The sequence below is a fragment of the Synechococcus sp. H55.7 genome (assembly GCF_047462395.1).
In the GTDB taxonomy this organism is placed as follows: domain Bacteria; phylum Cyanobacteriota; class Cyanobacteriia; order Thermostichales; family Thermostichaceae; genus Thermostichus.
Window position 1 is genome coordinate 1 of sequence record NZ_JANSJD010000010.1, and the last position, 56,410, is coordinate 56,410.

Consider the following 56,410-nt stretch of genomic DNA (forward strand, 5'->3'; position numbering starts at 1 on the left):
GGGCAGAAGAAGAGACAAAAGCTCTGCTGTCAAGCGGGTGAGGAAACCCCACCCGCCTGCGCGGTGGGGTAGTTCATAATGCTTCTATCTCCCGGAATTTTCTATCGAAGAGCTCTCCAGGGATCCCTGTGCCTAGTTCTTCGGCAAATTTCGCTGACCTTACCCAACCATGCTGCCTGTGCGCCCCCGCGAAACCGTCTCCATGTTCACCCGCGACGGGATCCAACTGGATGCGGATGTCTATCGCCCAGAAGGCGGGGGGAGCTACCCGGTCTTGCTGATGCGGCAGCCCTACGGGCGGGCCATTGCCTCGACGGTGGTGTACGCCCATCCGCGCTGGTATGCGGCCCATGGCTATATCGTTGTCATCCAGGATGTGCGGGGGCGGGGCACCTCCAAGGGCTCCTTCTACCCCTTCCGCCACGAAGCTGAAGATGGGTTTGACGCGGTCAACTGGGCGGCTGCTTTGCCAGGGAGCAACGGTGTGGTGGGCATGTACGGCTTTTCTTACCAGGGCATGACCCAACTCTATGCGGCCTCCAGCCGTCCCAGCGCCTTGAAGGCCATCTGCCCGGCGATGTTGCCCTACGATCTCTACGCTGATGCCGCCTACCCGGGGGGAGCCTTTGCCTTCTCCAACAACCTCAGTTGGGCGCTGCAACTGGAAGCTGAGGGAGCCCGCCGGCGGGGAGAGGCCAACGCTTACCAGGCCCTCTTCAAAGCCTCCCGCAACTTGCCCCTCTACGATCCCATCCCCCTCAAGCCGGGCGTGCTGCAGCAATACGCGCCCCAGTCCTACTACTTCGACTGGCTGGAGCACAGCGAACCCGACGACTACTGGCGCCAGCTCTCCCCTCGGCTAGAGGTGGTGGATCTGCCGATGTTGCACATTGGCGGCTGGTTTGACAGCTATCTGAGTGGCAGCCTACGCCTCTACAGGGAGATGAGTGCCCGCAGCCAAAACCCGCAACACCTGATCATCGGCCCTTGGGCCCACCTGCCGTGGGGGCGCAGGGTGGGGGCGCTGGACTTTGGCCCCGAGGCCGTCAGCCCCATCGATCGGCTGCAGGTGCGCTGGTTTGACCAGTTCCTCAAAGGCAAGGACACCGGGATCCTCCAGGAGCTGCCGGTGCGCCTATTCGAGATGGGAGCCAACCGCTGGCGCAGCTTAGAGGCCTGGCCCACCCCGGAGCCAAAAGCTTTTTACCTGCACAGCACCGGCCTGGCTGCCCTCTCCGAACTTGAGGGATCCCTCCGCCCGGAACCCCCACTGAGGCAACAGTCGGATACTTTTGTTCACGATCCCTGGCGACCGGTGCCGGCTTTGGGGGGTCACCTGGTTTATCCTGCCGGGCCGCAAGAGCGCTCTGCCCTCGACTGCCGCACCGATGTTCTCACTTACACCACTCCCCCTCTGGAAACCGACCTCCTCCTGGCGGGGGATATCACGGCAGAGCTCTACGTCGAAGCCGACAGCCCCAGCTTGGATCTCTGCGCCGTGCTCTCCGTGGTCAGGCCGGACGGCCAGGTGTACAACTTTTCCCAGGGCTACCGTCGTCTGCAGGATCCCCAGCCCAATGCCCCCATCTCAATCCCCTGTCAGCCCGCCTGCATCCGCATTCCCCGCGGCCACGCCCTGCGTCTCAGCCTCAGTGCGGCCTGTTTCCCGGCCTATTCCGTCAATACAGGTACGGGGATGCGGGAAGAGCGGCTCATTGAGGCCCGCATTCTCACCCTTACTCTTCACAGCGGCGGCGACACCCCCTCACGGCTGTACCTTCCCATTGTCGAGGGGAGTTGGGGGGAGTAAAAGCTTAAGACCCTACAGCTTCCCATCCCTTCGCAACTCCTGATCACAAACAGATATCAAAAGTTAGGATAGAAACAAGCAGGGCAAGGGAACACCATGTTGCAAGACCCGAAGTTGATCCGGCATTATCAGGCTTTGACCGACGCGCTGGTGGACAGTTGGCATCGCGGCTATCGGCGCACCGACGAGCTGCGCCTGCTGGTGGATGGCTACCTGCTGGCTCTGCGAACTGGCAAGCAATTGCAGCCTTTTGAGATCTACCGCCTTGAAGACGAGGTCAACCGCTTCCTTTACGACCCGTCCAACTTCATGGAGCCGGAACTGGAGCGAGAGACGGAGCCGATGCGGGGTTATTGATACTGCATAGAGAGGGGCCGGGGGCGAGGGATCGAACGCCGCCAGGTGCCTGATAGGCTGGGAAAGATTCGGTTCATCATTCCAATCTATGGCGGTTTGGGATACGCTGGCAACTTCCCGGCGTCCGGCTCTGCTGGGATCCGGCCTGGGCTTGGGCATAGCCCTGATCCTCTGGTACGGGGTGCTTGGCTACCACGTGCTGCAGATGGGTATCTGGCTGCTAAGTATCCTGCTGGTGGGGCTGTATGTGGCCCAGTTTCCTCCGGCTCAGCTCCCTTGGGATCCGACGCGGCTGCGCTGGCGTCAGGAGCTGCTGCACCTGGGGCTGCTGGCGCTGGTCTTCGCCCCCATCTACCTCTACGACCTGGCCAACATCCCTTTTCAAATCAACACCGACGAGATCGTCATCACCTCCATGGCGCGGCGGGCCTCAGGAGTGCGCTACCCCGATATCTTTGGGCTGATGCCGGAGTATTTCTATTTTCCCCGCTTTATGTTCAGCCTCTTCGGCGGCCTGACGCGGCTGATGGGGGGAGTCACGCTGGTGAATGTGCGCACCGTGCATGCCGCCTTCGGGGTGATCACCACCCTGGTGGCCTACGGGTTTTTTCGCGCCTTCTGGGGATCCCAGCTGGCCTTGGCGGGGGCGATCCTCTTGGGATCCAACCACGCTCTGCTGGGCATCAGCCGCATGGCGATGCGAGAGAATCTGATTGTGCTGGTGGAGTGTGCAGCTCTAGCCTTGATCTTAAAGGGCGTGCGGGAAAAAAATCCCCTGCTTTTGTATTTGGGGGGAGGGGCAGCGGCCTTCTCCCTCTACGGCTATCTGCCGGGGCGGGTGGTCATCCTGCTGGGGTTGCTGTTTGGCGGCCTCTACCTGCTCCTGGGCCGGGAGGATCTGCAGGAGGGGAATAAGCAGGTCAACCCCGTTTGGGCCCTGGCCAAGCTGACGCTGCCGGCGGCGCTGGGTTTTTTTCTGGTGGCCGCACCTATCTTGGTGGCCACGGCTACTTCTCCGCCGGCCAGCACCGAGTATGCCCGCCAGCAATTTCTCTTTTTCCCGGAAGGGCGGGCGCTGCAGCAGATGTGGGTCAATGCGGCTACACCAGCCGAGGCGGTGTGGCGCAACATCCGCAACGGCCTGAGCATGTTTAACGACCCCGGCCAGCACGACCGGGGCTATATCTACCCCAACTATGGCCATGCCTTTGTGGATCCGCTGACGGGGGTTTTGCTCTGGCTGGGCTTGGGATCCGGCCTCTACCGCCTCTGGAAGGGGCGCAGCCAACCCCACGACTGGCTTTGTATGGGCAGTTTCCTATTTCTCTATCTGCTGTTTAGCTTGGCCATCACCAAAGCCCCCAACTATACCCGCCTGCTGGTGATCCTGCCCTTTGTAGCCTACCTAACCCTGGAAGGGATCCAGGCGCTGGTAGCTCTCCTGGGACGTTGGGGATCCTCAGGGAGGAAGTGGCTGCCGGCAGTGGCGATGGCGGGGGCAATCCTGGTGATCGGGGGATGGAACTTGGCGATTTTTGGGGATTTTGTCCACAAGGGGTGGACCCAGGGCAACGATGTGGGAGCCACCGGGCGCTACGTGGCAGCTCGACAAGGGGATCCCAACCACCGCTTTTACCTGGCAGCCAGCGCCGCCTACCCCTATTTCAGTTGGGGAGAGCCTATCTATTGGCAGAGTTGGATCCAATTTTTTGCCGGGCCGGGACAGCAGGTGCAGGTCTTTTCCCCTGAGGCCTTGCCCACCCAAGACCTACAGCCGCCGTTTACCCTGTTCCTGAACCAGGGGGTATGGGATCAGCAAGGGGCAGCGCTGCAGCGGCACTTTCCTCAAGGCCAGTTGCATCGGATCCCTGCCGAGCGAGGGCTGTGGGCCTTTGAAGTGGTGGATTCTTGAAACGCTGGGCCAGCCGACCGAACTCTGGGTTGAGCTGGCCTTAGCAAATCGGCAGCTCCCGAACAGGTATGTGCTGTGGTGGGACCAGTAACCCTAAGGCGATGAGGCTGGGAGAATCCTTGCCCTTTGGGGCTGTCAAGAGGCGTGCCCAAGCTTGATAACCAGGTGGCGGTTCTTGTCCACCGCGATCCAGCCTTGCTGGCGGAAACGGTTCAAAAGACGGGTGATGGTGACGCGGGTGGTGCCGATGGCATTGGCCAAGTCTTGGTGGGTAAGGCGCACCTGCAGGCGCACCCCCGTCGCCACCGGGGATCCCAACTCCACCGCCAATAGGGAGAGCAACTGGCGCAGCCGCTCTTCCACCCGCCGCCGCCCGGCTAGGGCCAGCAGCGCTTCGGTTTGGCGCAGCCGCCGCACCACCTGCTTGAGCAGCCCTTGGCTCAGGGTTGCTGAGGCTTCCACCTCGGCTGCCGACAGCCGCAACACGTCAACCGCCGTCAATGCCTTGGCCTGGTAGGGATCCAACATCGTCAGCGGGGATCCCAGCGGCATGGAGGGGCCGGCAAATCCCAACAGCGCCTCGCCGCCATTGGGATAGAGAGTCGTCAACTGTACCACGCCCCGACAGACGATCACCCATTCATCCGCAAACAAAGGGATAACCTGTCCAGGACTGTAGGGAGATAAGCTGCGGCCTCGGTAGAGATCTTCTAGTAGTTGACGCTCCCGTGTAGGCAGGCCGGCAGCAAAATGGCCGGGCATCGTTTCAGGCATAAACTGGCTCCGCTAGAGCAAACTGAGCACACTGGTCGTTGGGCTTTCTCCTGCGAACCCACAGCAGCGGGGTTGGCCATCAGTGCTGAGTTCACGGCAAGAGACAGGTGTTCCCGACAACACCATACCGCTTGCCTTCCCGACTGAAGTAAAGGCAAGGTTATGCCTAGGTTAAGTCTCGCTCACTATGCCGTTACAGGGGCGGGACATCATCCCGCTTCGCGAACGGTCTTGGGCTGCGCAGGGATCCCCCGACCGAAGTCGGCGGGAGTGTCGATGTGATCCAGTAGGATCTAAGGATGTCCAGCTCAAGCCTCTAGGAGATCTGCCGTGACGCTGATGGTTCGCGTGATTACTCCCGACCGCATCGTTTGGGATGCCCCCGCTGAGGAAGTGATCCTCCCTGCCACCTCAGGTCAATTGGGCATCCTCACCAACCATGCTCCTCTCTTAACTGCTATCGGCAATGGAGTCATGCGGGTCAAGGCCGGTGGCAAGTGGTCGGCCATTGCCGTGATGGGCGGATTTGCGGAAGTGGAAAATAACGAGGTAACCGTTCTGGTTAACCGCGCCGAGCGGGGAGAAAAAGTGGACAAGGCCGCAGCTCAGGCCCTCTTGGACGAAGCGAGCCAAGTTTTGAATACCAGCAGCGACAAGCAGGAGCGTTTGCAGGCCAAGTTGGATCAGCAGCGGGCCAGAGCCTTGATCCAAGCCGCCGAGATGGGCAGCAAAAGCTGAGGTATTCCCGCCTCTCTCAGCAGGAGCCAATTTGGTCTCGGCAGGGGATCCGGCTACGGGGCTGGCTTTGTTAAGCTGAAGCTTCTGGGGAGCTGGTGGTGCTATGTTCAGTCCTGCAATTGCCGTTCGCGTCAGCGGGACGGAATCCTTTAGCGCGTCGGCCAGCTTGAAGATTGGCCAGGTGGCAGCAGCGGCGGGGTTGCCGGTGCGCACGGTGCGCTACTACGAGTCGCTGGGCCTGCTGAAGCCAACGGTGCAGCGGTCGGAGTCCAGCTATCGCCTCTTCCATCCGGCAGTGCTGGGGCGGCTGGCCTTCATCCGCCGCTGCCAGAGCCTAGGGCTAAGCCTGGAAGAAATTGGCCAGATCCTGCAGCTCCACGACCAGGGGGAACAGCCCTGCCCGGAGATCCGCCAACACCTGCAGGAGAAGCTGCGTCAGATCGAAGAGCGGATAGCGGAGTTGCAAACTCTGAAAGGCCAAATTGAAAGCCTCCTCTCCGATTGGCGGATCCCAGCGGGATCTCCAGCCGAGGATGACGTGATCTGCCCGATTTTACAAAAGCCAGAGGCCGGCCCTGACAAGGTCGGCAGCCACTACTCGACGGTTACCGACTTGGCCAGGTTGCGGGGTTGATCCACATCGGCCCCGCGGCGCAGCGCCATGGCGTAGGCAAACAACTGCAGGGGGATGACATTTAAAACTGCCGACAACAGGGGTGTGGTGCTGGGCACCTCGATGACGTGGTCGGCCTTCTCCCTCACCTGGGTATCTTCTGGGTTGATCAGGGCAATCACCCGCCCTCCCCGCGCCTGTACCTGTTCGATGTTGGAGAGCATCTTCTCGTAGACGGGATCGCGGGTGGCAATACACACCACCGGCATGCGCTCGTCGATGAGGGCGATGGGGCCGTGCTTCATCTCCCCTGCCGGGTAGCCCTCCGCGTGGATGTAGCTGACCTCTTTCATTTTCAGGGCCCCCTCCAGGGCTATGGGGGCGTTGACCCAGCGGCCCAGGTAGAGCATGTCGGCGACGTGGTGGTACTGTTCCGCCAACTGGTCGTAGAGGGCGGCATCTTTCAGAAGCAGGCTGATCTTGCCCGGCAGCTCGATCAAAGCTTGCAGGTGGGATCGGATCTGGGCCGGGTTGAGGATCCCTTTGGCCTGGGCCAGTTGCAGGGCCAGCAGGTATCCCGCCACCAGCATGCCGGTAAATACCTTGGTGGAGGCGACGGCGATCTCCGGCCCGGCGTGAATGTAGAGAACTCCGGCATCCGCCAGGCGCGTGGCCTGGGATCCGATGGCGTTGACGATGGCCAGGGTGGGGATCCCTTGGGCGCGGGCCTCGCTCATGGCCGCCAGCGTATCGACGGTCTCGCCCGACTGGGTGAGGGCCACAAGCAGGCTGTGGGGGCGCAGCACCGGCTGGCGGTAGCGAAACTCGGAGGCATGATCCACCTGCACCGGGATGCGGGCCAGGCTCTCGATAAAGTACTTGAGCACCAGACAGGCGTGCCAGGCGGTGCCGCAGGCCACGGCATGAATCTGCTCCGTCTGGGCCAGTTGCGCCTCTGTTAGCGCCAGCTCCTCTAGAGTCACCCGCCCCTCTTCCAGATCCACCCGCCCCCGCAGCGTATCGGTGGTGGTGCGCGGCTGCTCGTAGATCTCTTTTTGCATGAAGTGCTTGTAGCCGCCCTTGGCCGCCGAGACGGGATCCCAGGCCACCGTGAGGGGGGTTTTGCGCAGCTCCTCGCCGCTGATGCGCAGGTAGCGCACGCTGGAGTCGGTGAGGATGGCCATCTCCCCATCTTCCAGAAACACCACCCTGCGGGTGTGGCGGACAATGGCGGGCAGATCCGAGGCAACGAAGTTCTCCCCCTCCCCTTCGCCGACGACCACAGCGCCGGCGTTGCCCAGGCGGGCGGCAATCAACCGATCCGGCGCCTCCCGATCCAAAGCCACCACGGCATTTCCCCCCCGCAGTTGCCCCATGACTTTGCCAAAGGCCGTCTCGAAGCAGCCCAGCTCCTCGGTGTAGAGGCCCAGCAGTTGGGCGATGACTTCGGTATCGGTTTGGGAGCGAAAGCCAACCCCTCGCCGCAGCAGCTCTTCCTTCAGCTCCAGGTAGTTCTCGACAATGCCGTTTTGGATGACCACGATGCGCCCGCGCGCGTCGCAGTGGGGGTGAGCATTTTCTTCGCTAACACCGCCGTGGGTGGCCCAGCGGGTGTGGCCAATCCCCACCTTGGCCGTGGGCATGTTGGCGGTAAGCTTCACCAGCAGGTTGTGCAGCTTGCCGGTGGCCCGCACGATCCTCAAGCCCTCTTCTGGATCCACCGTGGCAATGCCGGCAGAATCATAGCCCCGATATTCCAAAGTGCGCAGGCCCTCCAAGAGGATAGGAGCCGCCCACTGAAAGCCCACATAGCCGACAATGCCACACATTCCTCACACCTCAACCTCAGCCACGCCAGCGGTGCAAAGCACCCTATCCGCAAAGCCTACCCCAGCTTCCGGATCCCTTCAATGGCTTTTGCCGCCGCTGCGGGAGCAGACCTCGGCAGGGATCCTGGCTTCCTCCTAGGGAACGGGCTGCTGCTCCTCAAGGGCCAGGGCAAAAGAAACGGGCGCAAAACGGAAGCGATACTCTTGGGCTGCAGCAGGCTGGATCCCGTCTTCTGTTCGCGTAAGCGGGCCGGAGGCCTTAGGGGCGCTGGAGACCAAGTTGCTCAGCCCCAGCACCAGCTCTCGCAGGCCGCGGCGAAACTGGGGATCCCCCGTCAGCTCGTCGATATCGGCGGTGATCTTTTGCGCATTCTGGAAGGTGATGCGGGCCGAGTCCAGGGTTTGGCGCAAGGTCGCCAGGGTGCCCGGATCGTTGAGGTTGGCAGCAATCTGCTGCAGGTCTTCGGTAGCTTGGGACACGTTCTCCGCCGCCGCTCGCACCTCGGCCAGGATCTGGCGCACATCCGCCTGGAGTTGCGGATCCGTCAGCAGCGGGCGAACCGCGCTCGACATGGCTTGCAGATCGGCGCTCACCTGCTGGATATTTTCCAGGGCGGCACGGAGAGAGGTGCGGTTCTGTTCCACCAGAAGGGTGAACTGATCGGCAGCCGCTTGAAAACTGCGGGCCGTTCCTCTCACAGCCCCAGCCGCGTCTTGGATAGCCGTGGCAGCCGAGGTAAATTGCGACAAGTCCAGATCTTCCGTGCGCAGGGCTGCCACCTGCTTTTCCACGGTTTCGGAGAGATCGGCCACGCTGTTGGCGACGCGGGTGATCCCTTCTAGGGTGGCGTTGAGGGTAGCGAAGAACTCGTCGTTGTTGATGCGCGTTACCAGCCGATCCACCTGAACCAGCAACTGGCCGAAATCTACCCCCGGTGTGCCCTCCACCCTATCCCCAGCGCAGATGATTTGGCTGCGGTCGCAATCGGCTGCCAGCGGGGATCCCGCTGCCGGGGCATCGCGTCGGGGCAGGATGTCCATCACCGTCTCCCCCACCAACCCCGTCTGGGTGGTTACAAACAGGGCGTCGCGGGGGATGGCCAGCGGCTGGTCGATGGCCACCTGCACCTCCACTCGGGCCGCCTGGGGCAAAATCCGCTCCACCCGCCCCACGGCTACCCCCCGCAGCCGCACGCTGGAGCCTTCCGCCAGGCCAGATACGTTGGGATAGGTGACGGTAAACTGGAAGCCGCGGCTGCCGAAGCGCAGGTTGTAGATCCACAAGAACAGCCCGGCAAAGCCCAGCACCCCTGCCAGGATCAACAGGCCCACCGCCCCTTCTCGGATTGCTCGCGAACGCATCACACCTGCCCTGCCACTTGAATCGGCCCTTCTACGCTACCGCTGAAAAATTGCCGCACAAAGGGGTTGTCGCACGTTTCGATCTGCTGCACGGATCCCTCCCACTGCACCCGCCCCTGGGCCAAGAGCACGATGCGGTCGGTGGCGCGGTAGATAGTGCTGTGCTGGTGGGTCACCACAATGTAGCTCTCGCAAGCTTTTTTCACCTGCTGCAGATCCCGGATGAGGTCTTCAATCACTGTGGAAGCAATGGGATCCAGGCCCGCCGTGGGCTCGTCGTAGAGCAGCAGTTGCGGCTCGTCCTGGGGCAGAGAAGGGTCCTCCATAATAGCGCGGGCGAAGCTGGCCCGTTTGCGCATCCCCCCCGAGAGCTCCTCCGGCAGGCTGTTCTCCTTACCCGCCAGCCCCACTGCTTCCAGCTTGGCTGCCACCAGCTCCCGAATGCGTGCCCGCGGCAGCCGCGAGTGCTCGTAGAGCAAAAACCCGACGTTTTCCTCCACCGTCAGCGAGTCGAAAAGGGCCGCCTGCTGGAATACCATGCCTACCCGCAAGGGGGGAGTGCAGTGGCCGGCCTGAATCGCCGGCAGGGGGATGCCGCACCAGAGCACTTCGCCAGCGTCCGGCTCTGTCAAGCCAGCGATGATGCGCAACAGAGTTGATTTGCCAGTGCCGGAAGGCCCCACTAGCCCCAGAGCATCGCCCCGATGCACCTTCAGATCGACTTGGTCAAGTACCAGCGTGGTTCCAAAGCGCTTGGAAACCTGCCGTAGCTCCACCAAGGGTACGGGATCTCCCTTCCCCGCTCCAGACTGGGGTTGGGGACTCTCCGCCGGCGGCTGCTGTTGGCCGTTCATGCTGGTGCCAATGTCCTTTCTGAAGCACTTCGCCCAACACTTCCAGCAGAACTGCAAGGTCAGGGTGCCTCCCTCCCGTGGCTTGCGTTCCATTGCTAGTTTAAGAGCCGTCGCACTACGCGAACAACTTGCTGCTGTTGCCTCCAGCAGCCAAGGCTACGGAGCACCTGCCAGCCTTCGTCTCTTAGCCACCAGACCTCCCAGGTCCAGGGATCCGGAACAAGCTGTCCGTGAGGCCCCTTAGTCCGGCTGTAGCTCGGGAGCAGGCTCGGCCTCAGGCAGGGGGGCTAGGCTGGCAGGGATCCCTTCGGTCGGGTGCAACTCTCTGAGATCGGCCAGGGTCGGCTGCGGCTGTTCATCGGCTGCCGCGCAGGAGCTTGTACGCTGCGAAAAGCCCCAGACAAACAAAGGCAGCACAGCCACCACCATCCCCCATTCCGGGAGCTCAACTTGGGGGAAAAACACCTCCAGCAGCATGAGGCTTCCCACCAGGGCGATGATGGCAAAGGCAGCATCTTCTAGGCGGGAAAACTCATCCAGCCAGCGCAAAAACAAAGAGGCCATGTAGCGCATCAAGGTGATGCCGAGAATGCCGCCGAGGATGATCACCCAAGCCTTGCGGGAGACGCCCACCGAAGCGGCGATGCTGTCGAAAGAAAAGACTAGATCCGTTAGCTCTACCATCACCAGGGTTTGCCAAAAATTGGCCTGGCGGGTGAGATCCTGATCCTGGCCTTCTTCTTCTCCGCGAAAATGTTGCCAGGCCAGCCAGAGCAGGTAACAGGCCCCGAGAAACTGAGCGGGCGGATACTCCACCAGCCAAACCGCTGCAAACACAATGGCGATGCGAAAACCATAGGCACCGATAATGCCCCAGCGCAAAGCGCGATTTTGTTGCTGAGGAGTGGGCAAATGCTTGACCAAAGCCGCCAGGGCAACGGCGTTATCGGCGGAGAGGGCCGCTTCCAAAAACACCAGAGCCACCACCAAAAAGAGATCTGTCCAAGTGAAGGACTGAATTATCCCTTGAACAAAAGCCACAGTGGTATCTATTGCCTCAATTGACATAGCAGCAAGCTTCATGTAACCCGGTAAAAAATCGTTCGTTCAGTGCAGCTAACCCCAGACCGCTATCCCAGATCTATCGACAACCCCTTCCAGGAGATTTTTAGGGTCGTTGTCGTTGAGGAAGCGCCCCAAAGACACCTGACAAAAGATACCTGGAGAAGGGATCCATCCCTCAATTCTTGGCAACAGCCTCCCAGCGGAGAAATCCAAAACCCCAGCATGGCCCGAGTATAGCTTGTCCGGCTCAGGATCGTTTTACATTTCTTAACCTTCTCCTCCCTCAGGGGGGGCAGGCGAAGGCAATCGCGCCGCCAGCCGTTGTCCACAGCGTAGGATCTGGCCTGCCAAAATGGCCGCCCCAAAGCCATTGTCGATGTTCACCACTCCCACCCCCGCTGCACAAGAGTTAAGCATGGTCAGCAGGGCGGCCAAGCCCTGAAAACTGGCCCCGTAGCCAATGCTGGTGGGCACGGCGATCACCGGACAATCGGCCAAGCCGGCCACCACGCTGGCCAAGGCCCCCTCCATGCCCGCCACCACGATCAGCACATCGGCCTCCAGGGCGGCGCGGTGGTGCAACAGGCGATGGATCCCGGCCACCCCCACATCCCAGAGGCGCTTGACCGCAAACCCGCAAAGCTCGGCGGTGAGAGCGGCCTCTTCGGCTACCGGCACATCGGCGGTGCCGGCGGAGATCACGCTAATCTGGCCGGGATGGCGGATGGTCTGCTGGATCGGGATCCAGCACAGGCGGGCCACCTCGGAATACTGGGCCTGGGGCAAGCGGCAGCGGATCTGAGCGTACACCTGGGCCTCAACGCGGGTGGCCAAAGCCAGGGATCCCTGCCGGTGCAGCCGTTCCAGGATCTGGGCGATCTGCTCAGGGGTTTTGCCCGGCCCCCATACCGCTTCGGGAAAGCCGGTGCGTAAAGGACGGTGGTGATCCACATGGGCAAAGTCTCCCACCCTCTCGAAGGGCAAAAAGCGACAGGCTTGCAGGGCTTGCTCGGCAGAGAGCTGCCCTTGGGCCACCGCTTGGAACAGTTCCCACAAGGTTTGGGTTGGGTCGGGCATAGCAAGGGGATTGAGTAGCTCTACTGGGCCAAAGACCCGCGCGGGAAAAACAACACCGGATGCCAACTTTGCCGCAGGATCTCGCCGGTGAGGCTGCGAACCGACCACTCCCAAAAGGTCCCCACCCGTGGGGAGGCAGTGGCAATGGCGGTCATGTCCTCATCGGCAGCGGTGGCCAGGATCTCCTGAAGCGGGGATCCCACCCGTACCAGAGCCCGCACCTGCAGCGGCTGCACCTGCTCGTTCAACGGCCCGACTACCTGAGCCAAATCGGCCTCAGCCTTGCGTTTGAGCACCTCCACCGGCGTTCCCTGGTTGCGGCGGGCGCCGGGATCCACCACATAGAGCAGGGTAACCGATTGGCACTGGGAAGTCCCCGGCAGCAGTTGGCCGAGACGGCTGAGCAGTTGCCGGCGCGGCTCCTCAAAGTCAAAAGGCACCAGGAGAGAGCGAAATAGGTGGCGGCTGCGCAGGCGCAGCTCCTCGAGGGTAAAGACGGCCAGCAGTTGCGGGCGCATCACCAGCAGGGGGATGTTCAACCTAGGCAGCAGCTCCACGGTGGTGCTGCCAAACAGTTTTTCGGTGAGCAGGTTGTGGATCCCCATGCCGGTGATCAGCAGGTCGGAGCTGTAAGTTTGGATCCCTTTTAAAATCAGATCCACCGGCTGGCCCACCTGCACCAAAACCTTAGCCTCCAGCCCCTCCGGAATGGTGCCCAAAAGCTGGCGAAACTGGGCCTTCTTGGTTTCTATTTTGGGGGTGGGGTCTTCGGGAAGGCCGATATCGTCATCTTTCCAAATCAGGCTGTGCAAGAAAACAAGGCGTTGAATGCCGTTGCTGTGTAGGGCATCTAAGCACTTACCAAACCTTTGCAGGCCATCTTGGCAATCGGTTGCAATTAAAACGTTTTTAAACATGAGGGGATAAAAAGGGCAGTGGCCAAGCTCGGCTGAAGCTGTCAGCTATCCTAAGCTAACACCCCCCTGCCTTGCTCTTGGAATTGCCGGAGGAACCAGGCACCAGCGGGTTTGCCTTTAGCGATAGGGATCCGCCAGGTTGCGAAACTGGGTGTACTGGCTTTCAAACAAAAGGCGCACGGTGCCGGTGGGACCGTTGCGATGTTTGGCGATGATCACCTCGGCAATGCCGCGATCGCTGGTGTTGGGATCGTAGTACTCCGGGCGGTAGATCATCATCACCACATCGGCGTCCTGCTCGATGCTGTTGTGCACCAGCAGGCCGTTGGCCACAAAGTTGTGGTGGCGGGGCATTTCGATGTCGTAGACCGGCTGGGGCTCCCCCGGCTCGCTAATCGACACCACCGGATCCCAGATCAACCCTTCCTGTACCACCACCGCCACCTCCTCTTCCAGTTGCAGCTCGTCGAGGGGTTTCCATCCCTCTGACGTCAAGAAAGGATGGTTGCCGGTGGCGTGAATGGAGAAGTTGAGGCGGGTTTTCAAAAGACAGGTGGGCTGCCGGCCACTGCAAAACACCTTCACCGGCTGTTGAGGCACCAGGCGCCCGCGCCCGTTGAGGCTGAGCAGGCGGGGCAGTTCTGCTGAGGCTGGCAGGGCCGCCAGTTGTTCCAGCCGCCAGAGCTTGCCCCGATCCACGTCCATCACCTGGGTATCCCCCGCCAGGCAGCCGGATTCCCGCAGATCTGCCAGTTGCGGACGCTTATCGGAGCGCGACTCCACTGCCCGGCTGAGCTGAGAGAGCACCAGCACCGGCACCATCAGCTCTTTGGCCAGTGCCTTGAGGCCGCGGGTGATGCGCGACAGCTCCTGTACTCGGTTGTCGGCGGCGGATGCCTGCATCAGTTGCAAGTAGTCGATCAACACCAGCCCCAACGTTCCTCCTTGCTCCGCCTGCAAGCGCCGCGCCTTAGAGCGAATCTCCGTAACGGTGCAATCGGGAGTGTCGTCGATAAACAGGGGCAGTTGCGACAAAAAGCCAATCGCCTGCCCCAGACGCTGCCACTCGTGCTCGCTGATGCGCCCCGCGCGCAGGCGGCTGCTGTCGATGCGGGCCTCGCTGGCCAAAAGCCGCTGCACCAGTTGCTCCCGCGACATCTCTAGGCTGAAAATGGCCACCGGCTGCCTGACGTAGGCGGCTACATTTTGGGCAATATTAAGGGCCAAGCTGGTTTTCCCCATCGAGGGGCGACCGGCCAAGATCACCAGATCCGAGCGTTGCAGGCCCTGGGTCAGGTTGTCCAGGTCGATGAATTTGGTCGGGATCCCAGGGATCTGAGCCCCGCTCTGGAACTTCTCCTCCAAATCCGAGAAGATGTTCACCAAAACCTCAGAAGCAGGGATGAGGCTGCGCTGCACTCGCTCTTGGGTGAGGCCAAACACCTGCTGCTCCGCCTGATCCATCACCTGAGACAGGGGCTGGCTGGTGTCGTAGGCCAGACGAGCCAGGGTATTGCTCACCTGGATCAACTGGCGGCGCATGTATTTGTCCACCACCAGGCGGGCGTACTGGTCGATGTTGACGCTGCTAACCGTTTGCTCCAGCAGACGACGAATTGCCCCTGTCCCCCCCACCCGCTCCAGAAGGTGGTGATCCGCCAGCCAGGCAGAAACCGTCATCAGATCGGTGGGTTGGCCTTGGCCGTGCAGATGCAGGGCAGCCCGGTAAATCTCCTGGTGGGCCGAGAGGTAAAACATCTCGGGACGCAGGAACTCCACCACCCGCGCCAATGCCTCGGGATCGAGAAGAATAGCCCCCAGGATCTCCTCCTCAGCCTCTATGTTTTGAGGCGGAAGCCGATCCCCACCCGTCAAGTCGTAATCGCTAATCACCACAAGCCAGGATAGAAAAACCAACCCAGCCTCTCGGCCATACGCCCCAGAGCAACGGGCTCAGTGAGCATACCCGCCGGCCACAGAGCCTCTCTCCGCGGATCCCTGCTCTCAGTCAGGCGTGACCTGAATGCGCAGCGTAGCCGTTACTTCGGGGTGTAACTTGACCTGCACGGGGTAAACCCCGGTTTTTCTGATTTCTTCATTAAGCAGGATGTTGCGGCGATCGATATCGAGGCCGCTGGTAGCCAGCACCACCTCGGCAATGTCGCTGGTGGTCACCTGTCCGAAAAGCAGATCGTTTTCGCCTACCTTCTTGCGGATGACAAAGCGACCGATGGTCTCCAAAGCCTTTTTGTAGTTTTCCGCCTGCTGCTTCTCCGCCAATTTGCGGGCAGCTTCCTGCTCCCGGCGCATCTGCTGCTCCTTGAGAAGCCCAGGTGTAAGCCGCACCGCCATCTGCCGCGGGAAAAGGTAGTTGCGGGCATAGCCAGGCTTGACGCTCACCACCTCTCCGGGGCTGCCCAAGCCAGGGATCGCCTGGCGCAGCACAACTTGCACATTGCGTTTAGACATGGAGGAAAGCACTGATTTTCTCGACAGCCTTTCATTCTAAGCATTTGCCAAGCTGATGTCAGCCCAAAGAGCTCGGAAAACTCAGCCGGCCCCAGAGCCCAGCCGTAGGCCTTTGAATCCGGGGGTCTTCACGCCGCGTTTCTTCGATCGATGGTGTTCTCCGCTGCAAGGGATCCCTGGAAAGAGCGACAAGGGGGGCTAGCTGTAGTCAGAAATAACCTGATTTTAACCTCGCGTTAACCAAAAAGGATGAACGTTATATTACATTAACGACAAGAACCAGAGTGGCAAGGATCTTTAACAGGATCCCTTGTTTTTTGAGATCAGCCCGGCTTGAGCAGGTTCTGAGGTTAGAGCACTCAGAGTTGGATCGAGACACCATCTTCATCTGGGAGATTTCTGTATGTTGATGCTGCGCTCCTTGGGACGTCGTTCTTTCCTGAAGTCTGTCTCTGCCACTGTTGCTGGGTTTGCGGCCAGCCAGGCAAATTGGCAGCGGGTATTTGCTCAGCAGACCGTAACCATCAACGGCGCTGGAGCTACTTTCCCGGCTCCCATCTACCAAACTTGGGCTCAGGAATTTGGCAAGAAAAACCCTAACATCCAAGTCAACTATCAGTCGGTGGGGAGCGGTGCCGGGCGGCGGCAATTTGTGGCTCGCACTGTCGATTTCGGCGCCAGCGACAGTGTGCCCCGTCCCGAAGAGATCAGCCAGATCGAGAGTGAAGCCAACCCTCCCAAGGGCATGGTGGCCGTGCCGATGGTGGGGGGGGCAGTGGTGCCAGCCTACAACATCCCCGGCGTGGGCCCCGAAATTCGCCTCTCTCGCCTGGCGCTGGTGAATATCTTCTTGGGCAAAATTAAGAACTGGAACGATCCGCTGCTGGCCGGCCTTAATCCAGGGGTGACTCTCCCGGATTTGCCGATTACCGTTGTGCACCGCTCCGACGGCAGCGGCACCACCGACATCTTTACCACCCACCTCAACGCCATTAGCCCGGAATGGCGGCAAAAAGTGGGTCGTGGCTCTTCCGTGAACTGGCCAACCGGGGTGGGAGCTCGCGGTAACGAAGGCGTTTCCGAGCAGATTAAGCAGATCCCTGGCGCGATCGGCTATGTAGAGTTCGGCTTCGCCAAGCTCAACAACCTGAACATCGCTCGCCTGGAAAACCGGTCGGGCAAGTTCGTCACCCCCAAAGTTGAGACGGAGCAGGCAGCGCTGGCCAAAATCAAGCTCGACGAGCGGCTGTTGGGGGTTGACCCGGATCCCGCCGGGGAAGACTCCTACCCCATTGTGGGCTACACGTGGATCTTGGCCTACAAAGTCTACCCCAAAGCTGAAACCTCCAAAGCTGTCAAGGAGTTTCTCCGCTACGGCCTCACGGAAGGGCAATCCTTCGCGGAGCCGCTGGGCTATGTGCCCTTGCCGGAAGAAACGCGGCAGAAAGCTCTGGCTGCTCTGGAAAACATCACGCCGTAGAAGTTTGTACCCCCCACCCGGCAGATGACTACTACTTTTTCGGAGAGCAGTTCTCTATTTCGGCCCCGGCCCGTCTTCCAGCGCCGGCGCGACTGGTTGTTCATCTGGGCAACGCGGATTGCCGTCTTTTTCTCGGCTTTGCTGCTGTTGTGGATTGCCCTGGAGATTGGGATTCAGTCGCTACCTGCCATTCAGAAGTTCGGGCTGGGCTTTCTCTGGGGCACCACCTGGGATCCTGTTGAGAACAACTACGGCGCTTGGCCCCAGATCTACGGCACCCTGGTGACTTCTCTGATTGCCCTGATCGTGGGCGTTCCTTTTAGCTTCGGCATCTCCATCTTTTTGAGCGAGGACTTTTTGCCCAAGTCTTTGCGCACAGTCTTGATCATCGTGGTGGAGCTGCTGGCAGCCATTCCCAGCGTGGTCTACGGCATTTGGGGGTTGTTTATCTTCATTCCCTTCTTTCGCCCGATTCAGATGTTCTTGTTCCAGAACTTCAGGTGGTTGCCCATTTTCAGTACGCCACCGGTGGGGCCGGGGATGCTGACGGCAGGGGTTGTCTTGGGGATCATGATCATCCCCATCATCACTGCCATTGCCAGGGAAGTGCTGGTGGCCGTTCCGCCGGAGTTGCGGGCGGCTGCCTATGCGATGGGGGCCACTCGCTGGGAAGCCATCTTTGGTGTTGTGCTGCCGGCGGCCATTGGCGGCATGCTGGGGTCGGTGGTTTTGGGTTTGGGACGTGCCTTGGGGGAGACGATGGCAGTGGCGATGTTGATCGGCAATGCCCGCGGTATTAGCGTCTCGCTCCTAGCTCCTGCCAGCAACATCCCAGCCCTGTTGGCCAACGAGTTTGCAGAAGCAGGCCCTGAGCAGGTGGCAGCGCTCATGTATGTGGCCTTGATTTTGTTGGCCATCACTCTGGTAGTTAACATTGCGGCGGAGCTGATGATACGCCGTGTCAAGTTCGCGTTGACAGCTTCGCGGGAGTAGAGGAACATGACGACGCAAGTTCAGGCGGTAGAGCAAGGCAATTTGTTCAAGCGCAGAGCAAAGTCCTGGCGGCGCGTCTTCTTGGATGTAGGAATGACAGCGCTGACAGTTTTCTCCAGCATCTTTGCCATTTTCGTGCTGGTTCTCATCCTCTACTATGTTTTCACCAGAGGCATCGAGCGCTTGAACTGGCAAGCGCTGACCCAACTTCCCCCTCCTCCCGGCGATCAGGTGGGGGGATTTGGCAATGCGGTGCTGGGGACGGTTATTGTGGTGTCGATTGCTATCGCCATCACCTTCCCCATCGGACTGTTTGCTGCCATCTATCTCTCGGAGTTTGGCCAAAACAGCCCCACAGCTTCCTTTCTGCGCTTCATCATCAAGGTGTTGACGGGGGTTCCCTCTATCATTGCCGGGGTGTTTGCCTACGGGGTGCTGGTGCTCTCCACCAAGACCTTCTCCGCCCTTTCCGGCGGGATGGCTCTATCGGTGTTGACTCTGCCCATCATTATCTTGTCTTGTGAAGAGGCGCTGCGCCTGGTGCCGGCAGATACGCGGGCTGCTGCCTATGCGTTGGGAGCTTCGCGGGTACAGACGGTGTTTCGCGTGGTGTTGCCGGCAGCTCTGCCGGTGATCCTGACGGGGGTGACGTTGGCCATTGCCCGCGCTGCGGGTGAGACAGCGCCTCTGATCTTCACTGCTTTGTTTAGCTTCCTCTGGCCCAGCGGTCTGTTAAAGCCAGTAGCCTCACTGGCTGTGTTGATCTACAACTTTGCCCTCGTTCCTTTTGAAAACCAGCAGAAGATCGCCTGGGGAGGGGCTTTGGCTCTGGTGATTTTGGTGTTGATCACCACAGTCAGTTTCCGGCTCATCGTCAGTCGTCGGCAGGAAACCATCACCATCTAATCCCTCTCACCTGTTGCTTTAACCCAATCTAGGCTTTGCAGTGACGTTATCTCCTTCGGTACTCCTATGCGCTCTCCACTCTCTGACAAGTCCGGCTCTCCTGAGAAATCCACCCGTTTGGAGGTTGAACTAGAGACGCGGGATTTGAGCGTCTACTACGGCTCCCACCTAGCGGTCAAGCAGGTTTCCCTGAAGATCCCGAAAAATCACATCACAGCCTTCATTGGCCCCTCAGGCTGCGGCAAGAGCACCATCTTGCGCTGCTTCAACCGCATGAACGATCTCATCCCGGGAGCAAGGGTAGAAGGCTCGGTCATTTTTCACGGAAAAAATATCTACGACCCCGATGTGGATCCCTCTGAGGTGCGCCGGCGGGTTGGCCTGGTGTTTCAGAAGCCCAACCCCTTCCCCAAATCTATCTACGACAACATTGCCTTTGGGCCACGGATCAACGGCTATCAGGGGGATCTGGACGAGCTGGTGGAGCGTGCGTTGCGCCAGGCCGTTCTCTGGGATGAGGTGAAAGATAAGTTAAAGCTGAGCGGTCTTTCCCTCTCCGGCGGACAACAGCAGCGCCTCTGCATTGCCCGCACCTTGGCCATTCAGCCGGAAGTGATCCTGATGGACGAGCCCTGCGCCTCGCTGGATCCGATCTCCACGCTGCGCATTGAGGAGCTGCTTAAGGAATTGGGGCGTCGCTACACGATCATCATCGTCACCCACAACATGCAGCAGGCGGCGCGGGTCTCTGACTTTACGGCTTTCTTTAACACCGAGGTGGACGACGAAGGGGTTCGCTACGGACGCATGGTGGAGTTCGACCGCACCGAGAAGATCTTCAACTCTCCCGTCAATCGCGAGACGGAAGAATACGTGAGCGGACGCTTTGGCTAATCCCTCGCCAATTTCTGCTGGCGCCAAGCCAGATCTGGTCGAGAGGGATCCCGCTCTCCTATCCTGAGAAATTGGAAAATCGGGTAGGAGCTGTTAACAGCAGTAGTGAGATGGCCGAGCGGGTGCGCCTGGATAGCTGGTTGGTGGAGCGGGGATATTTCTCTTCCCGCCAGCAGGCCCAGCGCGCCATCCTCGCAGGCGAAGTTCTCCTCAATGGGGTGCGGGCGGAGAAGGCTGGAGCCTGGGTGAGCGGGGATCCCGTAATCCACATCCAGTGTAAGCCTGCTTTTGTCTCGCGAGGGGGAGAAAAGCTGCAGGGGGCGCTGCAAACCTTCTCTGTTCAGGTGCAGGGCCGTATTTGTTTGGATGCGGGCATCTCCACGGGGGGCTTTACCGATTGCCTACTCAAACAGGGGGCCCAGCGGGTCTATGGGGTGGATGTGGGCTATGGGCAGTTGGCCTGGTCTTTGCGAACCGACCCGCGGGTGATCCTCAAAGAACGAACCAACTTGCGCCACCTGCAGCCGGCCGATCTCTACGGAACCGAGGTGCCCACCCCAAGCTGGGCGGATCTGGCGGTGGTGGATCTCTCTTTTATTTCCCTAACCAAGGTGTTAGATCCTTTGTGGAAGCTGTTGCGGTCGCCGCGGGAGGCTCTGCTGCTGGTCAAGCCCCAGTTTGAGGCGGGCCGAGGCCAGGTGGGCAAAAAGGGAGTCGTGCGGGATCCGGCCATCCATGCCCGCGTGCTGCAGACGGTGATGCAGGCGGCAGTGGCCCGCGGCTGGCAGGTGCAGGGCTATACCTGGTCGCCCATCACCGGCCCTGCCGGCAACATCGAGTACTGGCTCTGGCTGGCGGAAGGAGAAGGGATCCCTCTCCCCGACACCGGTGCGCTACAACAGATGGGCGAACAGGCAAGAATAGCCTTGCACCCATAAAGCAGCACATTTGTCAATACGTCATTATGCTCAATTGAGAACGATGAGCGCAGCCATTGAAGAATTGTTTCAGGAAGGGATCCGGCGCTACGAGGCGGGGGAAGCAGCCAAGACGCTGATCCCTTCCTTTGAGGCTATCTGTAAGGGATCCCCGAAGGCGGCAGCAGCCTGGACTTGCCTGTCTTGGCTCTATCTTTTGGAGGGGCAAGCGGAAAAAGCCCTGAAAGCCGCCCAAACTGCCGTGAAGCTGGATCCGGTGGACGCCCAGCCGCGGGTGAACTTGACTTTGGCGATGCTGGAGCTGAAAAAAACGGGGGTACGCCAGCAGGTGGAGACCATCAAGCAAATCTTGGCGCGGGATCCCGAGCAGATCGAGGGGGTCAAATCCAACTTGGCAGAGGGAGGGAAGCGCCGTCCCCCTTGGCCTCACCTGAGCAAGATGCACCAGTGGCTATTTGAAGAAAATTAGGCAGGCTTGACCCAATTTTGCAACAAGAATTTAGAAAAATCTAGAGCTTGTCAATTTAATCTGCAACTTTTAACAATATTCTCATAGGGTTGGTGCTAGACTTCTCTTACCAAATCGCAAGACGGTATTTATTCACCGCTGTGAGCTAGCTTGCATCACACCCAAGCCTATGGATTGGTTGGGCTTTGAGGAGATGCGAGGGGTTTGGTGCATCCTAGTTCTGTTTGATGTGACACTTCTTGCACTGACTTGCATTGAAATTGAGTCCTGCTTTTGATTTTTTGGCTGTAAATTGGAGGAACTTTAAGATGAACCGTCAGACTGTTTGGGTTAAAGGCGAGACCCGCAACCACCAGGGCCACTTCATCCCTCAATCCGAATATACGTTGGTCGATGTTGACCAAAATGGCTGGGCGCTGATCTGTGTTGACAATGCCCGCTGCTATTATGTGGATCCCGAGCAACTCCGCTTTGAGGCGGGATGAGGTCTGCTGCTGCCCATTGAGAGCTTGCTGACGAGGGTTTCCTAGGAGAGCAGCATCATCCCCATGCCTTTGGGCGTGGGGTTTTTGTCTCTTTATCAATTTATCAATACATAGGGTCTGGTTGGTCGCAGACCCTTTTGCCTCTACTCAGAGAAATCACAAAAGCTACGACGAACCGCGCTCACGCATGGCTTCGGCCAGCAATTGGGCCACCTCGGGGCGGGAGAACTCGGGCGGGGGGATCTCGCCGCGGCGCAGCATTTCCCGCACCTTGGTGCCCGACAGGTGGATGCGCTGGTGGGGCTGGCTAGGGCTGGTCTTGGCCGTGGCCATGGTGCCGGTGACGGTGCAATAGAAGGCGTGTTCAAACTTGAGGGGGATGATGCCCAGTTCCTCAGGACGGAACTCATCGAAAATGTGCTGGGCATCGTAGGGGCCGTAGTAATTCCCCACCCCGGCATGATCCCGGCCCACAATGAAATGGGTGCAGCCGTAGTTTTTGCGAATGAGGGCGTGGAAGATGGCTTCCCGCGGGCCGGCATAGCGCATGGCCGCAGGGTTGATGGCCAAAATGACCCGCTCCTTGGGGTAGTACTTTTCAATCAGCACCTCATAGCAGCGCATGCGCACCTCGGCGGGAATGTCGTCGCTTTTGGTGGCCCCCACCAGCGGGTGGAGAAACAGCCCGTCCACGATTTCCAGCGCGCACTTCTGGATGTACTCGTGGGCGCGGTGGATGGGGTTGCGGGTTTGAAAGCCGACAATCGTTTTCCAGCCTCTTTCCCGAAACAGTTGCCGCGACTGAGCCGGGTCGATCTGGTAGGCCGGGAAAAGGGGATGGGGATCCCGCTGGAAGAGAGTTACAGGGCCAGCCAAATAGACGGATCCCTGTTCGTAGAGCACCTTCACCCCCGGATGCTGCTCATCGGTGGTGCGGTAGACCTGCTGCGCTTCGCGGGTTTTGTCGTAGGTGAACTTCTCGGTCAATTCCAACAGGCCCAAGAGCCTGCCCTCGCCGTTGGCCAGGGCAATGGTCTGCCCTTCCTTGAGATCGGCGGCTATCTCGGCAGCAACCGGCAGCGTCACCGGCAGCGACCAAGCCAGGCCATTGGCCAGATGCATCGTCTCCAGAACCGACTGGTAATCTGCCCGCCCCATGAAGCCGGTGAGCGGGCTAAAGCCCCCAATGGCGATCATCTCCAGATCCGACTGAGCCCGCTCGTCGAGGTAGAGGATGGGGCAGTGTTCAGCTTTGGAGCGCAGCTCTTGTGCCTGCTCGGGCGGGGCAATGCGGTTAACCAAAGTGCCCCCATGGGGCGGAATGGCATCGCAAGAAACAGTCATCTTCGCCTGGGATGAAGTCATAGCGTGAAGACCAGAACGGCAACCGAGCAGACAGGGATCCCTAACCCTACACCCTTCTTTCCTCGGGTGCAATCCAGGATAGTACCCACTGCCTAGTCCAGCATGTAGGGCGGCATATCTTCGTCGGTGGGCGACACATTGTCGAAGATGGGCCGATTCATGATCTTCTTCTGCGCCTGCAGCGGGGAAGCGGAGGGTTGGGGCCTAGCCGGGAGTGGAGCTTGTCCTCGGCGGCTTTGCAGTTCCTGAATGGTCTTGGCCCGCTCGTCTGCCACCGCCTGCAACTGGGCCAGCGCCTTCTGCAATTCGTCCCGATGGGCAGTGACTTGCTCAAGCTGAGCTTGCAAGGCAGAGACTTTGTTTTGGTAGTCCTGCAAGCGTTGTTGAGCTTCGGCCAGTTGACTTTTGAGAGTTGCAATTTCTGGCGATTCTGGGGCTGGTTCTGTAGGAGACTGAGAAGACATCGTTGTCGGCTCCTCGCCCGTGGGAGTAGATTCTGCAGAGGTGGGCTCTGAACTGGTTTTAGCACTGGCCTTGCGCCGAGTGCGGGAAGTTTCTCCTGAAGAAGGAAAGAGGCTACGGTCCGATCCAGTCACAAGAGCACCTCATGTTCGACAAACTGCACCAATCGCTGACACACCACCGAGCCAGGCCGATAGTCCATGACCGTCAAGCCGTAGTCAAAAGCGGTGCGCAAATCGCTGCTATCTGGAATGGTAACGGGTGAAAGCACATCCGCAAAAATCTGTTGCGCTTGCACATACAATTGCCCGGTATGGGATCCCGACCAGATGCCCCCCGGCAAGTAGCGGTCGTCCAGCATGGTCAAGACAGCACGGGCCTGGCTCAACTGACCTTTCAGGGTCTCAATGTAGCGTAGGGTCACCTCTGTACAGGAGAAATCGGCGCGGTTGAGCCGGGTCGGGATCAACACCCGCTGGGCTGCCCGCAGGGCGTTGGCCGTGAGGGCATTCAGTTCCCCCGGCGTATCGAGAAAGATAAAATCGTAATCCGGCAGCAAGGGATCCAACTGGTGCTGCAACAGGTGTTGCCCTGCATCGCCGGCAGCCGCCAATTGGGCCGCCACTTCCGCCATGGTGCTGTGGGAGGGCGCCACATCCACCCCCTTGTCGGTGCAATAGATCACCTCTTCCAAAGAGCATCGATGCTGCGGGTGCAAGCTGGCCCAGACTGTTTCCTCGGGGGGCAGGGATTCCACCTCTTCCAGGTAAAAGCTGCTGGCGGTGGCCTGGGAGGTGAGATCGATGAGCAGAACTCGGTAGCCCCGTTGAGCCGTTAACTGGGCCGCGTGGACGCAGAGGGTGGACTTGCCGGTGCCCCCTTTATTGTTGGTAAAAGCCAGGACGCGTGCCATCCGCTTCCCCAGAATTTGTTTCAGCTGCTTCCGGTTTCCCGATTCCCCTCAGCCAGATTGGGCCAGGTGCCCCCGCAGCAGTCTATGCTATTGGGTGTAGCCTGGTGGAGGACAACCATGCGCGATGTACTGGCGATTATCCTGGGCGGTGGGCGTGGCACCCGACTTTATCCCCTGACCAAGCGCCGTGCTAAACCTGCTGTGCCTCTGGCAGGCAAGTATCGCCTCATCGACATCCCGGTTAGCAACTGCATCAATTCCGATATCGACAAAATCTACGTCCTCACCCAGTTCAACTCCGCCTCCCTCAACCGCCACATCGTCAACACCTACCGCATGTCCCCCTTCACAGGCGGCTTTGTGGATATTTTAGCGGCCCAACAAACGCCCGATAACCCCGATTGGTTTCAGGGCACTGCCGATGCTGTGCGCCAATATCTCTGGCTGATGGACTCTTGGAAGCCACGGGACTTCCTCATCCTATCTGGGGATCACCTCTACCGCATGGACTACCGCCCCTTCATCCACCATCACCGGCAGACCGGAGCCGATGTGACGCTGGCGGTGCTCCCCTGCGAAGAAAAAGTGGCCTCAGGTTTTGGCCTGCTCAAGATCGGCGAGAACGGTCGCATTGTCGATTTCAAGGAAAAGCCGCAGGGGGAGCTGCTGCAAGCCTGTCAGGTGGATACCCAAGCCCTCGGCCTTAGCCCGGAAGAGGCCAAGGCCAAGCCCTACATCGCCTCGATGGGAATCTACGTATTCCGGCGGGAAGCCCTCATCGAGATGCTGCAGGTGAAGGAGCACACCGACTTCGGCAAAGAGGTGCTGCCGGCAGCCATTGGCAAGTACCATCTGCAGGCTTACCTCTTCAAGGGCTATTGGGAAGACATCGGCACCATCGAGGCTTTTTATCGGGCCAACCTGTCGCTGGTGCAGCAGCCCAACCCGCCTTTTAGCTTCTTTGACAGCGAAATGCCCATCTACACCCGCCCGCGCTTTTTGCCCCCCAACAAGATTCTCGATTCCCACATCGTCAATTCCATCATCGCCGACGGCTGTATCATCAAAAATGCCCAAATTCGCAATTCCATCATCGGCATTCGCAGCCGCCTGGAAGCCAACACCATCATAGAAAACACCCTGGTCATGGGGGCCGATTACTACGAGTCGGCAGAAGAGCGCCAGGCCAAGCTGGAGGCCGGGATCCCACCGGTGGGCATCGGGGCCAACTCCCACATTGTCAACGCCATCGTGGACAAGAACGCCCGCATCGGGCGCAACGTCCGCATCCTCAACAAGGATCACGTCAGCGAAGCGCAGCGGGAAGAGGAAGGGATCTGGATCAGCAACGGCATCGTCACCATCATCAAGGACTCGGTGATCCCGGACAACACCGTCATTTGATCGGGGGAGGTCGGCTCTGGCCAAGAACCTGGCTGGCGAGCGCTGAGGAGGTGCTGTTAAGCAAGATGAAGAGGAATCAAGAGGCTTTTGCCGTTACAATAGATTACGATAACTATTGAGAGCTTTAAAAACAGATTGTGAGATCCCTTGAGCGTGCTGAATAGGATTTCCTCGATTGCCGACCTAGAAGTTTACGATCCGCAATTTATTGCTCGTTACTACCGCTGGCGCCTGCCGCAGGTGATCGGTCGGGCGCTGGCCATTCTCTGGCCCTTTCTCTGGTTTGTCCTCTGTCTGCGCTGGGATCGCCTGTGGGGGCAGACGGAGCGCAATGTGGCGGAGCGCTCGGCCCAGTTGCGCAAGCTGCTCACCGACCTGGGGCCCACCTTCATCAAGGTGGGGCAGGCCCTCTCGACGCGACCGGACTTGGTGCGCAAAGACTACTTGGAAGAGCTGACCAAGCTGCAGGATCAACTGCCCAGCTTTCCTTCCCAGGAGGCGTTTGCCCGCATCGAGTCAGAGTTGGGCCGTCCGATTAGCGAAATTTACGCCCAGATCTCTTCCGAGCCGGTGGCCGCGGCCAGCCTAGGCCAGGTTTACAAAGCGCAACTGCACAGTGGCGAATGGGTGGCGGTCAAGGTGCAGCGGCCCCACCTGCGGGAGCGGCTGAGCCTAGATCTGTACCTCATCCGCTGGGCCTCCACCTGGCTGGGTTCCTGGCTGCCCCTGAACCTGGGCAACACCTTGACGGCGGTGGTGGATGAGTTTGGTTACAAGCTTTTTGAGGAGATCGACTACCTGAACGAAGGGCAAAACTGCGAGCGCTTTGCCGAATACTTTCGCGGCGATCCCGATGTGTATGTGCCGCGCATCTTTTGGGCCTACAGCACCCGCCGGGTGTTGACCCTGGAGTGGATCGACGGCATCAAGCTCACCGATGTGGAGCGGATTCGAGCCGCCAACTTGGAGGTCAGACAACTGGTGCGCATTGGCGTGGTGGCTGGCCTGAAGCAGTTGCTGGAATACGGCTTTTTCCACGCCGATCCCCATCCGGGCAACCTGTTTGCCCTGGCCGATGGCCGCCTGGCCTATATCGACTTCGGCATGATGGACCAGCTCACCGAAGAAATGAAGGAATATCTGGTGGACGCGCTGGTTCACCTGGTGGATCGCGACTACAACGCCTTAATCGACGATTTTATTCATCTGGGCTTTTTACAGCCGGATGTCAACCGCCAAGAGCTGATCCCTGCTTTGGAGACGGTGCTGGCGGATGTGTTGAACCAGGAGGTGGGCAACTTCAACTTCAAAACCGCCACCGACCAGTTCTCCGATTTGATGTACCGCTACCCCTTTCAGGTACCCTCCCACTTTGCGTTGGTAATCCGCTCTTTGGTTACTCAAGAAGGGGTGGCTCTTAGCCTCTATCCCCAGTTTCGCATTGTTGGTGTGGCCTATCCCTACGTGGCCAAGCGCCTGCTGACGGATGAGTCACCCCGCATTCGCCAGCGGCTGCTGCAAGTGCTGATTAAAGATGGCAAGTTCCGCTGGAACCGCCTGGAGAATTTGATCCAAATTGCCCGCAGCGATGGGGGGCTGGATTGGATCCCCACTGCCCAAATGGGTTTGCGCTACTTGATGTCGGAAGAGGCCCGCGAGCTGCGCCGCCAGTTGGTGCTTTCGCTTACGGAAGATGACCGCCTTCACTTTGAGGAGCTACAGCGGCTGTGGCATGTGGTCAGCCCCGACTTGTCTCCAACTCACCTCTGGCAGGCGGCACTGGGATCCCTGCCCGGCGATCTGCAACATGCTTTGGCCGAGTTGAGGGAACAGATGCAAGCCCACCTGGAGCGGCTCAGCCACTGGCGACTTCCCCAGCCCTGGCCGAATTTGCTGGCGGGAGTGGGACAGGAAAGGTAGAACAGAAGAAGATAGCTTAAGTTTGGTGAGCTGGACAAAAGCGTGGCAGATCAGAAAGGTGACTTCATTGCCGGTGTGGTAGCCGGCGCTGTGTTGGGCGGGATCATCGGCGGGGTGATCGCCTTTGTGCTGGCCCCCCGACTGAGCAAGGGATCCGCCGAAGGCCAGCGCCGCGATCCCGACCGTCTCAACGGCACCTCTGTCCCTCCTGAGCGGCCGCGCCTCCGAGTCTCGGGTGAGCCGGCTGTGCCCAGCTCCAGCGACTGGAGGGAGTGGGAACAGGAAACAGAGCGGATTGCCCAGGCCCGCCGCACCCTCGAAGCCAAGATTGCCGAGTTGAACGAGGCGATCCAGGCCACCCGCGCACAACTGCTTGTCAAGGAAATATCTTCTAGCGCTGTCGAGGAAAAGCCTTAAGCAGGGGATCCCTGTCCATGCCAAACTAGAGGCGGCACTGGCTTTCTCCCCTGAGGGGTGCCAGTGTTCTCGTCTCTCGGCTGAGTTGCCCTCCTGGATCAGGTCTGCCTCTGCCGACAGCGCTTAAGTTGAGATGAGTTGAAGAGTCGTTCCCTCGCTGTTTCTAACCATGATGCTCAGCCCTTTGTTGCTCCCTTGGACAGACGGCCTCTCTCTGGGGCTGGTCTACGGCAGTGCCGCGTCTTTGCTGTTTCGCTCCCTTTACCAGTTCATCGTCATTTACAATGCCCTGCTGATTGTGCGGATTTTGCTGAGCTGGTTCCCGCAACTGAACTGGTCGAACCCCATCCTGTCGGTGCTCAGCCAGCTCACGGATCCCTATCTCAACCTCTTCCGCGGCCTCATCCCCCCCATCGGCGGCTTGGACTTTTCCCCCTGGTTGGCCTTTATTTTGCTGAGCTTTGCCATGCAGGTGGTGGGCCAGTTTGCCTAATTGCTGTACCACTGTGCAGATCCCTGGCGCTGCCCACTACTGGCTGCTCAATGCCCAGGTTCCCGTCTCGGTGCTCAAAGATGCGGTGCCAGGGGCCATCCCCAACCGGGAGGGCCTGGTGCTATTGGATCTGGAAATTAGGGAGGGGCGAATTGGCCACATCCGAGCGGCAACAGGGATCCCGCCTCAGGGGATCCCGAGTGTAGATCTGAGGCGGGGACAGGTGTGGCCCTGCTTTGTCGATATCCACACCCACCTGGACAAGGGGCACGTGTGGCCGCGCACCCCCAACCCCGACGGCACGTTTGCCGGGGCAATCCGGGCCGAGCAGGAAGACTGGGCCAAAATGGAGCGGGCCTACGCCGGCAGGCACGAAAAACTTTGGCAGGATATCTACCGCCGCTGCGACTTTGGCCTGCGCTGCAGCTATGCCCATGGATCCCAGGCGGTGCGCACCCACCTGGTCTGCAACGGCCCCCACGCCCAGGTGAGTTGGGAGGTGTTTGCCCAGTTGCGGCAAGAGTGGGCGGGCAGACTGGAGCTGCAGGCAGTGACGTTGACCCATTTGGACTTCTTTCTCACGCCGGCAGGGGAGAAGCTGGCGGACAAGGTGGCAGAGCTGGGCGGGATCCTGGGTGGAGTAGCGGCGATGGGGCCGGAGCTGGATGAGCAGTTGGAGCGGGTGTTTGCCCTGGCCCAGGAGCGGGGGCTGGATCTCGACTTCCACACCGACGAGACGGAGGATCCGGGATCCCTCACGTTGAGACACGTGGCAGCAGCAACCTTGCGCCATGAGTTTTCCGGCCAGGTGGTGTGCGGCCATTGCTGCAGTTTGGCGGTGCAGCCACCGCAGGTGGCCCACCAGACCATGGCCCTGGTCAAAGAGGCGGGGATCGCCGTGGTCAGCCTGCCCATGTGTAACCTCTATTTACAAGACCGCCGCCCCGGCCACACGCCCCGCTGGCGGGGGGTAACGCTGCTCCATGAGCTGAAGGCTTTGGGCGTGCCGGTGATGATAGCCAGTGACAACTGCCGGGATCCTTTCCACGGCTTCGGGGATCACGACGGCCTAGAAGTGTTTCGGGAGGCCACCCGCATCCTGCACCTGGACACCCCCTACGGGGATTGGCCGCAGGCCATCACTGCCACCCCGGCCCGTAGGATGGGCTTAGTAGAGGCCGGACAAATTGGGGTGGGCCTGTCGGCAGACTTGGTGCTGTTCAAGGGCCGGGGGTTTGACGAGCTCCTTTCCCGACCTCAGCATGACCGAGTAGTGTTGCGCCAAGGTCAGCCTATCGACACGGCGCTGCCGGACTACAGCGAACTGGACGATCTCAACGCAGGGGCAGATTGCAGCTCATAGAGTAGGTTGAGCTCCTTACTGCTGCGGATTATCTAAAGATCGCTCTCAAACTCCTGGGTACAGAACTTCAAGGCTCGGCAGTTTTCTGCTACGGTGCGCCTTACGGTCTCCGGCATGCCTTCCGGTATTTCCGCTTCGATTTCCAGGGTGATTTTGACGGTGGATCCCGGCAGATTGGTCAGGTGCCGGATCACCTCTTCGGCGAGGGTGGCAATATCTCTGTTGATTCGCAAGGGATCGGCAATTTCTACCCTGCCATAGAAGCGCCGGGGCAGCTCAGGAGAGATTGGGGCAAGGGGTTGATTCTTATCCTGTCTACTATCTTTTATGGCTATTACTTCAGCTTGCCCTGACGGGGCATCGGTATCAGGCCGAGGGGGAGGGAAGCTGTGCTCGTTGAGTTGCCGTAGGGCAATTTCTGGCTTGACCAGCAGCCCATTTTCATTGAGGGCGGCGTTGACACTGGTTGACGCTCTCAAGCCAAGATACTTGCCCCTAGCTTCGTCAAAACTTTCAGCGTAGGCAAAGCTTTCCCGCCAGGTTTCTGAGGCAACGCCATCTTGAACAGCCTGTAACAAGACCAACTGATTTTTCAGGCGAGGCAGATAGGGGTACTGGGTCAAGCACTCCCACAGCCGTTTTAAACTCACATGATCTGCCTCCCGCCAGAGAAACTTGTCCAAAACATCCAAGCGCAGGTTGAGGGCAGAATAACTGACCACTAGATCACCTTCACGAACAGCCTTGCGGCTGGCTTGCAAAATGGGAGAGTCTTGTTCTTGCAAGCGAGTTTCTTTCCACTCAATGCCACCCTGGGGATCGGGCTGAGTTGGGATCAAAAGCCACTGGTAGGTTTCCCGTAGACTGATATCAACTGCCCTGTTCGACTCTTCTAGCTTGGTGTTGGCCTGCTTGGTTTGAAAGGCATCGAGGTTGAGGATGTCTTTCTCTTCCTCGATTCCCTTCCACGCCAAATACTGAGCTGTATGGCGTTCCAAGTTTTCCAATTTGGCTTTGTCGGGAGCCAAAAATAGGAGCATGTTTTTGTGGTAGCGAGGGCCGCTGCCGCGGCGCTGCAGAACTTGCTCTGCCCATGCCCGTCCTTCGCTGTTTTGGTTACCTCGGCTGTGGGGATATTGAGGAGAAAGGACGACCAGCCGCACCCCCAAGCTGTCGTCGGGGATGTCGGCGGTAGATTCGGGAGCGATGTGCAGGGCGCCGAATTCGCCTCGGCTTTTGTCGGCTCTGAGACGGCGGAGGAGCTCTTCCCAGATGGAGTGGCGCTCGTTTTGCAAAAGCTGCTCAGCCCGTTCCTGGGCGGTGCGGTTGACGTTGGGCTGGGTGGAAACCCAGTAGCGATTGCCATCCACATAGAGGTAGGTGGCTTGGTCGGAAAGGCGCCGCAAGGCATCGCTAAAAGTGTTTACATGTTCCCCCGGTTGGACACAGCCCAGCTTGATGCGGCGCTCCTCTAGGCCTCGGTTGGCAGCCCGCAGGGTGGGGGCGGATCCCATGTAGATGGTGCGGGCAACCCGGCGACAGGCGGAGTAGCGGCCCAGGTTGGGATGGGCGCCGTCGAGGCTCAGGGGAAGAGAATTGGGCCCATCCACATCTTTTTCGATGACCGGCAGCCAGTTGTCGTCGAGGTAGCGGGTCAGCTCCGACTGCACCTGCTGGTCGTCCATGGGGATGTGGGCGGGCAGGATCAGCAGGCTGCGGTCATCGCGCTGCCAGAGGATATGGATGACTCTGGCCATCAGGCGCAGGACGCCGCGGGTGCGCTGAAACTTGTCCAGCGTTGACCAGTCAGCATAAAGCCGGTCGAACAGTTCGGGGTGGATGGGGTAGGCGGCCTTGAGGCGACGTTCGTAGTCGCTTTCTTTGCACTCGCTGGGGAACTCCTGGCTTTGGCTGCGGTAGAGATCCATAAAGGCTTTGACCACCGCGTCCCGCTGCACAAACAGGTCAGGGTCAAGAATGGGCTGGAACAGGCGACGGCGGACGATTTCAAAGCCTTCTTCAGCACTGGCCGGTCGCCAGGGGGACTCGACTCGCCCGATGGCGTTCTTGAGCCGAACCAGAGCTTCCTTGCCCCGTTCGCCGCCTATTTCGATGTCGGAAGAGGGGACGCTGACCACCAGCAGGGTATCTTTGGCGTTCTTGGCCGATTCGCTCAGGGTCTGGGCAAAGGTAAACTGGGTGTCGAAGGTGCCGCCAGCCAGGTCAGGAGTGTCGTGCAGTTGGCGGGCGTAGGCCACCCATTCGTCGATGAGAACTAGGCAAGGAGCATAGCGGTTAAACAAAACCTTGAGGCTGTCGCCAGGGTTGGTGGAAGTCTCATCGGCCTGCCGCATCAGTTCATAACCCTCAGGCCCGCCCAATTGCCAGGCCAGCTCTCCCCAAAGGGTGCGGATCAGGGGGCGGTTTTGCTGGCTGTGTTCGGGCCGGTAGGGAGGGATCCCGCTGGCCTGGAGCTTGTTCCCCACCAGGACAGCTATTCTGACGTTTTGCGGTGGTCTCTGTAGGCCAACAGCTTGCAAAAGAGGTTCTGTGTCGGGTAGGAGGCCCTCACTCCCTCTCCCGGAAGGGGGGGAGAAAAGGTGGTAGAGGGCGAGCATGGCGTGGGTCTTGCCGCCGCCAAAGTTGGTCTGCAGTTCGATTACCGGATCTCCCCCTTGGCCGCTGAGGCGCCTCAGGGCGTTGATCAAAAGCTGTTGCAGCCCTTTGGTGAGGTAGGTGCGGCGGTAGAACTCGACGGGATCCCGGTACTCAAAGGACGCCGTCCCGCCGGGGCGAGCGGAGTCCTCGCCAAGGTAAACCTCCCAGAGGTCGGCGGCAAATTCGGCCTGTTGGAAGCGGCCAGAGGCCACATCCGGATGAGGGGTAACGATCTCCCGCCAGGGTTTGAGGCCAGTTTGGGGTTGGCCTTCCAGAGAAGCTACAATGGCGCGGCGACTTTCTCGCTTGGCCTGTTCTTCGTAGCGTAGCCGCAGCAGCTCTTGCTTTTGCTTTTCCACCTCGGCTGCTTGGGGAGCGGCAATGGCGCTCAGCAGGCGGGCCACGCTATCGAGGGCGCGGTAGGCGTCGTCAAAACCAAAGGTGCAGGTGTGGGCCCAGGCGTTGCGAGTGTTGCGCAGCTCGCTGACTAGGGTGCGCTCTGCTTGACCCAAGGTTTGCCTGAAGACGGTGTTCCATTGCTCCCACATTAGGGTCAGCAGGGCCGCAACATCTTGCTCGAGGATCTGCTCTGGGCTTTTGAACTTGGGAGAGCTCTGGGGCAAGGTGTCGGCGGCCACGTTCAGCCAGTTCTCGCCATGAAAGGCTTGCATTTCCCGCACGACAAACGGATAAAGCCCCTGTCGGAGAAGATTGAGGGCGCGTCCAACACGTTCGTGGTTGCTGATAGCCATCGGTCAAGGGCTGCAAGAAGGGGCAGGTGGGAAAAGAGGGCAACTCGGGGCAGGCTATTCCCAAACTAAGCTGAGATCGGCGACAAAGCCAGGGAGGACGGGATCCCCTTCCAAGCAGGTGGGCCGCTCCAGGATCTGGGGGAGCTGGCCTGGACGATAGACGTAGACCCGCTGGCTTTCCGGGTCGATCAGCCAGCCCAGCCGGGATCCGTTCTCAAGGTATTCCTGCAGCTTGGCCTGCAGAGTGGCCAAATCATCCGTGGGGGAGCGCAACTCCAAGACAAAATCGGGACACAGGGGAGCAAAGCGGCGCCGCTGCTGGGGGGTAAGCTGCTGCCAGCGCTCCTTGGCAACCCAGTCGGCATCGGGAGAGCGAATGGCCCCGTTGGGCAGGGCAAAGCCCGTGGAGGAGTCGAAGACAAGTCCTAAGCTCGTGCGGCGGTTCCACTGCCAGAGCTGCCCCAGCAGGTCGGCATTGCGAAGCCCGCTCTCACTGCCGACAGGGGCCATGGCCACTAGCTCCCCTTGGGCGGTGCGCTCCAGGCGCAGCTCAGGGTTCTGCCGGCAGAGCTGTTCAAAGACTTCATCGGTCAACTCCAGGCTGGGCTGTAGGTTAAGCGCGATCATGGGCAGGTTCTCTGGGAGCTATTCCCAGACTAGGGTAAGATCCGCAACAAAGCCAGGGAGGACGGGATCCCCTTCCAAGCAGGTGGGCCGCTCCAGGATCTGGGGGAGCTGGCCTGGACGATAGACGTAGACCCGCTGGCTTTCCGGGTCGATCAGCCAGCCCAGCCGGGATCCGTTCTCAAGGTATTCCTGCAGCTTGGCCTGCAGAGTGGCCAAATCATCCGTGGGGGAGCGCAACTCCAAGACAAAATCGGGACACAGGGGAGCAAAGCGGCGCCGCTGCTGGGGGGTAAGCTGCTGCCAGCGCTCCTTGGCAACCCAGTCGGCATCGGGAGAGCGAATGGCCCCGTTGGGCAGGGCAAAGCCCGTGGAGGAGTCGAAGACAAGTCCTAAGCTCGTGCGGCGGTTCCACTGCCAGAGCTGCCCCAGCAGGTCGGCATTGCGAAGCCCGCTCTCACTGCCGACAGGGGCCATGGCCACTAGCTCCCCTTGGGCGGTGCGCTCCAGGCGCAGCTCAGGGTTCTGCCGGCAGAGCTGTTCAAAGACTTCATCGGTCAACTCCAGGCTGGGCCGCAAGTTGAGGGAGATCACGGCTTGAGGGATCCCGTTCAGAGGATTTGAGGGGGCGCTGGCGCTATTGTAGTCTTTTGGATCCCTCACCCCTGGATCCCTCTCCCTGAGGGAGCAGCCCCTTACCCCCGGCCCCTCTCCCTGAGGGAGAGCCCAAGCGCTCCGCGCCGCTCACGCGACCACCCCCGGCCCCTCTCCCTGAGGAACAGCCCTCACCCCCGGCCCCTCTCCCTGAGGGAGAGGGGGGATTAAAATAGGCTGGGCTGGGTGATGTTGTTCTGCTTTGTCTGCAAGGCAAGGCGGCTGATCTCTGGCCAGGCGATGACCAGGGTGTTGTAGGCTAGGGCTTCTTGGGCCCAGCCTTTTTTGTCGCAAAGGGTGTAGAGCCGGTAGGCAAGGTCGCGGGCAATGGGGCCTTTTTCCCCCAGGCTGGCCAGCAATTCTGCGGCTGCCATTTCCCCTTGGGTGTCCAGGGTTTGGATGAGAAACTGGGTGATCAGCCAGTGAGGAAGGCTCTCCGGCAGTCGGATCCCTGCCTCAGGAAGCGACAGGGATCCGCGCTCTCGTAGCCGCACCTTGCCGGCCCTGGCTTCCAGGATCCCAAGTTCTTCCAAGGATTCGAGGCTGACATTTTTGGCCTTGCTGAGGACTTCTGCATCTCCATAGGGGCCCGGCTCAAAGCGGTGTTGGGCAAACCAGGTCACCGCCCAGCGGCTGGCGCTATCGAGTTCGCCTTCTTGTTCCTCAAGGTATTCGTCCAGGTACTGGTTGATGAGTTGGAGAGCAGTGCGAACTGTTAGAGGAGAACCATCGTTTTCCAAAACAGCAGCATAGCGGGAATAGATCGCCATGCCAGGGCCAATGCTGGCCTGGGCTAGGTCAACAGGCGCAATGTTGCCCTGTTGCAGGAGTTTCAGGGCTTGGGGTAGTTCTCGCTTGAGTTCTTTGAGAAATTGGCCACGGCTGGCTTTGGGCGCATTGGCAGGACGGGGACGGCAGACGAGGACGATGGAAGAGGCGAGGGCATTTACTGCAACTTTTACTCCAGTAGGTCTTTCTGTTCTCATTGGCCAAGTACCATCAATAGTACATCCAGACCTAACTAAGCCTTCGAGCATAGTTTCCCAGCCAGTTGAGGCTCTGCCTCCCTCACCCTGCCCTCTCCCTGAGGGAGAGGGTTCTGAATTTTCTCCCCCTCGCCCTATGGGAGAGGGGGTTGGGGGGTGAGGGACATCTCGCCCTGTGGGAGAGGGGGCTGGGGGGTGAGGGACATCTCGTCCCTCGTGGGAGAGAGAATCGGGGGGTGAGGGGTCTTCTTCGGTTTGCTTGAAGGCATAGTAAACAGTGAGTGGATAATCGGCATGGCAGATGTCATGCAGTCGGTTAAAGGCTTTGCTGAGTCCTGTTTCAAAGAATTCCCTGGCTTTTTGTTTGTCTCCACCAAAGCGATAGGGCGTAGCGACGAGTTCTTGAGTTTTAGGAACTAATAAAGTGCTAAAAATGTTGGGATAAATTGAACTAAGGGAACGACGCAACCAGACATAGAAGAAATCTGAGAGATCGGCATACCCAATGTTGTCGAAATAAGGGGGGTCTGTGGAGATGAGCTTAGGGGTAGTGTCGTCAGGGTGAGGAGCCGTTGCGTCGTGTTGGGTAACTTGAGCAAAAGAATTGGGAAGCGCATTTTCAAGAACCTTAACAACCCAATCAATCGCACCATTAAAGTTTCCTGTTGAATCACTCATGGGATTGGCTTCGGCAAAATCCCAAGTCATGGGAATTGCTTGACGGGCAAAAGTTTGCTCAACTTTTTCACCTGTTTGATTCCATATACAGATTGTGCTTGACCTGTTGGCAAGTCGGCTGACAGCAAACGCCAAATAAACACTAATTGCCTCTCCATACGCCCTAGCTCCCGTTCCCCCCTCAGCCAGAGGCACATTGTCATCAGGGATCCCAGCGGCGATCGCATCTTGGATGGCTTTTTTCCGTGCTTCCGCCACCAAATCGCTGAAGGTCGTCAGAGCCACCAGTTGCCGCGGGGTGAAGAGGTCGGAAATTTTCTTCATGCCATAATTTGGAGTCTTAAAATCCCTTGGATTGTGTGGTAGGTCAGCATCCGGTTTCCAAGTGGGTTGAGCAGATCTAGCAATAGCTTCCTGTTCTGCGGTGGGAGATAGATAAATTCTGCCGTTTTGTCCCTCCGCCACAATGGCCATCAATTGGGATCCCATCCGTCCTGCTCTGCCTTCTTGGCGCACATAGTCTAGTGGCACAGGAGTTCCACAGGCGATACACTTTGCCCCTTTGCGATCCACTGTGCCTTCTGGTGCTTTGCCCTTGCCAGTTTTGACTACGAATTGAACCCTCACCCTGCCCTCTCCCAGAGGGAGAGGGTTCTGAGTTCTCTCCCCCTCGCCCTGCGGGAGAGGGGGTTGGGGGGTGAGGGCAACATCGCCCTTGGGGAGAGGGGGTTGGGGGGTGAGGGCAACATCGCCCTTGGGGAGAGGGGGTTGGGGGGTGAGGGCAGCATCGCCCTGCGGGAGAGGGGGCCGGGGGGTGAGGGCAGCATCGCCCTGCGGGAGAGGGGGCTGGGGGGTGAGGGCATCAAGGCGCTCAATCACTGGCTCTACCCAAGCCTCCTTCCCCTTCTTGGTCGAAAGCTGAAACGAGCGCACCAATGGCATCTGACAACCGCAAGCTGGGTTTGGACATTTCACCGTTCTTGCCCACAGCCAAGCAATGACCGTTGCTTCTCCCTCACCCTGCCCTTTCCCTGAGGGAAGTTTTCCCTCACCCCCGTCCCCTCTCCCTGGGGGAAGTTTTCCCTCACCCCCGTCCCCTCTCCCTGGGGGAGAGGGGGGAAGGGGGCGGAAGGCGGCGCGGATTCGATCCAAGGCTACGGGGAGATTGGTTTCTACCAAGTGGCTACTCAGGCGCACAAAGCGCAGTCCCAGGCTTTCTAGCAGTTCCTGCCGTTGGCGATCCAAATCTTTTTGATGCTCGTGGATTGGCCCATCGACCTCTACAATCAAAGCCTCTTCCTTGCAGAAAAAATCGACCACGAATGTGCCGATCGGGTGCTGTCGCCGAAACTTACGCCCCTCCAACTGGCGATTACGCAACGCTTCCCACAAAATCGCCTCAGAAGGTGTAGATTGCCGCCGCAGTTGTCGAGCTACCTCCTGCATTTTCTTCTGAATTGCTGGAGGAACTTCCCATTTCTCCAACTCCCCCTCTCCCTGCGGGAGAGGGGGCTGGGGGGTGAGGGCCATCCCGCCCCATAGGAGAGGGGGCTGGGGGGTGAGGGCAACATCGCCATTGGGCAACTGACCTTGTGCTAAGTGGACTACAGATGGATCCCTCACCCTGCCCTCTCCCAGAGGGAGAGGGTTTTGAGTCTTCTCCCCCTCTCCCCATAGGAGAGGGGGCTGGGGGGTGAGGGCAATCTTCGGATACAAATGCCCGATCCGCTTAAAAGCCTCATCCCGCATCCATTGTCCGTAGTAGCGCACATCTGCCGCTAATCCTTGCGCCCCATACCACCGATTCAAACCGCAAACTCCCCCTCGCCCTATGGGAGAGGGGGTTGGGGGGTGAGGGCCGTCTCGCCCTATGGGAGAGGGGGCTGGGGGGTGAGGGCAATCTCGCCCTATGGGCGAGGGGGTTGGGGGGTGAGGGCGATCCTGGGGGTTAATCGGCGGCTTGTCCTTAAATAGCGGCGGAATTTCGATCAGAGCCTTGTTGATGAGAACAGCCACCGGATTCAAGTCACTGGCATAAGCCTTGAGCCCCAACCGCTGCGCCTCCAAGGGAATTGATCCCCCCCCGGCAAAGGGGTCGTAAACCGGCGGCGCGTGCTTGGCAATGTACTCCCTGACAGCCTGGGGATCCGTGGGCGGATCCTCACCGCGATCCCAGGCCAAACAGCGGGCAATCTCCCGCTGGGCCGCCTCCAAAACTCCTGAGTTGGGATCGTTCACATCGTCCCAAGAAACCAGGCCCCGCACCACTTGCTTGGTTTTGCCGTCCTTGTCTTTTTGAACTTCGATGCGGGCCAGAATGTCCAACAGCCGCTGTCGCTCCCGCTCTTGGTCGGCCTCGGTGGGGAACCTGTCTGGCCAACTGCTGGGATCATCCACCAAAGAAGCCCACAGAACCGCCCGACAAGCCGCCAGGGGCCGGCGTGCCCACCAGAGATGTAGGGTGCTGGGGTGGCCGTGGCGGATGGACTTCTCGCGGGCAGATTCTAAGTTGATGGCTTCCAGGGGCAGGGCAACTTCGATGAGCTTCTTGCGGCGGGACATAAGGAGCCAAGGCCAAGGAGGCGAAAACAGGGGGCAAAATATACTCTACTCGCTGCAGGCGGATCCCTTGGCCCCAGATTGGCTAGCTCTGCAGCCGGGGATCGGATCCCTGCTGCCAGAGCTCCTTCCACTTGTAGTTGACGCTACTGGCAGCAAAATCTGGCTCCCGCTTGAAAGGCCTTCTTACGTAGCGCACCTCACAGCCTTCCCCCGCCACTGTGTAAGTGCCTGCAGGAGTTTTGACCCTGAAGACATCCCCTTCTGGAAAATCCCGATCCGCCGGCACCTGAACCAGGGCAAGGATGTAGCTGTCGGGCTTATTCAAAGCTGTCAGAATTTCATTTTTCGTTACCGTTACCGTTTCTGCTCCTTCAACCCTGCCCTTGACCTCGATAAAGCGCAGGCCCTCCCTGCCTCTGGATTCGATGTCATAGCCCAGGTTTTCGGCACTCACATCGCGGGGCTCATATCCCAACGCCTGCTCGATGGCCATGACAGCGGCCATGGCCGCCTGCTCCACACGCTGGGTTTCGCGGGCAAAGGTGGCAGGAGTGGACTCCCGCTTGCCTTGCAGCCGCTGCAGCAACCCCACAGGGATCACCAGCGCCTTCCCCACCACCACCGGCGGCGAGGAGGATAGCTGGCGCTCCTGATCAAGTTCCGCCAGCCGCTTGCGAAGCCGATCGGCCAATTCATCGGCCCGCTGCCGGGCCTTGGCAGAGTTGAGCTTGGCATTGAGCTTGCCCGCCTGCTCCTCTAGCCGTAACTGGGCCGCCCGGTGATCCCAGTAGTTGATTTCTCGGGTGAGACGATCCTTTACAGCCCGCTCTGTTTTGTTGATGAGTTCTTCCCGCTGAGCCTTGACCTCCTGAAAATGCTGAGGAACAAGGTGTTCAATGGCGTAGGTGGTGACCTGCCCTTCTAGCTTCGCAGAAGAGAAGCTGGGAAGATAAGAGCTGGCTTGGGCTTTCAGAAGAGCCTGCTCTTCAGCAGTTAGGGGTCGATAGTCCAAGTAGGGAGCATAGCCGGCACTCCTTATCCTGAACTCCTCATTACCATCTCCCCCTCTCCCTGAGGGAGAGGGGGCTGGGGGGTGAGGGCCATCCCGCCCCATGGGAGAGGGGGTTGGGGGGTGAGGGCCATCCCGCCCTATGGGAGAGGGGGTTGGGGGGTGAGGGTCATCCCGCCCCATGGGAGAGGGGGTTGGGGGGTGAGGGTCATCCCGCCCCATGGGAGAGGCCAGGATTTCCGCATATTGCATGCGGCGGGAAATGACTCGCCGCTGGCCATTGCGATCAGTCCGCCCATCCTGGATAGCGTGCTCCAGGTACACCAAAACCCGCGGCGTCTCGGTGGGATCCCTTTCATCGACAAGGACGGATCCCTGTCTAAGTAAGTCTCTGTATCGTTCCAGAATAAGATCGATGGTGGCTTCCAGAAGAGGGTGGCCAGGGCAGACAAACTCTGCCAAAGGTTTTCCGGGAACGCTAACTAGGCTTTTATCAAAGGTAATCCGTTCGTATTTTCTGAGAATAGGCGCGCCCAAGCCAATCTGGCGATCCCGATTGCGAATGTCTGCCGGCACGTGGGTAATTTCGTAGCGTTTGGATTCTCGCTTTTGCACAGTGCCCCCTAAGTGTTGAAAGGCCTCTAGGAAAAAGGAAGCAATAAAATGAGGCTGGAGCTTCCGGGCTTCAGCTCGCTGCATCTCTAATCGAATCTGTTGCACCCTGGTGATGTCCATGGAGTCGTGGGCCAGAGCCCGTTCCTCCAGGAGCTTTCTCAGCCGTTCTCGATCTAGGTAATCTGCCACCTTCTGGTTTAGCCGAGCTCTCACCTCTGGATCATCACCATAGCGAATGGCCTCAATGAGCAGCTCTCGCAATTCCTTCCCATCAATAGCCTTGCCCAGCACGTCAAAGACCTTGCCCCCTAGGGCTTTTTGCTCGCTCTCCAGCTTCTTCAATAAAGCCAGGTAGACATCCCCCTCGCGAGTTTCTGCAGCCACCAAATTCCATAGGTGGCAGACTTCAGTTTGCCCAATGCGGTGGATTCGCCCAAACCGTTGCTCCAAGCGATTGGGATTCCAGGGCAAGTCGTAGTTAACCATTAGATGGGCTCGCTGCAGGTTGATCCCCTCCCCGGCGGCGTCGGTGGCAATCAAGATTTGCACAGCCGGATCCTGCTTAAAAACCTCTTCAGCCTTCTTGCGCTCCTCCCGACCCATGCTGCCGTGAAGAGTAACCACTGCTTCTGACTGCCCCAGCAGAGTTCTCACGCGGTCGGCCAGGTACTCAAGGGTATCCCGGTGTTCGGTGAAGATCACCAGCTTGCGCCGATGTCCACCGGCGTCGAACATTTCCCCTTGATTTTGCAACAGCTTGGACAATTCTTCCCACTTGCGATCCTGACCACTGCGTCGCACCCGTTCAGCCAGCTTTTCTAGATCCTGAAGCCGCTGAATCTCTGCCTTAAGCTGGACAATGGTGCGAGCGGCAGTTGCTTGATCTACCAACTCTTCTTCTTGTTTTTCCAGCTCGTCAGCGGTGTAGTCTTCAAAGTCTTCCTCCCAACCTTCCGCATCAAGCGGGGGAATAGTGACAGTAATATTTCTCGTTCCTCGACTCCGTAATTGTTCTTCCCTAAGCCGCTGCTCCAGCCTCTGTCGCCGTCGCCGCAAGGATTGGTAAATCGCTTCTGGAGAAGAGGCTAGCCGACGCTGTAGGATGGTCAGGGCAAAACCAACAGTTCTCTTGCGACCATCGTTGTCCAAGGCATCTACATTGTTAAACTCTTCTCGTACGTAATCGGTAACTTCCTGATAAAGCTTGGCTTCCAGATCAGATAAGGCATACTGGACGGTGTAAGCCCTTCGCTCTGGAAAAAGCGGCTTGCCGTCAAACTTAACCAAGTCTTCTTTCACCAATCGCCGCATGAGATCCGAGACGTCGCAGGTGTGAGCTCCATCTCGAAATTTTCCCTCAAAGCGATCTCCGTCCAACAAGGCCAAAAAAAGCTGAAAGTCTGCTTCTTTGCCATTGTGGGGAGTGGCTGTCATCAGCAAAAAGTGGCGCGTTAGCTGAGAGAGCAATTTACCCAGCTTGTAGCGCTTGGTTTCTTTGATTTCTCCGCCAAAGAAGGATGCCGAAAGTTTGTGGGCCTCATCGACAACGACCAAGTCCCAATCGGCTTGCTTAAGTTTATATTGTAGGACTTCATCTCGGCTAAGCTTATCTAGCCGGGCAATGAGCAGCGGAATCTCCTGAAATGGATTCCCTGTTCGAGCTGCTTCAAGACGATCGTTGGTCAAAATTTCAAAGGGCAAATGGAACTTTTGCACCATCTCCTCTTGCCACTGCAGGGTCAGACTGCCGGGGCAGACAATGAGACAGCGGTGCAGGTCACCGCGAATCAGCAGCTCCCGAATCAACAGCCCTGCCATGATGGTTTTGCCAGCCCCTGGATCGTCGGCCAGCAAAAACCGCAGCGGCTGCCGCGGCAGCATTTCCTCGTAGACGGCACTGATTTGATGGGGCAGAGGCTCTACCAGAGAGGTGTGGACAGCTAGGAGGGGATCGAAAAGATGAGCCAGCCGAATGCGATGCGCTTCGGAAACCAACCGGAAGAGAGCACCCTCTCCCTCGAAGTTGCAAAGGGATCCCTCCTGAACAACTTCCAAAGTTGGCTCTTGGTTGCGAAACAGCAGCTCTGCATGGGGCTGCCCCTGGATGTCTTTGTAGATGACCTCGATGGCACTGCTGCCGTGCCATTTCACGTTGACGATGACAACGGCTTGGTTTGGCAGGATCCCTCTGACCCTTGCACCGGGGTTGAGATCTTCCAGTCGAGCCATAGACTGCAGGCTTCTAGAACTGCTGGCAGAAGCTTGTTCCAACTCCCCACTGCTATGTTGCCCTCACCCCCAGCCCCTCTCCCAGAGGGAGAGGGGGGAACAGGAACCGCCCAGCCCCTCTCCCACCAGGGAGAGAGGAGTGTCCTCATGTCAGGGATCCCTGTGGGCAGACAGAATGGCCTGGGCGGCCAGGTGACCGGAGAGGGTAGCCCCTTCCATGCTGTCGATGTAGTCTTGGGCGGTGTAGCTGCCGGCAAAGAAGAAGTTGGGCACAGGGGTCTTCTGCTGCGGGCGATAGGGATCCATGCCCGGCGCCTCTCGATAGAGGGAGTGGGCCAGCTTGACCACGCTGTACCAGGTCAGGTTCAGTTGCCGCGACGAGGGGAAGAGCTCGTGCACTTGGTGCAGCACGTGCTGGGCAATCTGCTCGTTGGGCATGGAGATGAAGGGATCCCCCGGCGTGAGCACGCATTGCAGCAGGGATCCCTGGCCGGGCTTGTAGTAATCGGCGGGGCTGGTGAGGGCCAGGTCGGCGAAGCAGGAGAAATCGGCATCGGCGGTGTAGAGGAGGTTGTCGATGCCAAGCGGCTGCGGGTGGTCGGCGGCGCGTCTGGCCCGGCCCTTCAGCTCCGTCACCCAGCCATCGAAGCGCAATTGCACCGTTGCCACAGGTACGGATTCCAGCTTGTAGAGGTTGTCGAACTGGGGCCACTGCCGCCACACCTGTGGGATCAGCCGTTTGGCCCCTTCCACCGCCGTTGCACACACATACACATCTGCTTCCACCCGCTCGCCATTGGCCAAGACCAGGCCGGTTACCGCGTGGGGAGGGGAGTCGTTGACTTCGATGCGGCTGACTCCCCGGCGGGTATGAACCTGGCCGCCGCGGGCTTGCAGGTAGCGGACGATGGGCTGGGTGAGGTAATTGTCCGGGGATCCCTTGAGGAGGTTGAGCTTGGAGGCATCTGTTTTGCTGGCAAACATCTGAAAAATGGTCAGCATACAGCGGGCGGAAATCTGCTCCGTATCAATGAAGCCCAGGGCATAGGCAATCGGGTTCCACATCCGCTTCAGGCTGGCCTCGGATCCGCCGTGGCGGCGGAACCAATCGGCAAAGCTCATCCGATCCAAGGCGCGAATCTGCCGCATTGCTCCTTCGTAATCCAGCAGGCCACGAATCAGAGGGCTGGTGCCCAGTGCCAGGGCGTTGCGCAGTTTATCGGCCCAGGAGAGCTGCTCTGTCGTGAAGAAGGCCTTGAGGCCGTTGAAGGGCGCTCCCAGGGGAAAGCGAAAATCAAGGCTGCCCGTATGCCCGCCGCGGTTGACAAAGGTGTGGAGGTGCTGCTTGGGCAACAGGTTCTCGTAGGCCCCCACCTTTTTCATCAGGGCAAACAAGTTGCTGTAGTTGCAGAAAAAAACGTGGAGGCCCATCTCGATGTGGTTGCCCTCGGCATCCTGCCAGGAGCCCACCTTGCCGCCCACAAAGGGCCGCGCCTCGTAGATCTGCACCTGGTGCCCCGCTTCCGCCAAATCGACCCCCGTGACCAAGCCGGCCAACCCTGCTCCGATAATGGCTACCCGCATCGTGATCCCCTCAACTGAGCCCCGCCAAGGGCTGACGCAACTGCAAAGAAAGATGAACTCCTCTCATTCTGGAACAAAATGCGCCGGGGATCCCTGGCTTGACAAACGACCGCAAAACTTGCCATCATAAACTTCCTGATGCGGATGTAGCTCAGTGGTAGAGCTTCTCGTTGCCAACGAGACGGTCGCGCGTTCGAATCGCGTCATCCGCTTTTTGGGCCCTCACCCCCGTCCCCTCTCCCGAAGGAAGTCAGCCCTCACCCCCGTCCCCTCTCCCGGAGGGAGAGGGGAGTTGTTAGCGCTTGTAGAAGGTCTCCAGGCTGTGGCGGTCGCCCACAAAGCGCCAGTGCCAGGGTTCGTAACTCACCCCCTGTGGGTTGCCGCGGGGAAAGGACAGCTCAAAGCCAAAACGAGCGGCATTCTTCTCCAGCCAGCGGAAGGCAGGGGTGGTCTCAAAGGCTTCTTGCGTGTCCCATTGGGGAAACCGGGCATCGCCAATGTCGATGGCATAGCCCGTGTGATGCTCGCTGTAGCCGGGGGGAGCGCTGAGCGCCGCCCGTTCTTCCGGTCGCAAAGCCCGCGATTGGGCCAGTTGAAAAAACAAAAACTCCTGCTCCGCTATCGAGCGAAACCCAGAGATAGGGACGAGGCGGATCCCGTCGGCTTGGGCTGCTGCGCTCATGCGCAGGTAGCTCTCGGCAGCCGCCTGGCGCAGGCGCACCTCTCGACCGTGGTAGCTGCCCACCACCCGTAGGCTATCTGCGGGGGCCTCGGCATAGGCATAGTGCCCCAGCAGCGAGACCCGTCCATTCTGCTCAGTTGGCTGCGCCAGAGGGGGCTGACTGGCTTCTTCCAGAACTGGGGGATCTGCTGCTTGCCGGGATCCGGGTAACTGATCTATCCCCCAACCCGCCAAGAGCACCAACCCAACCACTACCAGCCCCAAGCTCAGGCGCAACCTCAAGGTAGCCGCCGGACCTTGCGCTTTTTCCACCGAAGTGGACTGGCGACGCGCAACCGGAATGTCGTCGTTCATGCGCAAGGGCCGGGCTCTCAGAGAAGAACCGAAAAGATTTCACAGGCCCAAGTCCGCCAAGATATCGCGGGCATGGGTTTCGGTGTTGATGTTCTGATAGACCTTGGCAATTTTGCCCTCGCCGTCGATGACGTAGGTCACCCGCTTGGCGTAACCGCCCCCATCCACATCGTAGGCGCGGGCGATCACCCCACTGGTATCGACCAGTAGAGGGAAGGGCAAGTTGTACTTTTCGGCAAACTTTTGGTGAGAGGCCTGGTCGTCCATGCTCACCCCCAACACCACCACGTCTTTGCTCTGGTAATCGGCGTAGGTGTCGCGGAACCCGCAGGCCTCTTTGGTGCAGCCGGGGGTGTCGTCTTTGGGGTAAAAGTAGAGGACAACGGTTTTCCCGGTAAAATCGGCCAGAGAAACTTGGTTGCCGTGGGTGTCAGTGGTGTTGAACCCTGGAGCAATGGTGCCAACAGCGAGAACCATAGACAGGTGACCTGAAGAGTGCGAAAAAGAAGGCTGCCCCCAGCATTTTCTTCAGCCCTGGTCGTCTCTGTCAAGCTGTTGCCGGCTCTGACCCGGCTGCCCGTTGCAACTCGGCCACCAGCTCTTGGAGCTCCGCCGCCAGCCTAGAAGGCAGCCGTCGCCCCAGGATCTCCGCCAGCGACCGGTAGTACCACAGGGATCCCTCTTTGCCGCCGGAGAAGCGCTCCCAGAGCTGATCCCCCAGTTGGCGAAAGTCTCGCAGGATGCAGCGGACGTTGTGCAGCTTGTCGGCGGCGGCCACCAGCAAGACCGAGGCATCTGCGCTTTCCAAGTGCTTGAGATAGGCCACTTTGCGCTCTTTCCAGTTTTCTTTGGGCTCGCCCAGGGAGCTATCGCTGTCGGTGTCTGTGCATCCCAGGATGATCTGCAGCACCCGTTCTCCAAAGTGCTCCCGCAACTCCCGTTCGATCTGGGCCCGCGGCTCGCCGCTGTAGCGGGGGCCATCCTCCAGGCTGTCGTGGAGCAGGGCGGCAATGGCCTCATCTTCGTCGGCGCCGTGCTCCAGGGCGATGGACGCCACCGCCAGCAGGTGGCTGAGGTAGGGGATCCCTGTTCCCTTGCGGGTTTGAGCAGCGTGCCAGCGGTGGGCGTAGCGCATGGCCTCGGCAAACCGCGGCGTCAACTGGGTGGACATGGGTATCTCTCCATCGAGGTTGGAAGTTGAGGGGATGGGTCAGGAATGGTCTGCTGTTGGTTGTTGATTTGATTATGGGGGCAACTGGCCGGAACCGCAGGGGTTCAGCCGCTGGCCGCCGTCTGTTTTGCCGGTAGGGGCACCGGGATCCCTGTCCCTTGCCAGGCACAGAGATCGACAAAGCGATCCGCCAGGCGAATCAGCTCCGGGTGTGTGCTGGGCCGGTAGGCGGCTACCTCCAGCCGGCAGCCTTGGCTGCGGATGTGCCGGAGGGCTGGCGCGAAATCCCCATCACCGCTCAGCAGCAGCACCGTCTCGTAGCGGGAATACAGGGTCATTAAATCCACGATCAGCTCCCCATCCAGATTGGCCTTGCGGCTGCCGTCGGCACGGGTGACGACCGGCTTGGTAACCACTCGGTAGCCCAACTTTCTCAGCTCTGCCAGAAAACGGCGCTGGCCGAGGTTGTGCGGATCTGTGCCGCTGTAGAAATGCACCTCCATCTCGGTTCGGCCCTGGCCCAGCCAGCTCAACAGTCCGGGGTAGTCGAGAGGGGATCCCGATTGCTGGGCGCTGGCGTGCAGGTTAGCGCCGTCAATAAACACCCCCAGAGCTTTACGAGGGGAAGGGAGGGCTGGCTGGGACTCCACCTGCTGCTGCAGACGTTGCAATTGCGCCCGCATCGACTCCAGTTCCTGAGGAGTCGCCTGGGGCAGAGCATTGAGCCGCAGTTCTACAGCTTTGAGCCGCCGCTGGATCTGTTGAATGGCCTGCGTGGTGGGAGCCAGTTGCTGCCGCACCGATAAATGTGACGTAGGCCGAGCTTCGAGAGCGTCGATGCGCGCCTGTATCGCCCCCAGTTGGGTCGCCATCTGTTCCTGCTGCTGCCAGCTCTGCCCCAACACTTGGCAAAGCTGTTCTTCGCGGCGGCGGATGGCCGGGTAAGCCGCAGCCACAGGCAAGAGACCCCAGACGACCTGGCGGGTTACTAAGGCTGTCACCCCCAAAGCCAGGGATCCCGCCCACAGCCAGGTTAGGGAGAAGGTAGAAGTCCTACCCATGCTCATAGTCAGCTCTCCTCGGTTTGGGTGAATGGGTCTGATGGTTGCCGAGATTGGATTGCGCTCACCTCAGAGATCCTTCTTGAAGAGCGGGATGCCCAGCACTCACGGAGGCATTGAGGAGCAGCAATTCAACGACTGCAGTATGTCTGCTGTTGGAAGAGGGAGCTTCCCATTGCTGGCCGGACAAGTGGGCAACTCCAGTATTGAGGGCAGACAGAAGGCGCTCCTTTTCGCCGACCAGCCCCGTGGCTTGCCCAATCTGGAGCGGCGGGAACATGAAGGGAGCAGGGTCAGTTGGGGATCTCAATGGTTACGTTGGCCAACTGCACATCGTCATAGTCCACCCAAGCCCCACCGTACTGGCCGATTGTGTCAGTCCCCAGTGGCACAAAGATATCCAGGGATCCACCAAAAAGAGGGATACTGATCCGGGGTTCGCCGGCGATCCTGCCAGGCTGGATCACCGTTTTGCCAGTGCGCAAGGTAACAGTATTCAGCCCCAGGCGCAGATGCTCTAGCGGCAGAGGGATGCGCAGGTCGTCTCCCCCCAAGTGGATTTGCTCCACCTCCACCCCGTTTAAAAGCACTCGCATGGGAGACATATTGGCGCCGGGGATGCGGGACTGGCCGGCCCGATAGGCAGCGGCAGTATCCAACCCAATCAGGGATCCAATCCGCAAAACCGGTGGGCGAGGCGGCAGGCGTTCCAAAGTGAAGGAGCGGGTCATCTCCACCTCTTGGGCAGGGCCGAGAAATTGGCCGGCAGCCGCCGACTCTGGAGAATATTGGTTATCGCCCAGGCGGATGACATTGGCCTCCAGCACCAAAGTCGTGTTGGGATCCCAGCGCTCCAACTGCAACTGCCAGGGCCGATCCCCCCCCGTCTGTCTGTTGCCTGTGCTCTGGGAATAGGGCAGATAGTTCTCCAGCCGCGCCACCAAAATTTCTTCTGCCGGCAGCGGCCCCGGCAGGCGAAACCGCCCCTGAGCATCGGTGCGCACCGCGATCCCTGCCCCTGGAATGGCCACCTCCACCCCGGCCAAAGGCTGGCCTGTCAGGCGATCCACCACCTGGCCAGAGTAGGCAGAATCCAACTGCACCTGTCCGGTGGGTGCATCTGTGGCCGCCTGAATGCGCTGCTGCAACACCTGCCAATCGGCTTCTGTAATCCGCCCATCCTGATCGACATCGGCAGCCCGGATCGGGTCGTCGGTCAACTCCCGTTCTCCCCGCAAATAGGCCCCCAACAGGTTGAGATCCTGCACTGTCAAACGACCATCCCCATCCAGATCGCCCGCTTGAAAGGGCTGCGCTTGGGCAGAAGACAGGCCTATCCAACCCAGAGCAAGGGATCCCAGCAGCAAGAGAGAACGGGCTAAACAGGAGACCCTAGACATGGCAACTCTCCTGGGGAAAAAGCCAGGCAGCGTTCTTCATGTTTTAACGCAATTCACTTCCTCGCAGCAGGGTTGGCCGAGCCGGTACAGAGTACTCTTGAGCGCAATTTTGCTCGCCCGCCTTTGGCTGCAGGAGCCGAAAACTTGATGGTAGGATAACCGTGGTGACTTGCTTCTCCTATGGCTCGATACTCTTGCGTTACCCAGCTTGTGGGCTCAGCCGAGCAGCTAGGCGAGTCGATTCGCGCCATCTTGGAGCGCTGCCAACTCAATGTCCTCCACAACAGCTCTGATTACTGGGTAGCCGGTGAGCCTCCCGGAAAGAATCCCTACACCAAGCTGGTAACCGTGGAAGTGTTTGTGGATCGCACCCGTCAAGCCGCCGACGGCTCTGTACAGGTAACCTGTATCGCCAAAAATGAAGAGCTGCCCCTGAGAAGCGTTAACCACTGCCAACAAACCTTTGATCGCCTGAAAGCAGAGCTAGCCCAGTTGCAAACTCAACTGCAGCTTGCTGCCCAGCAAAAAGATGCTTTACGATAACAGAGCTGAGTTTACTCTGCTCCCATGGCACGTCGCTGCCAACTCACCAACAAGAAGCGCAACAACGCTTTTGCCATCTCCCACTCCCACCGGCGCACTAAGCGCCTGCAGGAAGTCAACTTGCAGTGGAAGCGCATCTGGTGGGAAGAAGGTAAGCGGTTTGTGCGTTTGCGCCTTTCCACCAGAGCCCTGAAGACCCTCAAGGCTAAGGGAGTAGGGGCCATGGCCCGCGAGGCCGGGATCGACCTCAACCGCTTTTGAGCTTTCGACCCCCTTGTGCTTGCCGGATCCAGCCCTCACAGCAAACCGAATAGCTTACGCGACTTGGGCTGTAAACCTGCCAGCAGCGTGTTGAGGGTGTCCCGTTGGGTCAGCTCGTTGGTGCCGCTGGCCCGCTCGATTAAGAGTTTGCGCATTTCGTCCGAGAGCTTGGCGTCGGTGAAGTCGGCGCCGACAAAGCTGGCCCCTTCAAGTTGAGCTTCTTGCAGGTTGGCCCCCACCAGGAGGGCTTGGTCAAAGTTGGCATGTTGCAACTGACAACTGGCCAGGACGGCCTGGGAGAGGTTGCAGCGAAAGAGGTTGGCTTGGCAAAAGTCGGCGGCAAAAAAGTTTCCTCCCGCCAGGTTGGCAGCCACCAAGCTGGCCTCGCGAAAGATGGAATGGCTGAAGCGCCCCCCCTGAAAGCTGCTTTTGTCCAGCTTGGCAGCGGTGAAGTTGCTGTAGTCTCCCAGGGCTTGACTGAAGCTGGATCCCCGCAGATCGGAGGCGGCAAAATTGGCCCGCTCCAGCTCGGCACGGCGGAAGTTGCACAGCCGCAGATCCGCCTGCTGCATGCTGAGCGAGCGCAGGTTGGCCCGCGTCAAGTTGGCCTTGGGCATCTGGATGCGGTCGAACAGGCCCCGCGAAAGGTAGGCGCCTTCGAGGTTGGCACCCAGCAGGGAGCGCCCTTCTCGCAGGGCTGCCAGCAAGTCCCTCGTGGTTTCGATGCGAACCGGCTCGGAGGGTTGAGAAGGGGGAGCACTCACGGATGGGTTGTTCCTCACAAGCTGGGACAGAAACTCGGTCAACCTAGCCGAGGACTGAGGGCTAACTAAGGATTCCACCTATCAAGCTAACGTTTGCGCCGCTTGCCGAGGTTAAGAGGATGTTAATAAAGCCAGTCCTGCTGGGTTGCGGGTAAGGAACAATCGGCTCCGATTTGTTGCATACTCGGGGCAGCGTTTCGTTAGTGAACCCCACCTTCCATGCAGGTAGCTTTCATTGTCGATCCGTTGCCCCAGTTGCAGGTGGGCCATGACACCAGCGTTGCTCTGATGGAGGCGCTGCAGAGACGGGGACACCGCATCTTTTGCTTGGGACTGGCCGATCTCTACTGGGATCAAGGGGAAACCTGGGCCGCCGTTGAGGAAATTGCCTTGGATCCGGCAGCAGATCCCTGGTACGAGGTCAAAGAACGGCGGCTGTTGCCCTTGAGCCAAATGCAGGCGGTGTGGATGCGCAAGGATCCGCCGGTGGATACGGCCTATCTCTATGCCACTTACCTTTTGGATCGCCTCTCCCCCAGCCGCACGCTGGTACTCAATCATCCTGCTGGGATCCGCTCGGCCAACGAAAAGCTCTACGCCCTGCAATTCCAAGAGTGGATCCCGCGTACCTGCGTCAGCAGCAGCAAACACCTGCTGCGCCAATTCGTCGAGGAGATGGGGCAGGCGGTGCTCAAGCCCTTGGGTGGCAAGGGTGGGGAAGGGATCCTGCGGGTCAGTGCCGGGGATCTGAACCTCAATTCTTTGCTCGAGCTGAGCACTCAATTTGGCCAGCTACCCGTGATGGTGCAAGAGTATTTGCCAGCAGCAGCGATGGGAGATAAGCGCATCTTGTTGCTAGAGGGAGAACCTTTGGGTGCCGTCAATCGCATCCCTGGGGAGGGAGATTTTCGCGGCAATGTGGCCGCCGGCGGTCGGGTAGAAAAAACCAAGATTACCGAAAAAGAACGGGCTCTCTGCGGGTCTTTGGCACCGGTGCTAAGGCAGGAGAAGCTCTATTTTGTTGGGATCGATGTTATCGGAGAACGACTAACGGAAGTGAACGTGACCAGCCCGACGATGCTTCGAGAGATCTCTCAATTGGAAGGAGTTGATCTGGCAGACCAAGTGGCCCAGTGGCTGGAGAAGAAGGTACCTCTCGAGAAGTAAAAAGCCCCACAAGGGGGCCTAGTCGCGACCTATAAAACTCTAGAGCACTATAAGGAAGGGCTCCATAAACAAGCTGTATTGAACACCGCATTGAGCACAGTTCTTAGAATCTCAGAAAAAAGGTCAGATCCGCGCAGCCGTTATCTTTTTTTTAGATTTTCTGGCGTGAAGCTAACCTCAAGACCCTCCGGTTCTGCTGGGGCGAGCTTTGAGTTGCTGCTAGGGGGTTAGGAGTCTGCCGGCGGCCTTTCTCGTCCAACCCAGCGCCAGGTGGTGGGCAGCAGGGCTGCTGCCAGCCCGCACTTCACCAGGTCTCCTGGTATAAAAGGGAAGACCCCTTTGTTGAGCACTGCCAAGAGAGAGGTGGGGCCGACATTCTCGTTCAGCCATACCCCCAGCCAGGTGGCTCCCAGGACGTAGATCAAAGCCGAGCAGGAGAGCATAGCCGCCGCCATCTTCCAAGGGTCGCGATCCACCCCCCAGCGCTCCACAAACCAGCCCATCAGCCCAGCAGCCAGGGGAAAAGCTAGCAGGTAGCCCCCCGTCGCTCCGGCTAGGTGTTTGAGCCCAGCTCCGCCGCCGCTGAAGAAGGGCAATCCCAAAAGCCCCTCCAGCAGATACAGCAGCAAGGCGAGAAAGCCCAGCCTGGCACCAAAGCCTGCTCCCACCAGCATCACGCCAAAGGTTTGTCCGGTAATCGGTACCGGCGTGAAAGGCAAAGGGATCCGCACCTGAGCCAGGGCCGCTACAAATAAGCTGCCTCCCACCACCAGCAGCAAGTCTCGAACGCGGGAAGGGCGAGGCAGCAGGGTTTGCGCCAAAGGTGTGTGAACAAAAGTTGCAGTCATAGGCTACTCGAAAGACTGAGATACAAGGGATAGCAACCCTCTGCCGGGATCTGCCGGCTATCGCAAAAAGTTTTGGTTAGGGATCCCGATGGCATTGCAGCGATTGGCCGGCAAAAGGGCTGCATCCCGTGCAGTATACCGTAACCGGCGGATCCCGCACCTAGGCACTAGCTTTATCAATAAAAATAAAATTGGGTCTAGAGAAACAGTCTGTGCAGTCGGCCTTGCGGGGAAACCCTATTGTTGGGAATAACCAGAAAAGTCCAACGGGAGAACCGTACCGAGCCCGCTGCAGCTGCACAGCCCCTCAACTCAAAACCCAAAAAAAGACTGGCAGTGTGAGGTCTGCCAGTCTGAGCAGTTCCCTGTGAGTGAGCTGATGCCGTCGTTGCCAACGTCTTCAACCCGATCCCCAGTTTGTGTCGCTTCTTGCCATCTGGAAGTGATTTAGATCACCTGAGACTTGGGATCTTCAGCCTCGGCGAGCCCTTACAGAGGGAACACCTCAAAACAACGGCAACTGCTCCTCTTGCGCCGGGGCAGGCTCCTCCCAATTGGGATCCCAGTCCTGTGAGGGATCCGCGGCTTCTGCCAGCAGCTGACGGGCGGCGGCCAGCAACTCGTTGTGCAAAGGGGCCAGATCGCTGCGGTCGGCCAGATACTGCTCCAGAGCCGTCAGGGGCTCAAGTCGGCTGGGATCCAAGCCCGGCAGACGGATGCGGCCGGGGCCGATCACTTCCGGAGTGATGGTATAGCTAAAGGCAGGGGCGAGAGCATTGTGCAAAGCCCGCTCATCGACGCAGTCGAGCTGGTCGGGGCGTAGGCGGTAGATCAACCGCAGGATAGAGCCGGCCACCGGCGCCTTGGCGATGGCGGCCAGCAGTTTGGCCTGCACCTGCTGGGGCGGATCGGCGCTCAGATCCAGGCGGATGGTGTGAAAGGTGCGGGTGGGCAAGGGCAAAAATTCGTAGCTCGCACCTGTGGGGGTGACTTCGACCAGCACACAACCTTTTTCCTCTTTTTCCTCGCCAAAGTCCACCCGCTCAATACTGCCGGGATAGATCACCAAGGGATCCCGACACAGCACCTGATGGCGGTGCACATGCCCTAGGGCAACGTATTGGTAGGCAGGCCGCGCCAGCAGCGAGAGGGGTACCGTAAATCCTTTACCCACCGAAAGATGCCGTTCTGCTCCGTAGCGGGCCGTCTCTACCATGACGTGAGCCAGCAAAATCGCCGGGATCCCCGGCTGCAGGGTGCGGACCTCCCCCTCTAGGGCCAGATGAAGACGCTGCAGGAGCTGATGGGCGAGGATTTCCCCATCCAGTCCCAAGCTCTCTTGTTGCGTGAGCAGAGCGGAGCGGTTCAGCCAAGGTAAAGTCGTCACCTGCACCGGGCCGCTGCGAGTTGCGATCCGATGAGTTTGCAGCCTGTCTCCCACGATAAAGCCTGCAACCCCCAAAGCGCGGTAGATGGCCAGGCTGTTGCCCTCTTGCCCTTGCCCATACTGGTCGTGGTTGCCCACCAACAGGACGGTCGGGATCCCGGCATCGGCCAAGCGGCGAAATTGTTGGGCAAAAAGCTCTTGGTGGAGGGGGGGTGGTGTTGCATCGGGAAAAGCATCACCCCCGAACAACACCAGATCCACCGCTTGGTTGAGCGCATGGTCAATGCACAGGCGCAAAGAAGTCACAAAATCTTCTAAACGGGTGTTCAATCCGGTGGCCGGGTTGATGTGACCATGGGCAAGGCTGCTGCCCAGATGAACGTCCGCAAGATGTAGCAGCCTCACCATCTTGGATACTCTTGGAGTCTTTGAAGCCCTCTCATCTGTTGGGATCAACCTTGCCGTTCGCGTTAGCGGAGCCGAGTCCTTTGCTTGCCTGGCCTCCCAGATCCAGAGCTAGGAATCTTGGCTCAAGCTTGTCGGCGGGGTCTGGCTCGATCCAAACGCAAGGGCCGGCCCATGAACTCCTGCCCGTTAGCACTCTCGATGGCTTCATCTTCCTCGGCCTCGGTTGCCAGATCCACAAACGCGAAGCCTCTTGTCTGACCCGTTTCCCGATCTATCGGGATTGTAACCGACTTAACGTTCCACCTCTGCTGGAAGAAAGCTGCTAGTTCTTCTGTTGAGGCTTTATAGTTCAGGTTTCCCACAAAAATGGTCATAGCAATTCAAGCAAAGTAAGGCACCAATCAGCAAGAGGGGCAACCAGGCTCCAGGGTAATTCACTTCTATCATGGAGACTTACCGAATCGCACAACATGAAAGGATGTAAAGGGATCCCTGCCGGAAAATCCTCCCGCTTCCTGGTCCAAAATCTACCTTTGTCAAACTTTACAGGCCTGTACTCTCCCTGCCACCGGGTTGAATTCCTCTGCCCTCGCCTCAGCCAAACTCAGGCACCGCCGGGATCCCACACCTTGCCATGTTGTTGCAATTTGTTAAGATGTGTATTAGATTGCTTGCACTACCTGGCCGGATCTGCGCTGTTGCAACCCTCTGCAGATCCCTAAACCTGAGCACCCTGAGGTGATAATGATGGACGAAACGCTAGATCTCTCCTTGGAGCAGCAATTTCGCCAGCGGGCTTTCGAGACCTTGGTTTCTCGGATGAGCCACGAGCAGGCCAAAGACATCTTGGTTAAACTGCACAAGCAAATGCTGTTGCAGGAAGCCACTTACCGCCAACTGCTGCGTCATTCCCTCAGCGCCTGATGCACGCCCTTTCGCTTCCCACTTGGTGGATTCACATCGCCAGTGTCTTGGAGTGGAGCGCTGCCATTGTGCTTGTGTGGCAATTTGGGGGGCGGGTGGGCCGGCCCGAGTGGCGAAGTTTGAGCTGGGCAATGCTGCCCGCTTTGCTGGGGGCGATGTGCGCGATCACCTGGCACTGGTTTGACAACGACCCCAATTTGGACTGGGTGGTAACTGCCCAGGCCAGTTTTACTTTAATCGGCAACTGTACGCTGGCCTGGGCTGCTTACCACATTTGGCGGGCTGAGGCAGCAGATGCACCTTCACGGGAGGGGGAGCCCGACTGAGCGATGAACAGTTTGTTTGCCCTCTCCTTGTTTCCTTACTTGGTCTTTTTGTTCTTCCTGTCGCGGCTGCGCCGGATCCCGCGGCTGGCCCTGACTGGGTTTTGGCTGCTGCTCCTTTTTGTGGCCATCAGCATCCCGGCAGGGCTGTACGCTCAGGTTCACTACGGCACTTCTCTGGCCAACGTGGATCCCTTGCATGGGGGGGCAGAGGCTTTTCTCACCCTCTCCAACATTTTGGTGGCCTTGGGCTTCAAGCAAGCCATTGACCGCCAGGGATCCCCAGAGGCTGGGGACGGCAGCTCTGAGTTGTAGTCATTGCAAACGAGCCTGAGCCAGTCTTTCGACCTGACACACTGCCGAGCCCAAGCGCTCCGCGCCGCTACCCTCACCCCCAGCCCCTCTCCCAGAGGGAGAGGGGGGCTGAGCGGCAGACGAATCGCCTCGGCACGGCATGAACCGAATGTAAAATGGAAGTCTGGACTGG

51 protein-coding genes and 1 tRNA gene are annotated in these 56,410 nt (G+C 59.3%); 25 read left to right on the top strand and 27 right to left on the bottom strand.

Annotated features, from left to right (window positions below):
- Positions 1-169 precede the first annotated feature (169 nt).
- The 3 genes from NW851_RS06330 (at position 170) to NW851_RS06340 (ending at position 4,079) form a co-directional block, all read left to right on the top strand.
- Complete coding sequence (locus NW851_RS06330) at positions 170-1,810, top strand: CocE/NonD family hydrolase (RefSeq protein ID WP_414337325.1); 1,641 nt, start codon at positions 170-172, stop codon at positions 1,808-1,810.
- Between the two features lie 96 nt (positions 1,811-1,906).
- Positions 1,907-2,167 (top strand): DUF6761 family protein, encoded by a 261-nt coding sequence (locus tag NW851_RS06335; protein WP_414333553.1) that lies wholly within the window; start codon positions 1,907-1,909, stop codon positions 2,165-2,167.
- Between the two features lie 88 nt (positions 2,168-2,255).
- A complete protein-coding gene (locus tag NW851_RS06340; RefSeq protein WP_414337326.1) occupies positions 2,256-4,079 on the top strand; it encodes a hypothetical protein in 1,824 nt (607 codons plus the stop codon).
- Positions 4,080-4,214: 135 nt separating this feature from the next.
- On the opposite strand, the gene NW851_RS06345 is transcribed toward NW851_RS06340, so the two are convergent.
- Positions 4,215-4,853, bottom strand: a complete 639-nt coding sequence (locus NW851_RS06345) for a Crp/Fnr family transcriptional regulator (protein ID WP_414333557.1) — start codon at positions 4,851-4,853, stop codon at positions 4,215-4,217.
- Positions 4,854-5,183: 330 nt separating this feature from the next.
- On the opposite strand from NW851_RS06345, the gene atpC reads away from it, so the two are divergent.
- Together atpC and NW851_RS06355 are read left to right on the top strand one after the other, a co-directional pair.
- The gene (gene atpC, locus NW851_RS06350) at positions 5,184-5,591 is read left to right on the top strand and encodes an ATP synthase F1 subunit epsilon (protein ID WP_414333559.1); all 408 of its coding nucleotides are present in this window, start codon (positions 5,184-5,186) and stop codon (positions 5,589-5,591) included.
- 103 nt (positions 5,592-5,694) lie between these two features.
- Entirely contained in the window at positions 5,695-6,225 is a 531-nt protein-coding gene (locus NW851_RS06355) for a heavy metal-responsive transcriptional regulator (RefSeq protein ID WP_414333560.1), read from the top strand.
- Here the strand turns inward: NW851_RS06355 and glmS are convergent.
- A complete protein-coding gene (gene glmS / locus NW851_RS06360; protein ID WP_414337327.1) occupies positions 6,186-8,033 on the bottom strand; it encodes a glutamine--fructose-6-phosphate transaminase (isomerizing) in 1,848 nt (615 codons plus the stop codon). The two genes, NW851_RS06355 and glmS, sit on opposite strands and share 40 nt — an antisense overlap.
- Between glmS and NW851_RS06365 the strand changes: the two genes are divergently transcribed.
- Positions 8,023-8,172: a hypothetical protein gene (locus tag NW851_RS06365; RefSeq protein ID WP_414337328.1), complete on the top strand. Its 150-nt coding sequence runs from the start codon at positions 8,023-8,025 to the stop codon at positions 8,170-8,172. The genes glmS and NW851_RS06365 overlap by 11 nt on opposite strands.
- Here the strand turns inward: NW851_RS06365 and NW851_RS06370 are convergent.
- The 7 genes from NW851_RS06370 to rplI form a co-directional block, all read right to left on the bottom strand.
- Positions 8,169-9,395, bottom strand: a complete 1,227-nt coding sequence (locus NW851_RS06370) for an MlaD family protein (protein ID WP_414337329.1) — start codon at positions 9,393-9,395, stop codon at positions 8,169-8,171. The genes NW851_RS06365 and NW851_RS06370 overlap by 4 nt on opposite strands.
- Positions 9,395-10,249: an ABC transporter ATP-binding protein gene (locus tag NW851_RS06375; protein WP_414337330.1), complete on the bottom strand. Its 855-nt coding sequence runs from the start codon at positions 10,247-10,249 to the stop codon at positions 9,395-9,397. The genes NW851_RS06370 and NW851_RS06375 overlap by 1 nt, the downstream gene beginning before the upstream one ends.
- Before the next feature lie 240 nt (positions 10,250-10,489).
- Entirely contained in the window at positions 10,490-11,332 is an 843-nt protein-coding gene (locus tag NW851_RS06380) for a TerC family protein (protein ID WP_414337331.1), read from the bottom strand.
- A gap of 249 nt (positions 11,333-11,581) precedes the next feature.
- On the bottom strand, positions 11,582-12,391 hold the full coding sequence (gene larB, locus NW851_RS06385; protein WP_414337332.1) for a nickel pincer cofactor biosynthesis protein LarB: 810 nt from the start codon (positions 12,389-12,391) through the stop codon (positions 11,582-11,584).
- A gap of 20 nt (positions 12,392-12,411) precedes the next feature.
- Positions 12,412-13,308: a universal stress protein gene (locus NW851_RS06390; RefSeq protein WP_414337333.1), complete on the bottom strand. Its 897-nt coding sequence runs from the start codon at positions 13,306-13,308 to the stop codon at positions 12,412-12,414.
- Positions 13,309-13,425: 117 nt separating this feature from the next.
- Positions 13,426-15,201: a replicative DNA helicase gene (gene dnaB / locus NW851_RS06395; protein ID WP_414337384.1), complete on the bottom strand. Its 1,776-nt coding sequence runs from the start codon at positions 15,199-15,201 to the stop codon at positions 13,426-13,428.
- Positions 15,202-15,312: 111 nt separating this feature from the next.
- Positions 15,313-15,777 (bottom strand): 50S ribosomal protein L9, encoded by a 465-nt coding sequence (gene rplI / locus NW851_RS06400; RefSeq protein ID WP_414333571.1) that lies wholly within the window; start codon positions 15,775-15,777, stop codon positions 15,313-15,315.
- Positions 15,778-16,180: 403 nt separating this feature from the next.
- Between rplI and pstS the strand changes: the two genes are divergently transcribed.
- The 7 genes from pstS (at position 16,181) to NW851_RS06435 (ending at position 21,942) form a co-directional block, all read left to right on the top strand.
- Positions 16,181-17,257, top strand: a complete 1,077-nt coding sequence (pstS, locus tag NW851_RS06405) for a phosphate ABC transporter substrate-binding protein PstS (RefSeq protein ID WP_414333573.1) — start codon at positions 16,181-16,183, stop codon at positions 17,255-17,257.
- 24 nt (positions 17,258-17,281) lie between these two features.
- Positions 17,282-18,250 carry a phosphate ABC transporter permease subunit PstC gene (gene pstC / locus NW851_RS06410; RefSeq protein ID WP_414333575.1) on the top strand — a complete coding sequence of 323 codons (969 nt, stop codon included), beginning with the start codon at positions 17,282-17,284 and terminating at the stop codon, positions 18,248-18,250.
- Between the two features lie 6 nt (positions 18,251-18,256).
- Positions 18,257-19,156, top strand: a complete 900-nt coding sequence (gene pstA / locus NW851_RS06415) for a phosphate ABC transporter permease PstA (RefSeq protein WP_414333577.1) — start codon at positions 18,257-18,259, stop codon at positions 19,154-19,156.
- Between the two features lie 66 nt (positions 19,157-19,222).
- Positions 19,223-20,050 carry a phosphate ABC transporter ATP-binding protein PstB gene (pstB, locus tag NW851_RS06420; RefSeq protein WP_414333579.1) on the top strand — a complete coding sequence of 276 codons (828 nt, stop codon included), beginning with the start codon at positions 19,223-19,225 and terminating at the stop codon, positions 20,048-20,050.
- A gap of 110 nt (positions 20,051-20,160) precedes the next feature.
- Positions 20,161-20,988 carry a TlyA family RNA methyltransferase gene (locus NW851_RS06425; protein WP_414333580.1) on the top strand — a complete coding sequence of 276 codons (828 nt, stop codon included), beginning with the start codon at positions 20,161-20,163 and terminating at the stop codon, positions 20,986-20,988.
- Between the two features lie 43 nt (positions 20,989-21,031).
- Positions 21,032-21,457: a hypothetical protein gene (locus tag NW851_RS06430; RefSeq protein ID WP_414337334.1), complete on the top strand. Its 426-nt coding sequence runs from the start codon at positions 21,032-21,034 to the stop codon at positions 21,455-21,457.
- A gap of 308 nt (positions 21,458-21,765) precedes the next feature.
- The gene (locus tag NW851_RS06435) at positions 21,766-21,942 is read left to right on the top strand and encodes a hypothetical protein (protein WP_414333583.1); all 177 of its coding nucleotides are present in this window, start codon (positions 21,766-21,768) and stop codon (positions 21,940-21,942) included.
- Positions 21,943-22,107: 165 nt separating this feature from the next.
- On the opposite strand, the gene sat is transcribed toward NW851_RS06435, so the two are convergent.
- From sat to NW851_RS06450, 3 genes are all read right to left on the bottom strand, one after another.
- On the bottom strand, positions 22,108-23,286 hold the full coding sequence (gene sat / locus NW851_RS06440; RefSeq protein WP_414337335.1) for a sulfate adenylyltransferase: 1,179 nt from the start codon (positions 23,284-23,286) through the stop codon (positions 22,108-22,110).
- A 113-nt stretch (positions 23,287-23,399) separates the two neighbouring features.
- Complete coding sequence (locus tag NW851_RS06445; protein WP_414333585.1) at positions 23,400-23,771, bottom strand: hypothetical protein; 372 nt, start codon at positions 23,769-23,771, stop codon at positions 23,400-23,402.
- 128 nt (positions 23,772-23,899) lie between these two features.
- Positions 23,900-24,682: a ParA family protein gene (locus tag NW851_RS06450; RefSeq protein WP_414337336.1), complete on the bottom strand. Its 783-nt coding sequence runs from the start codon at positions 24,680-24,682 to the stop codon at positions 23,900-23,902.
- Positions 24,683-24,799: 117 nt separating this feature from the next.
- Here NW851_RS06450 and NW851_RS06455 point away from each other — a divergent pair, with 117 nt between their 5' ends.
- The 5 genes from NW851_RS06455 to NW851_RS06475 all read left to right on the top strand — a co-directional run bounded on the left by NW851_RS06455 (position 24,800) and on the right by NW851_RS06475 (position 30,279).
- Complete coding sequence (locus tag NW851_RS06455) at positions 24,800-26,086, top strand: glucose-1-phosphate adenylyltransferase (RefSeq protein ID WP_414337337.1); 1,287 nt, start codon at positions 24,800-24,802, stop codon at positions 26,084-26,086.
- 153 nt (positions 26,087-26,239) lie between these two features.
- On the top strand, positions 26,240-28,006 hold the full coding sequence (locus NW851_RS06460) for an ABC1 kinase family protein (RefSeq protein ID WP_414333589.1): 1,767 nt from the start codon (positions 26,240-26,242) through the stop codon (positions 28,004-28,006).
- Between the two features lie 42 nt (positions 28,007-28,048).
- Positions 28,049-28,423 carry a hypothetical protein gene (locus NW851_RS06465; protein ID WP_414333591.1) on the top strand — a complete coding sequence of 125 codons (375 nt, stop codon included), beginning with the start codon at positions 28,049-28,051 and terminating at the stop codon, positions 28,421-28,423.
- A gap of 169 nt (positions 28,424-28,592) precedes the next feature.
- Positions 28,593-28,916, top strand: coding sequence for a YggT family protein (locus NW851_RS06470; RefSeq protein WP_414333592.1), 324 nt, complete (start codon positions 28,593-28,595; stop codon positions 28,914-28,916).
- Positions 28,909-30,279: a cytosine deaminase gene (locus tag NW851_RS06475; RefSeq protein WP_414337338.1), complete on the top strand. Its 1,371-nt coding sequence runs from the start codon at positions 28,909-28,911 to the stop codon at positions 30,277-30,279. Before NW851_RS06470 ends, NW851_RS06475 begins: the two co-directional genes overlap by 8 nt.
- 32 nt (positions 30,280-30,311) lie before the next feature.
- On the opposite strand, the gene NW851_RS06480 is transcribed toward NW851_RS06475, so the two are convergent.
- From NW851_RS06480 to zds, 6 genes are all read right to left on the bottom strand, one after another.
- Positions 30,312-33,689, bottom strand: a complete 3,378-nt coding sequence (locus NW851_RS06480; protein WP_414337339.1) for a Swt1 family HEPN domain-containing protein — start codon at positions 33,687-33,689, stop codon at positions 30,312-30,314.
- A 54-nt stretch (positions 33,690-33,743) separates the two neighbouring features.
- On the bottom strand, positions 33,744-34,316 hold the full coding sequence (locus NW851_RS06485) for a Uma2 family endonuclease (RefSeq protein WP_414337340.1): 573 nt from the start codon (positions 34,314-34,316) through the stop codon (positions 33,744-33,746).
- Positions 34,317-34,334: 18 nt separating this feature from the next.
- Positions 34,335-34,907: a Uma2 family endonuclease gene (locus NW851_RS06490; RefSeq protein ID WP_414337386.1), complete on the bottom strand. Its 573-nt coding sequence runs from the start codon at positions 34,905-34,907 to the stop codon at positions 34,335-34,337.
- Between the two features lie 227 nt (positions 34,908-35,134).
- Positions 35,135-39,193 (bottom strand): DUF1156 domain-containing protein, encoded by a 4,059-nt coding sequence (locus NW851_RS06495; RefSeq protein ID WP_414337341.1) that lies wholly within the window; start codon positions 39,191-39,193, stop codon positions 35,135-35,137.
- Between the two features lie 82 nt (positions 39,194-39,275).
- Positions 39,276-43,046, bottom strand: a complete 3,771-nt coding sequence (locus NW851_RS06500; protein ID WP_414337342.1) for a helicase-related protein — start codon at positions 43,044-43,046, stop codon at positions 39,276-39,278.
- Between the two features lie 150 nt (positions 43,047-43,196).
- Entirely contained in the window at positions 43,197-44,630 is a 1,434-nt protein-coding gene (gene zds, locus NW851_RS06505) for a 9,9'-di-cis-zeta-carotene desaturase (RefSeq protein ID WP_414337343.1), read from the bottom strand.
- Between the two features lie 140 nt (positions 44,631-44,770).
- On the opposite strand from zds, the gene NW851_RS06510 reads away from it, so the two are divergent.
- Positions 44,771-44,842 (top strand) — tRNA-Gly (locus tag NW851_RS06510).
- Between the two features lie 83 nt (positions 44,843-44,925).
- On the opposite strand, the gene NW851_RS06515 is transcribed toward NW851_RS06510, so the two are convergent.
- The 5 genes from NW851_RS06515 to NW851_RS06535 all read right to left on the bottom strand — a co-directional run bounded on the left by NW851_RS06515 (position 44,926) and on the right by NW851_RS06535 (position 49,298).
- Positions 44,926-45,666 carry a D-alanyl-D-alanine carboxypeptidase family protein gene (locus tag NW851_RS06515; RefSeq protein WP_414337344.1) on the bottom strand — a complete coding sequence of 247 codons (741 nt, stop codon included), beginning with the start codon at positions 45,664-45,666 and terminating at the stop codon, positions 44,926-44,928.
- 39 nt (positions 45,667-45,705) lie between these two features.
- Positions 45,706-46,143 (bottom strand): peroxiredoxin, encoded by a 438-nt coding sequence (locus NW851_RS06520; RefSeq protein WP_414335015.1) that lies wholly within the window; start codon positions 46,141-46,143, stop codon positions 45,706-45,708.
- Positions 46,144-46,213: 70 nt separating this feature from the next.
- Positions 46,214-46,837, bottom strand: a complete 624-nt coding sequence (locus NW851_RS06525) for an HD domain-containing protein (protein ID WP_414335016.1) — start codon at positions 46,835-46,837, stop codon at positions 46,214-46,216.
- A 104-nt stretch (positions 46,838-46,941) separates the two neighbouring features.
- Positions 46,942-47,904, bottom strand: coding sequence for an NYN domain-containing protein (locus NW851_RS06530; RefSeq protein ID WP_414337345.1), 963 nt, complete (start codon positions 47,902-47,904; stop codon positions 46,942-46,944).
- Positions 47,905-48,191: 287 nt separating this feature from the next.
- Complete coding sequence (locus NW851_RS06535; protein WP_414337346.1) at positions 48,192-49,298, bottom strand: dockerin type I domain-containing protein; 1,107 nt, start codon at positions 49,296-49,298, stop codon at positions 48,192-48,194.
- 180 nt (positions 49,299-49,478) lie between these two features.
- On the opposite strand from NW851_RS06535, the gene NW851_RS06540 reads away from it, so the two are divergent.
- Positions 49,479-49,841 (top strand): hypothetical protein, encoded by a 363-nt coding sequence (locus NW851_RS06540; RefSeq protein WP_414335020.1) that lies wholly within the window; start codon positions 49,479-49,481, stop codon positions 49,839-49,841.
- A 24-nt stretch (positions 49,842-49,865) separates the two neighbouring features.
- Entirely contained in the window at positions 49,866-50,102 is a 237-nt protein-coding gene (rpmB, locus tag NW851_RS06545; protein ID WP_414335021.1) for a 50S ribosomal protein L28, read from the top strand.
- A 35-nt stretch (positions 50,103-50,137) separates the two neighbouring features.
- Here rpmB and NW851_RS06550 read toward each other — a convergent pair whose 3' ends face one another.
- Positions 50,138-50,866, bottom strand: a complete 729-nt coding sequence (locus NW851_RS06550) for a pentapeptide repeat-containing protein (RefSeq protein WP_414335022.1) — start codon at positions 50,864-50,866, stop codon at positions 50,138-50,140.
- Positions 50,867-51,085: 219 nt separating this feature from the next.
- Here NW851_RS06550 and gshB point away from each other — a divergent pair, with 219 nt between their 5' ends.
- Positions 51,086-52,033, top strand: a complete 948-nt coding sequence (gene gshB / locus NW851_RS06555) for a glutathione synthase (protein WP_414335023.1) — start codon at positions 51,086-51,088, stop codon at positions 52,031-52,033.
- A 227-nt stretch (positions 52,034-52,260) separates the two neighbouring features.
- Here gshB and NW851_RS06560 read toward each other — a convergent pair whose 3' ends face one another.
- The 3 genes from NW851_RS06560 to NW851_RS06570 form a co-directional block, all read right to left on the bottom strand.
- The gene (locus NW851_RS06560; RefSeq protein ID WP_414335025.1) at positions 52,261-52,881 is read right to left on the bottom strand and encodes a biotin transporter BioY; all 621 of its coding nucleotides are present in this window, start codon (positions 52,879-52,881) and stop codon (positions 52,261-52,263) included.
- A 505-nt stretch (positions 52,882-53,386) separates the two neighbouring features.
- On the bottom strand, positions 53,387-54,676 hold the full coding sequence (sbcD, locus tag NW851_RS06565; RefSeq protein ID WP_414337347.1) for an exonuclease subunit SbcD: 1,290 nt from the start codon (positions 54,674-54,676) through the stop codon (positions 53,387-53,389).
- Between the two features lie 122 nt (positions 54,677-54,798).
- Positions 54,799-55,050: an RNA recognition motif domain-containing protein gene (locus tag NW851_RS06570; RefSeq protein ID WP_414335027.1), complete on the bottom strand. Its 252-nt coding sequence runs from the start codon at positions 55,048-55,050 to the stop codon at positions 54,799-54,801.
- A 370-nt stretch (positions 55,051-55,420) separates the two neighbouring features.
- Here NW851_RS06570 and NW851_RS06575 point away from each other — a divergent pair, with 370 nt between their 5' ends.
- The 3 genes from NW851_RS06575 to NW851_RS06585 are packed head-to-tail and all read left to right on the top strand — an operon-like array spanning position 55,421 to position 56,238.
- The gene (locus NW851_RS06575; protein ID WP_414335028.1) at positions 55,421-55,600 is read left to right on the top strand and encodes an NblA/ycf18 family protein; all 180 of its coding nucleotides are present in this window, start codon (positions 55,421-55,423) and stop codon (positions 55,598-55,600) included.
- Positions 55,600-55,926, top strand: a complete 327-nt coding sequence (locus NW851_RS06580) for a DUF2499 domain-containing protein (RefSeq protein WP_414335029.1) — start codon at positions 55,600-55,602, stop codon at positions 55,924-55,926. The genes NW851_RS06575 and NW851_RS06580 overlap by 1 nt, the downstream gene beginning before the upstream one ends.
- A gap of 3 nt (positions 55,927-55,929) precedes the next feature.
- Complete coding sequence (locus NW851_RS06585; protein ID WP_414335030.1) at positions 55,930-56,238, top strand: DUF3593 domain-containing protein; 309 nt, start codon at positions 55,930-55,932, stop codon at positions 56,236-56,238.
- The last annotated feature ends 172 nt before the right edge of the window (positions 56,239-56,410 follow it).

Bases quoted from the DNA above. Each gene is read 5' to 3' on its own strand.
- NW851_RS06365 (WP_414337328.1), top strand. From the start codon at position 8,023: ATGCCACACATTCCTCACACCTCAACCTCAGCCACGCCAGCGGTGCAA.
- NW851_RS06485 (WP_414337340.1), bottom strand. From the start codon at position 34,316: ATGATCGCGCTTAACCTACAGCCCAGCCTGGAGTTGACCGATGAAGTC.
- NW851_RS06560 (WP_414335025.1), bottom strand. From the start codon at position 52,881: ATGACTGCAACTTTTGTTCACACACCTTTGGCGCAAACCCTGCTGCCT.
- pstA (WP_414333577.1), top strand. From the start codon at position 18,257: ATGACGACGCAAGTTCAGGCGGTAGAGCAAGGCAATTTGTTCAAGCGC.
- NW851_RS06425 (WP_414333580.1), top strand. From the start codon at position 20,161: ATGGCCGAGCGGGTGCGCCTGGATAGCTGGTTGGTGGAGCGGGGATAT.
- NW851_RS06530 (WP_414337345.1), bottom strand. From the start codon at position 47,904: ATGAGCATGGGTAGGACTTCTACCTTCTCCCTAACCTGGCTGTGGGCG.
- NW851_RS06500 (WP_414337342.1), bottom strand. From the start codon at position 43,046: ATGGCTCGACTGGAAGATCTCAACCCCGGTGCAAGGGTCAGAGGGATC.
- NW851_RS06380 (WP_414337331.1), bottom strand. From the start codon at position 11,332: ATGAAGCTTGCTGCTATGTCAATTGAGGCAATAGATACCACTGTGGCT.
- NW851_RS06495 (WP_414337341.1), bottom strand. From the start codon at position 39,193: ATGTCCCGCCGCAAGAAGCTCATCGAAGTTGCCCTGCCCCTGGAAGCC.
- pstS (WP_414333573.1), top strand. From the start codon at position 16,181: ATGTTGATGCTGCGCTCCTTGGGACGTCGTTCTTTCCTGAAGTCTGTC.
- NW851_RS06390 (WP_414337333.1), bottom strand. From the start codon at position 13,308: ATGTTTAAAAACGTTTTAATTGCAACCGATTGCCAAGATGGCCTGCAA.
- NW851_RS06370 (WP_414337329.1), bottom strand. From the start codon at position 9,395: ATGCGTTCGCGAGCAATCCGAGAAGGGGCGGTGGGCCTGTTGATCCTG.
- pstC (WP_414333575.1), top strand. From the start codon at position 17,282: ATGACTACTACTTTTTCGGAGAGCAGTTCTCTATTTCGGCCCCGGCCC.
- larB (WP_414337332.1), bottom strand. From the start codon at position 12,391: ATGCCCGACCCAACCCAAACCTTGTGGGAACTGTTCCAAGCGGTGGCC.
- NW851_RS06540 (WP_414335020.1), top strand. From the start codon at position 49,479: ATGGCTCGATACTCTTGCGTTACCCAGCTTGTGGGCTCAGCCGAGCAG.
- sat (WP_414337335.1), bottom strand. From the start codon at position 23,286: ATGACTGTTTCTTGCGATGCCATTCCGCCCCATGGGGGCACTTTGGTT.
- gshB (WP_414335023.1), top strand. From the start codon at position 51,086: ATGCAGGTAGCTTTCATTGTCGATCCGTTGCCCCAGTTGCAGGTGGGC.
- NW851_RS06450 (WP_414337336.1), bottom strand. From the start codon at position 24,682: ATGGCACGCGTCCTGGCTTTTACCAACAATAAAGGGGGCACCGGCAAG.
- NW851_RS06340 (WP_414337326.1), top strand. From the start codon at position 2,256: ATGGCGGTTTGGGATACGCTGGCAACTTCCCGGCGTCCGGCTCTGCTG.
- NW851_RS06480 (WP_414337339.1), bottom strand. From the start codon at position 33,689: ATGGCTATCAGCAACCACGAACGTGTTGGACGCGCCCTCAATCTTCTC.
- NW851_RS06355 (WP_414333560.1), top strand. From the start codon at position 5,695: ATGTTCAGTCCTGCAATTGCCGTTCGCGTCAGCGGGACGGAATCCTTT.
- rpmB (WP_414335021.1), top strand. From the start codon at position 49,866: ATGGCACGTCGCTGCCAACTCACCAACAAGAAGCGCAACAACGCTTTT.
- zds (WP_414337343.1), bottom strand. From the start codon at position 44,630: ATGCGGGTAGCCATTATCGGAGCAGGGTTGGCCGGCTTGGTCACGGGG.
- rplI (WP_414333571.1), bottom strand. From the start codon at position 15,777: ATGTCTAAACGCAATGTGCAAGTTGTGCTGCGCCAGGCGATCCCTGGC.
- glmS (WP_414337327.1), bottom strand. From the start codon at position 8,033: ATGTGTGGCATTGTCGGCTATGTGGGCTTTCAGTGGGCGGCTCCTATC.
- NW851_RS06375 (WP_414337330.1), bottom strand. From the start codon at position 10,249: ATGAACGGCCAACAGCAGCCGCCGGCGGAGAGTCCCCAACCCCAGTCT.
- NW851_RS06455 (WP_414337337.1), top strand. From the start codon at position 24,800: ATGCGCGATGTACTGGCGATTATCCTGGGCGGTGGGCGTGGCACCCGA.
- NW851_RS06330 (WP_414337325.1), top strand. From the start codon at position 170: ATGCTGCCTGTGCGCCCCCGCGAAACCGTCTCCATGTTCACCCGCGAC.
- NW851_RS06585 (WP_414335030.1), top strand. From the start codon at position 55,930: ATGAACAGTTTGTTTGCCCTCTCCTTGTTTCCTTACTTGGTCTTTTTG.
- NW851_RS06345 (WP_414333557.1), bottom strand. From the start codon at position 4,853: ATGCCTGAAACGATGCCCGGCCATTTTGCTGCCGGCCTGCCTACACGG.
- NW851_RS06335 (WP_414333553.1), top strand. From the start codon at position 1,907: ATGTTGCAAGACCCGAAGTTGATCCGGCATTATCAGGCTTTGACCGAC.
- NW851_RS06520 (WP_414335015.1), bottom strand. From the start codon at position 46,143: ATGGTTCTCGCTGTTGGCACCATTGCTCCAGGGTTCAACACCACTGAC.
- NW851_RS06435 (WP_414333583.1), top strand. From the start codon at position 21,766: ATGAACCGTCAGACTGTTTGGGTTAAAGGCGAGACCCGCAACCACCAG.
- sbcD (WP_414337347.1), bottom strand. From the start codon at position 54,676: ATGGTGAGGCTGCTACATCTTGCGGACGTTCATCTGGGCAGCAGCCTT.
- NW851_RS06445 (WP_414333585.1), bottom strand. From the start codon at position 23,771: ATGTCTTCTCAGTCTCCTACAGAACCAGCCCCAGAATCGCCAGAAATT.
- NW851_RS06525 (WP_414335016.1), bottom strand. From the start codon at position 46,837: ATGTCCACCCAGTTGACGCCGCGGTTTGCCGAGGCCATGCGCTACGCC.
- NW851_RS06535 (WP_414337346.1), bottom strand. From the start codon at position 49,298: ATGTCTAGGGTCTCCTGTTTAGCCCGTTCTCTCTTGCTGCTGGGATCC.
- NW851_RS06570 (WP_414335027.1), bottom strand. From the start codon at position 55,050: ATGACCATTTTTGTGGGAAACCTGAACTATAAAGCCTCAACAGAAGAA.
- NW851_RS06515 (WP_414337344.1), bottom strand. From the start codon at position 45,666: ATGAACGACGACATTCCGGTTGCGCGTCGCCAGTCCACTTCGGTGGAA.
- NW851_RS06575 (WP_414335028.1), top strand. From the start codon at position 55,421: ATGATGGACGAAACGCTAGATCTCTCCTTGGAGCAGCAATTTCGCCAG.
- NW851_RS06580 (WP_414335029.1), top strand. From the start codon at position 55,600: ATGCACGCCCTTTCGCTTCCCACTTGGTGGATTCACATCGCCAGTGTC.
- NW851_RS06430 (WP_414337334.1), top strand. From the start codon at position 21,032: ATGAGCGCAGCCATTGAAGAATTGTTTCAGGAAGGGATCCGGCGCTAC.
- NW851_RS06470 (WP_414333592.1), top strand. From the start codon at position 28,593: ATGATGCTCAGCCCTTTGTTGCTCCCTTGGACAGACGGCCTCTCTCTG.
- pstB (WP_414333579.1), top strand. From the start codon at position 19,223: ATGCGCTCTCCACTCTCTGACAAGTCCGGCTCTCCTGAGAAATCCACC.